The sequence below is a fragment of the Streptomyces sp. NPDC028368 genome, assembly GCF_055565615.1.
In genome coordinates, this window is the sequence record NZ_JBVHTY010000030.1 from 1 (window position 1) to 40,873 (window position 40,873).

At 70.2% G+C, this 40,873-nt stretch carries 42 protein-coding genes and 1 pseudogene; 21 read left to right on the forward strand and 22 right to left on the reverse strand.

Features of this window, described 5'->3' with window-relative positions; translation table 11 throughout:
* Nucleotides 1-283: 283 nt before the first annotated feature.
* On the reverse strand, nucleotides 284-1,666 hold the full coding sequence (locus ACZ4S3_RS38835) for a glycine--tRNA ligase (protein ID WP_467943319.1): 1,383 nt from the start codon (nucleotides 1,664-1,666) through the stop codon (nucleotides 284-286).
* Between the two features lie 213 nt (nucleotides 1,667-1,879).
* Between ACZ4S3_RS38835 and ACZ4S3_RS38840 the strand changes: the two genes are divergently transcribed.
* The 6 genes from ACZ4S3_RS38840 to ACZ4S3_RS38865 all read left to right on the forward strand — a co-directional run bounded on the left by ACZ4S3_RS38840 (nucleotide 1,880) and on the right by ACZ4S3_RS38865 (nucleotide 6,982).
* The gene (locus ACZ4S3_RS38840; protein WP_467943320.1) at nucleotides 1,880-2,851 is read left to right on the forward strand and encodes a metal ABC transporter substrate-binding protein; all 972 of its coding nucleotides are present in this window, start codon (nucleotides 1,880-1,882) and stop codon (nucleotides 2,849-2,851) included.
* A gap of 32 nt (nucleotides 2,852-2,883) precedes the next feature.
* Complete coding sequence (locus ACZ4S3_RS38845; RefSeq protein ID WP_467943322.1) at nucleotides 2,884-3,663, forward strand: metal ABC transporter ATP-binding protein; 780 nt, start codon at nucleotides 2,884-2,886, stop codon at nucleotides 3,661-3,663.
* 13 nt (nucleotides 3,664-3,676) lie between these two features.
* Nucleotides 3,677-4,573: a metal ABC transporter permease gene (locus ACZ4S3_RS38850; RefSeq protein WP_467943323.1), complete on the forward strand. Its 897-nt coding sequence runs from the start codon at nucleotides 3,677-3,679 to the stop codon at nucleotides 4,571-4,573.
* Between the two features lie 166 nt (nucleotides 4,574-4,739).
* Nucleotides 4,740-5,174, forward strand: coding sequence for a Fur family transcriptional regulator (locus tag ACZ4S3_RS38855; protein ID WP_467943324.1), 435 nt, complete (start codon nucleotides 4,740-4,742; stop codon nucleotides 5,172-5,174).
* An 86-nt stretch (nucleotides 5,175-5,260) separates the two neighbouring features.
* Nucleotides 5,261-6,061: an alpha/beta fold hydrolase gene (locus tag ACZ4S3_RS38860; RefSeq protein ID WP_467943325.1), complete on the forward strand. Its 801-nt coding sequence runs from the start codon at nucleotides 5,261-5,263 to the stop codon at nucleotides 6,059-6,061.
* 342 nt (nucleotides 6,062-6,403) lie between these two features.
* On the forward strand, nucleotides 6,404-6,982 hold the full coding sequence (locus ACZ4S3_RS38865; RefSeq protein WP_467943327.1) for a hypothetical protein: 579 nt from the start codon (nucleotides 6,404-6,406) through the stop codon (nucleotides 6,980-6,982).
* A gap of 85 nt (nucleotides 6,983-7,067) precedes the next feature.
* Here the strand turns inward: ACZ4S3_RS38865 and ACZ4S3_RS38870 are convergent, their stop codons facing one another.
* The 4 genes from ACZ4S3_RS38870 to ACZ4S3_RS38885 form a co-directional block, all read right to left on the reverse strand.
* Nucleotides 7,068-7,886 carry an isoprenyl transferase gene (locus ACZ4S3_RS38870; RefSeq protein WP_467943328.1) on the reverse strand — a complete coding sequence of 273 codons (819 nt, stop codon included), beginning with the start codon at nucleotides 7,884-7,886 and terminating at the stop codon, nucleotides 7,068-7,070.
* 84 nt (nucleotides 7,887-7,970) lie between these two features.
* Complete coding sequence (gene recO / locus ACZ4S3_RS38875; protein ID WP_467943329.1) at nucleotides 7,971-8,717, reverse strand: DNA repair protein RecO; 747 nt, start codon at nucleotides 8,715-8,717, stop codon at nucleotides 7,971-7,973.
* A 43-nt stretch (nucleotides 8,718-8,760) separates the two neighbouring features.
* The gene (locus tag ACZ4S3_RS38880; RefSeq protein ID WP_467943380.1) at nucleotides 8,761-8,964 is read right to left on the reverse strand and encodes a hypothetical protein; all 204 of its coding nucleotides are present in this window, start codon (nucleotides 8,962-8,964) and stop codon (nucleotides 8,761-8,763) included.
* A complete protein-coding gene (locus tag ACZ4S3_RS38885; RefSeq protein WP_467943331.1) occupies nucleotides 8,961-9,155 on the reverse strand; it encodes a hypothetical protein in 195 nt (64 codons plus the stop codon). The genes ACZ4S3_RS38880 and ACZ4S3_RS38885 overlap by 4 nt, the downstream gene beginning before the upstream one ends.
* A gap of 119 nt (nucleotides 9,156-9,274) precedes the next feature.
* Here ACZ4S3_RS38885 and ACZ4S3_RS38890 point away from each other — a divergent pair, with 119 nt between their 5' ends.
* From ACZ4S3_RS38890 to ACZ4S3_RS38925, 8 genes are all read left to right on the forward strand, one after another.
* The gene (locus ACZ4S3_RS38890) at nucleotides 9,275-10,108 is read left to right on the forward strand and encodes a helix-turn-helix domain-containing protein (RefSeq protein ID WP_467943332.1); all 834 of its coding nucleotides are present in this window, start codon (nucleotides 9,275-9,277) and stop codon (nucleotides 10,106-10,108) included.
* Complete coding sequence (locus tag ACZ4S3_RS38895; RefSeq protein WP_467943334.1) at nucleotides 10,090-10,380, forward strand: DUF397 domain-containing protein; 291 nt, start codon at nucleotides 10,090-10,092, stop codon at nucleotides 10,378-10,380. Before ACZ4S3_RS38890 ends, ACZ4S3_RS38895 begins: the two co-directional genes overlap by 19 nt.
* Nucleotides 10,381-10,603: 223 nt before the next feature.
* Entirely contained in the window at nucleotides 10,604-12,112 is a 1,509-nt protein-coding gene (locus ACZ4S3_RS38900) for an ATP-binding protein (protein WP_467943335.1), read from the forward strand.
* Nucleotides 12,109-12,543 carry a roadblock/LC7 domain-containing protein gene (locus ACZ4S3_RS38905; RefSeq protein WP_467943336.1) on the forward strand — a complete coding sequence of 145 codons (435 nt, stop codon included), beginning with the start codon at nucleotides 12,109-12,111 and terminating at the stop codon, nucleotides 12,541-12,543. The genes ACZ4S3_RS38900 and ACZ4S3_RS38905 overlap by 4 nt, the downstream gene beginning before the upstream one ends.
* Nucleotides 12,540-12,899, forward strand: a complete 360-nt coding sequence (locus tag ACZ4S3_RS38910; protein WP_400061272.1) for a DUF742 domain-containing protein — start codon at nucleotides 12,540-12,542, stop codon at nucleotides 12,897-12,899. The genes ACZ4S3_RS38905 and ACZ4S3_RS38910 overlap by 4 nt, the downstream gene beginning before the upstream one ends.
* A 10-nt stretch (nucleotides 12,900-12,909) precedes the next feature.
* On the forward strand, nucleotides 12,910-13,482 hold the full coding sequence (locus tag ACZ4S3_RS38915; protein ID WP_467943338.1) for a GTP-binding protein: 573 nt from the start codon (nucleotides 12,910-12,912) through the stop codon (nucleotides 13,480-13,482).
* A gap of 63 nt (nucleotides 13,483-13,545) precedes the next feature.
* The gene (locus ACZ4S3_RS38920; RefSeq protein WP_467943340.1) at nucleotides 13,546-14,943 is read left to right on the forward strand and encodes a cytochrome P450; all 1,398 of its coding nucleotides are present in this window, start codon (nucleotides 13,546-13,548) and stop codon (nucleotides 14,941-14,943) included.
* Nucleotides 14,868-16,094 (forward strand): cytochrome P450 family protein, encoded by a 1,227-nt coding sequence (locus tag ACZ4S3_RS38925; RefSeq protein ID WP_467943341.1) that lies wholly within the window; start codon nucleotides 14,868-14,870, stop codon nucleotides 16,092-16,094. The genes ACZ4S3_RS38920 and ACZ4S3_RS38925 overlap by 76 nt, the downstream gene beginning before the upstream one ends.
* Before the next feature lie 182 nt (nucleotides 16,095-16,276).
* Here ACZ4S3_RS38925 and ACZ4S3_RS38930 read toward each other — a convergent pair whose 3' ends face one another.
* Together ACZ4S3_RS38930 and leuA are read right to left on the reverse strand one after the other, a co-directional pair.
* On the reverse strand, nucleotides 16,277-16,984 hold the full coding sequence (locus tag ACZ4S3_RS38930; protein ID WP_467943376.1) for a TerB family tellurite resistance protein: 708 nt from the start codon (nucleotides 16,982-16,984) through the stop codon (nucleotides 16,277-16,279).
* 413 nt (nucleotides 16,985-17,397) lie between these two features.
* Entirely contained in the window at nucleotides 17,398-19,176 is a 1,779-nt protein-coding gene (leuA, locus tag ACZ4S3_RS38935; RefSeq protein ID WP_467943342.1) for a 2-isopropylmalate synthase, read from the reverse strand.
* Nucleotides 19,177-19,478: 302 nt separating this feature from the next.
* Here leuA and ACZ4S3_RS38940 point away from each other — a divergent pair, with 302 nt between their 5' ends.
* Nucleotides 19,479-20,546: a M4 family metallopeptidase gene (locus tag ACZ4S3_RS38940; RefSeq protein ID WP_467943344.1), complete on the forward strand. Its 1,068-nt coding sequence runs from the start codon at nucleotides 19,479-19,481 to the stop codon at nucleotides 20,544-20,546.
* A gap of 52 nt (nucleotides 20,547-20,598) precedes the next feature.
* Nucleotides 20,599-20,865 carry a protealysin inhibitor emfourin gene (locus tag ACZ4S3_RS38945; protein ID WP_467943346.1) on the forward strand — a complete coding sequence of 89 codons (267 nt, stop codon included), beginning with the start codon at nucleotides 20,599-20,601 and terminating at the stop codon, nucleotides 20,863-20,865.
* 42 nt (nucleotides 20,866-20,907) lie between these two features.
* On the opposite strand, the gene ACZ4S3_RS38950 is transcribed toward ACZ4S3_RS38945, so the two are convergent.
* Nucleotides 20,908-22,131: an acyltransferase family protein gene (locus ACZ4S3_RS38950; RefSeq protein WP_467943347.1), complete on the reverse strand. Its 1,224-nt coding sequence runs from the start codon at nucleotides 22,129-22,131 to the stop codon at nucleotides 20,908-20,910.
* A 56-nt stretch (nucleotides 22,132-22,187) separates the two neighbouring features.
* Nucleotides 22,188-22,862 carry a TetR/AcrR family transcriptional regulator gene (locus tag ACZ4S3_RS38955; RefSeq protein ID WP_467943349.1) on the reverse strand — a complete coding sequence of 225 codons (675 nt, stop codon included), beginning with the start codon at nucleotides 22,860-22,862 and terminating at the stop codon, nucleotides 22,188-22,190.
* A 109-nt stretch (nucleotides 22,863-22,971) separates the two neighbouring features.
* On the opposite strand from ACZ4S3_RS38955, the gene ACZ4S3_RS38960 reads away from it, so the two are divergent.
* Together ACZ4S3_RS38960 and ACZ4S3_RS38965 are read left to right on the forward strand one after the other, a co-directional pair.
* On the forward strand, nucleotides 22,972-24,342 hold the full coding sequence (locus ACZ4S3_RS38960; RefSeq protein WP_467943350.1) for a GH1 family beta-glucosidase: 1,371 nt from the start codon (nucleotides 22,972-22,974) through the stop codon (nucleotides 24,340-24,342).
* Entirely contained in the window at nucleotides 24,339-25,598 is a 1,260-nt protein-coding gene (locus tag ACZ4S3_RS38965) for an MFS transporter (RefSeq protein WP_467943352.1), read from the forward strand. Before ACZ4S3_RS38960 ends, ACZ4S3_RS38965 begins: the two co-directional genes overlap by 4 nt.
* 198 nt (nucleotides 25,599-25,796) lie before the next feature.
* Here the strand turns inward: ACZ4S3_RS38965 and era are convergent, their stop codons facing one another.
* The 7 genes from era to ACZ4S3_RS39000 all read right to left on the reverse strand — a co-directional run bounded on the left by era (nucleotide 25,797) and on the right by ACZ4S3_RS39000 (nucleotide 32,869).
* Nucleotides 25,797-26,735 carry a GTPase Era gene (gene era, locus ACZ4S3_RS38970; protein ID WP_467943354.1) on the reverse strand — a complete coding sequence of 313 codons (939 nt, stop codon included), beginning with the start codon at nucleotides 26,733-26,735 and terminating at the stop codon, nucleotides 25,797-25,799.
* Nucleotides 26,736-26,784: 49 nt separating this feature from the next.
* A complete protein-coding gene (locus tag ACZ4S3_RS38975) occupies nucleotides 26,785-27,150 on the reverse strand; it encodes a cytidine deaminase (RefSeq protein WP_467943355.1) in 366 nt (121 codons plus the stop codon).
* A 43-nt stretch (nucleotides 27,151-27,193) separates the two neighbouring features.
* The gene (locus ACZ4S3_RS38980; RefSeq protein WP_467943378.1) at nucleotides 27,194-28,027 is read right to left on the reverse strand and encodes a helix-turn-helix transcriptional regulator; all 834 of its coding nucleotides are present in this window, start codon (nucleotides 28,025-28,027) and stop codon (nucleotides 27,194-27,196) included.
* A 610-nt stretch (nucleotides 28,028-28,637) separates the two neighbouring features.
* Entirely contained in the window at nucleotides 28,638-29,969 is a 1,332-nt protein-coding gene (locus tag ACZ4S3_RS38985) for a hemolysin family protein (protein WP_467943356.1), read from the reverse strand.
* A gap of 13 nt (nucleotides 29,970-29,982) precedes the next feature.
* Entirely contained in the window at nucleotides 29,983-30,480 is a 498-nt protein-coding gene (ybeY, locus tag ACZ4S3_RS38990) for an rRNA maturation RNase YbeY (RefSeq protein WP_467943358.1), read from the reverse strand.
* Nucleotides 30,481-30,531: 51 nt separating this feature from the next.
* Nucleotides 30,532-31,545: a PhoH family protein gene (locus ACZ4S3_RS38995; protein ID WP_467943360.1), complete on the reverse strand. Its 1,014-nt coding sequence runs from the start codon at nucleotides 31,543-31,545 to the stop codon at nucleotides 30,532-30,534.
* 175 nt (nucleotides 31,546-31,720) lie between these two features.
* Nucleotides 31,721-32,869 (reverse strand): carbohydrate kinase family protein, encoded by a 1,149-nt coding sequence (locus tag ACZ4S3_RS39000; protein ID WP_467943362.1) that lies wholly within the window; start codon nucleotides 32,867-32,869, stop codon nucleotides 31,721-31,723.
* Between the two features lie 66 nt (nucleotides 32,870-32,935).
* Here ACZ4S3_RS39000 and ACZ4S3_RS39005 point away from each other — a divergent pair, with 66 nt between their 5' ends.
* Entirely contained in the window at nucleotides 32,936-34,276 is a 1,341-nt protein-coding gene (locus tag ACZ4S3_RS39005; protein WP_467943364.1) for a 6-phospho-beta-glucosidase, read from the forward strand.
* A gap of 262 nt (nucleotides 34,277-34,538) precedes the next feature.
* Here ACZ4S3_RS39005 and ACZ4S3_RS39010 read toward each other — a convergent pair whose 3' ends face one another.
* From ACZ4S3_RS39010 to ACZ4S3_RS39020, 3 genes are all read right to left on the reverse strand, one after another.
* Nucleotides 34,539-35,168: an MBL fold metallo-hydrolase gene (locus ACZ4S3_RS39010; protein ID WP_467943366.1), complete on the reverse strand. Its 630-nt coding sequence runs from the start codon at nucleotides 35,166-35,168 to the stop codon at nucleotides 34,539-34,541.
* Complete coding sequence (locus tag ACZ4S3_RS39015) at nucleotides 35,168-36,253, reverse strand: S-(hydroxymethyl)mycothiol dehydrogenase (protein WP_467943368.1); 1,086 nt, start codon at nucleotides 36,251-36,253, stop codon at nucleotides 35,168-35,170. The genes ACZ4S3_RS39010 and ACZ4S3_RS39015 overlap by 1 nt, the downstream gene beginning before the upstream one ends.
* A gap of 170 nt (nucleotides 36,254-36,423) precedes the next feature.
* Nucleotides 36,424-37,719 (reverse strand): glucarate dehydratase family protein, encoded by a 1,296-nt coding sequence (locus tag ACZ4S3_RS39020; protein WP_467943369.1) that lies wholly within the window; start codon nucleotides 37,717-37,719, stop codon nucleotides 36,424-36,426.
* Nucleotides 37,720-37,939: 220 nt separating this feature from the next.
* On the opposite strand from ACZ4S3_RS39020, the gene ACZ4S3_RS39025 reads away from it, so the two are divergent.
* Complete coding sequence (locus ACZ4S3_RS39025; protein WP_467943370.1) at nucleotides 37,940-38,752, forward strand: HAD family acid phosphatase; 813 nt, start codon at nucleotides 37,940-37,942, stop codon at nucleotides 38,750-38,752.
* 35 nt (nucleotides 38,753-38,787) lie between these two features.
* On the opposite strand, the gene ACZ4S3_RS39030 is transcribed toward ACZ4S3_RS39025, so the two are convergent.
* Nucleotides 38,788-39,693 carry a ribonuclease Z gene (locus tag ACZ4S3_RS39030; RefSeq protein ID WP_467943371.1) on the reverse strand — a complete coding sequence of 302 codons (906 nt, stop codon included), beginning with the start codon at nucleotides 39,691-39,693 and terminating at the stop codon, nucleotides 38,788-38,790.
* A gap of 6 nt (nucleotides 39,694-39,699) precedes the next feature.
* Nucleotides 39,700-40,059 carry a histidine triad nucleotide-binding protein gene (locus ACZ4S3_RS39035; protein WP_467943372.1) on the reverse strand — a complete coding sequence of 120 codons (360 nt, stop codon included), beginning with the start codon at nucleotides 40,057-40,059 and terminating at the stop codon, nucleotides 39,700-39,702.
* A 171-nt stretch (nucleotides 40,060-40,230) separates the two neighbouring features.
* Here ACZ4S3_RS39035 and ACZ4S3_RS39040 point away from each other — a divergent pair, with 171 nt between their 5' ends.
* Complete coding sequence (locus ACZ4S3_RS39040; protein WP_467943374.1) at nucleotides 40,231-40,659, forward strand: OsmC family peroxiredoxin; 429 nt, start codon at nucleotides 40,231-40,233, stop codon at nucleotides 40,657-40,659.
* Nucleotides 40,660-40,789: 130 nt separating this feature from the next.
* Here ACZ4S3_RS39040 and ACZ4S3_RS39045 read toward each other — a convergent pair.
* Nucleotides 40,790-40,873, reverse strand: a pseudogene (locus ACZ4S3_RS39045) (TetR/AcrR family transcriptional regulator); the annotation flags it as partial.

Sequence of the window (40,873 nt, forward strand, 5' to 3'; positions counted from 1 at the left end):
CGACTCGATTTGCCCAACCGTCAGCGACTGTTCACACAGTCACATCAACGAACACCGCCGCCACCCGTCACGCCACATGCGGTTGCAGTATTAGGGCGCGGCCGAACAGAACCCGTAGGGGTGGCGAGGGCCCCCTGCGGGCCACAACGTGGCGGGGCCGAGGGGGTATTCCCGTATGCGGGCGGCGTCAGGGGCTCGGCCGCGGCGCGGCACGCAAAAGCGCCGGCCGGGCCCGACATCACGTCGGGCCCGGCCGGCGCCGGAAAGAACAGTCGGTGAGGGCCTAGCAGCCCAGCAGCCGCCCGCCCAGGTACGACTGGATCTGGTCCAGGCCGACCCGCTCCTGCTTCATGGTGTCGCGCTCGCGCACCGTGACGGCGTTGTCGTCGAGGGTGTCGAAGTCGACCGTGACGCAGAACGGCGTGCCGATCTCGTCCTGGCGGCGGTAGCGGCGGCCGATGGCGCCCGCGTCGTCGAACTCGATGTTCCAGTTCTTGCGCAGGTCGGCGGCGAGCCCCTTGGCCTTCGGGGAGAGCTGCGGGTTGCGGGACAGCGGCAGGACGGCGACCTTGACCGGCGCCAGGCGCGGGTCGAGGCGCATGACCGTGCGCTTTTCCATCTTGCCCTTGGCGTTGGGGGCCTCGTCCTCGATGTACGCGTCGAGCATGAAGGCGAGCATCGCGCGGTTCACACCGGCCGCCGGCTCGATGACGTACGGAGTCCAGCGCTCGCCGGCCTCCTGGTCGAAGTAGGAGAGGTCCTGGCCGGAGGCCTTCGAGTGCGCGGAGAGGTCGAAGTCCGTCCGGTTGGCCACACCCTCCAGCTCGGAGAACTCGGTGCCGCCGAAGTTGAAGCGGTACTCGATGTCAGCGGTCCGCTTGGAGTAGTGGGACAGCTTCTCCTTCGGGTGCTCGTACCAGCGGATGTTCTCCTCGCGGATGCCGAGGTCGCGGTACCAGTTCCAGCGCTGCTCCATCCAGTATTCCTGCCACTGCTCGTCCTCACCCGGCTTGACGAAGAACTCCATCTCCATCTGCTCGAACTCGCGGGTGCGGAAGATGAAGTTGCCCGGAGTGATCTCGTTCCGGAAGGACTTGCCCATCTGCGCGATACCGAAGGGCGGCTTCTTCCGCGAGGTCTGCTGGACCTGGGCGAAGTTGGTGAAGATGCCCTGCGCGGTCTCGGGGCGCAGGTAGGCGACCGAGGCGGTGTCCTGGGACGCGCCGAGCTGGGTGGAGAGCAGGCCGGAGAACTGCTTGGGCTCGGTGAAGCCGCCCTTGTTGCCGCAGTGCGGGCAGTTGATGTCGGCGAGGCCGTTCTCGGGCAGCTTGCCGTGCTTGGCCTCGTACGCCTCTTCCAGGTGGTCGGCGCGGAAGCGCTTGTGGCAGGAGGTGCACTCGGTGAGCGGGTCGGTGAAGGTGGCGACGTGGCCGGACGCCTGCCACACCTCGGGGGCCAGGATCACCGACGAGTCGATACCGACGACGTCTTCGCGCGAGGTGACCATGGCGCGCCACCACTGGCGCTTGATGTTCTCCTTGAGCTCGACGCCCAGCGGACCGTAATCCCAGGCAGCGCGGGAGCCGCCGTAGATCTCACTGCAGGGGTATACGAAGCCACGGCGCTTGCTCAGGCTGACGATGGTATCGATCTTGTCGGCGGCCACGGTGCTCTCTTCATTACGACGACGAACGATGAATAGGGCGGCGCCCTGCGCCTCCGCGAGGGGTGCTGGTCGGGAGGCGGGCGGGCGAATGGTTCAGGGTACCGGCGGGCGTACCCCCGGGATCAAATCGGTTCCGGCCGCCCCCTGTCGCCCCGCTCACACCGGCCCCCGCCTTGTTGACAACCGTTTCCAATTTTGTTGAAAATGACTGTCATGAACATACGCCGTCGCATATCCACCGCCGCCGTCGCCGGGTCCGCGGTGCTCGGGCTGCTGGCTCTCTCCGCCTGCTCCCCCTCCGGCGGTGCCCGCACGGACGACGGCAAGCTGCGGGTGACGGCGTCCTTCTATCCGCTGCAGTTCCTCGCCCAGCAGATCGGCGGCAAGCACGTCGAGGTGTCCAACCTCACCAAGCCGGGGGTCGAGCCGCACGACCTGGAGCTTTCCCCGAAGCAGACCGCCCAGCTCGGCGAGTCCGGCGCGATCGTCTACCTCAAGGGCCTGCAGCCCGCCGTGGACGAAGCGATCAAGCAGTCCGGCGTCAAGAACGTCGCCGACGCGGCCTCCCTCACCCGCCTCGAACAGCACGGCAACGAGGTCGACGGCCACCACCACACCACCGGCGACAACCACTCCGGCTCCGGACAGTCCCAAGAAGAGGGCGGCAACGACCCGCACATCTGGCTCGACCCGGTGAAGTTCGCCGAGGTCGCCAAGGGCGTGAACAAGACCCTCGCCAAGGCCGACCCGGGCCACCGGGCCGACTACCGCAAGAACACCGACGCCCTGGTGAAGAAGCTGAACGGGCTGAACAAGGACTTCCAGGACGGCCTGAAGAAGAGGGCGTCCGACACCTTCATCACCACCCACGCGGCCTTCGGCTACCTCGCCGAGCGCTACGGGCTGACCGAGGAGGCCATCAGCGGCCTCGACCCGGAGTCCGAGCCCAGCGCGCACCGCATCAAGGACCTGCACACCCTCGCCGCCGAGCACCACGTCTCCACCGTCTTCTTCGAGACGATCGCCAACCCGGCGACGGCGAAGGCCCTGGCCGGCGATCTGCACCTGAAGACCGATGTCCTCGACCCGCTCGAGGGGATCACCGCCAAGTCGCGCGGCAAGGACTACTTCGGCGTGCAGCGCGCCAACCTCGCAGCCCTCCAGAAGGCGCTCGGCAGCAAGTGACGTACACCGCACAGTCCGTGACGGAGGTCACCATGAGTCAACCGCTTCTCCCGCCGGTCATCGATCTGCGCGCGGCCACCGCATCACTGGGTGCCCGGCCCGTGCTGCGCGGCGTCGATCTCACGGTGCGCTCCGGCGAGGTCGTCGCCCTGCTCGGCGCCAACGGCTCCGGCAAGTCCACGGCCGTACGTTCCGTCATCGGCCAGGTCCCGCTCAGCGGCGGCGAGCTGTCCCTCTTCGGTACGGAATTCCGCCGCTTCCGGGACTGGGCCCGCATCGGCTACGTCCCCCAGCGCACCACCGCCTCCAGCGGCGTCCCCGCCACCGTCCGCGAGGTTGTCACGGCCGGCCGGCTGGCGCGGACGAAGCTCGGCATCCTGCGCAAGGCCGACCGGGCCGCCGTCCACCACGCCCTGGAGCTGGTCGGCATGGCGGACCGCGCCAAGGACTCCGTCAACGCGCTCTCCGGCGGCCAGCACCAGCGGGTGCTGATAGCCCGCGCGCTGGCGGGCGAACCGGAGCTGCTGATCATGGACGAGCCGATGGCCGGCGTCGACCTGGTCAGCCAGGAGGTGCTCGCGAGCGCGCTGCGCGAGCAGGTCGGCCGCGGCACCACGGTGCTGCTCGTCCTGCACGAGCTGGGCCCGCTGGAGCCGCTGATCGACCGCGCGGTGGTGCTGCGCGACGGCTGCGTCGTCCACGACGGTCCGCCGCCCGAGGCCGTGGGCCAGCACGCGCTGCCCGGCCACGACCATGTCCACCCGCACGCCGACGCCGCCGCGGAGCCGATCCGCACCGGCCTGCTGAGCTAGGGGCCCACGCCTGATGGAAATCCTCGACTACGCCTTCATGCAGCGGGCCCTGCTCGCCGCCCTGATCGTCGGCGTCACCGCCCCCGCCATCGGCATCTACCTCGTCCAGCGCCGCCAGGCCCTGATGGGCGACGGCATCGGCCATGTCGCCCTCACCGGCGTCGGCCTCGGCTTCCTCCTCAACACCAGCCCCGTCTGGGTCGCCACCGCCGTCGCGGTCGCCGGCTCCGTCGTCATGGAGCTGATCCGCTGGTACGGCAAGACCCGCGGCGACCTCGCGCTGGCCATGCTGTTCTACGGCGGTATGGCGGGCGGCGTGATGCTGATGAACCTCTCCGACGCGGGCTCGAACGCCAACCTCAGTACGTATCTCTTCGGTTCGATCACGACGGTCTCGGCGCAGGACATGACCACGATCTGCGTCCTCGCCGCCCTGGTCCTGGCGATCACCCTCGGGCTGCGCCGCCAGCTGTTCGCGGTCTGCCAGGACGAGGAATTCGCCCGGGTGACGGGACTTCCGGTGCGGCTGCTGAATCTGCTGGTCGCCGTCACCGCCGCGGTCACCGTCACCGTGGCGATGCGCGTCGTCGGTCTGCTGCTGGTCAGCGCCCTGATGGTGATCCCGGTCGCGGCCGCCCAGCAGCTCAGCCGCAGCTTCGCGGTGACGCTGGTGTCGGCCGTCGCGATCGGCGTCGCGGTCACCCTCACCGGCACGGCCACCTCGTACTACGTGGACGTCCCGTCCGGCGCGACCATCGTCCTCTTCGCCATCGCCCTCTTCGTGATCTTCACGGCCCTCGCCGCGCCGCTGGCGAAAAAACGCGCCAGGGCTGCCGCCGGTACGGGCAAGGGGTGCACTCTGGAGGTACCCGGCAGCCGTACCCGTGCCGCGGACGACGTGAGCGTGTGACGCGGTGATGTCCATGACGGAGAGATTCATGACGGACAGGTCCGCGGGACACGGAGTGAGCGGTAGGTGTAAGCGTCCACCCAGGGTTCCGGGCATCACCTGGCACAATGGCCGACGCACGTGCAGGGGGAATCCCTGAAAGTCCTGACGTCCTAGGGAGGCAACGGTGGCGACGAGCGCGGGATCTCCGGTACGTGGCCGGTCGACGCGGCAGCGCACCGCGGTGTCGGCCGCACTCGACGAGGTCGACGAGTTCCGCAGCGCGCAGGAGCTCCACGACATGCTCAAGCACCGGGGTGATTCGGTCGGGCTGACCACCGTCTACCGGACGCTCCAGTCGCTCGCCGACGCCGGTGAGGTCGACGTCCTGCGCACCAGCGACGGCGAGGCCGTCTACCGCCGGTGCAGCACCGACGATCACCATCACCATCTGGTGTGCCGGGCCTGCGGCAAGGCCGTCGAGGTCGAGGGCCCCGCGGTCGAGAAGTGGGCCGACCAGATCGCGGCCGAGCACGGCTTCCGCGATGTGGCGCACACGATCGAGATCTTCGGGACGTGCGGGGAGTGCGCGGCCGCCGCCGCATCCCCCAAGGAGCAGTAGTCTCACCGTGATCGGACCGTGAGCGGGCTGCGAGAAGACCGCTCACGGACAACGGGGGACAACAGGGGACAACGGGGGGTTGTGCTGTGCGCAGTGCCGAGGTGACGCCTGCGGGCGACCGGATCCGCTGGGTCGAGCTGCCGGGGCAGGAGCCGCCCCGGGTCTATGTGCACGGCCTGGGCGCCTCCTCCGCGCCCTACTTCACCGAGGCCGCGCTCCATCCGCTGCTGGCGGGCCGCCGCACGCTGCTGATCGACCTGCTCGGGCACGGCATCAGCGACCGGCCGACGGACTTCGGCTACACCCTGGAAGCACACGCCGACGCGCTCGGCGCGGCCCTGACCGCCGCGGGCGTGGCCGAGGCGGGCGCGCCCGGCGCGGAGTTGATCGCGCACAGCATGGGCGGCTCGGTGGCCATCGTCCTCGCCGCCCGCCATCCCCACCTGGTCTCCCGGCTGGTCCTGGTCGACGCCAACCTCGACCCGGCGCCGGCCGGCCCCGTCCCCGACGGCAGCAGCGGCATCGCCGCGTACTCCGAGGAAGAATTCCTGGCGGGCGGCTGGGAAGCGGTCCGCGAGCGGGTCGGTGCCCACTGGTGGGCCACGATGCGGCTGGCCGGCCGCGAGGCCCTGCACCGCACCGCGGTCCACCTCGCCCGTGGCAGCGTCCCCACCATGCGCCGCCTTCTGCTGGACCTGAAGATCCCGCGCACCTTCCTGCTGCCCGAGGCCGACGGCCCGCTCCCGGGCGCCGACGAGCTCACCGCGGCGGGCGTGGCCGTGGTCCCGGTCCCGGACTGCGGGCACAACATCATGCTCGACAATCCCGAGGCCTTCGTCCGGGCGACCGCCGCGGCACTCGGGGACCGGGACCTGCCCCAGCGGTAACAGGCCGCCCGTGATCGATTCCTGGACAGAGTTGTCAGGTGCACGGTAGTACTGACCCTGACGAGCATCCGCGCGGAATCACGCGCACCACGGGGGTAGGAATGGGCGTTCTCGGACGACTCCGGAACGACGGCACAACACCGGCCGGTGACCCGGCCGAGGCAGCCGGCAAGGACGCCATGACGGCGTCGGCCGGGCGGCCACGGCGCGCAAACTCCACGGCCTGACGGGCAACGACCCCGTCCACACCCTCACCAAGGACGATCGCCGGCCGGGCGACGCCCTGACCAGTGCCGCCGACGCGCTCGCCCGCGGCGCCCTGACACGAGAGAGAACTCCTACATGTTCACCCGCCGCCTGCTCGCCGCAGCCGCTCTTGCTGCGGCGCTGGCCACGCTCACCGCCTGCAACGACGCGGACCCGTCCGCCTCGGGCGCCGCCCCAAAATCCTCCGCACCGTCCGCCTCGTCCCCGGCACCGGCCGCGTCCGACGGACCGACGGCCGCGCCGGACCCCTCCGCCTCGCCCTCGAAGGATCTGCCGCTCGACCCGGAGCCGACCTCCGACTGCACGGCCCGCAAGCTTGCCAAGGGCCACCGGATGGTGCAGATCACGGCCGCGCCGTCGGGCGGCGCGCTGTCCGCCAAGGCGGCGAAGTTCGGCTGCGACCCCAACGGCGGAGGGTATGCGGGGACCGGGAAGGCCGCCCGCTACCGGCTGGCCGCGGGAGCCACCGCCGAACTGGCCATCGGCGCGGTCGACCACCGTACGGTGACCGTCGCCCAGCTGACCGAGCACGTCAGCGCCTGTCTGCGGCACGACACCGTCAAGCCGCCCCTGAGCTGCGGCGGTGACATCTACGAGATCGCCGTGAACGGCTCCGGCGGCATCACGCACCTCGCGGAGGTCTGGCACTCCTGACGTGTGCGGCCCGGCCCCCGCCGCTGCGGGAGACCGGGCCGTCTCAACTTCAGGCCGGCGCCCCGCTTCAGGCCGGCGCCCCGCCTCAGGTCGCGGTCTCGCCCTCCGCCAGCCGTGCGCCGCCGAACCGGCGGTCCCGCTTCGCGTACTCCAGGCACGCCTCCCACAGATTCCGGCGGTCGAAGTCCGGCCAGAGAATGTCCTGGAACACCATCTCGGCGTAGGCGCTCTGCCAGATCAGGTAATTCGACGTCCGCTGCTCGCCCGACGGCCGCACGAAGAGATCCACATCCGGCATGTCCGGGTAGTACATGTACTTCGCGATGGTCTTCTCATTGACCTTCGACGGGTCCAGCTTTCCGGCCCGTACATCCGCGGCAATTGCCGCCGCCGCATCCGCGATCTCGGCCCGTCCGCCGTAATTGACGCAGAAATACAGCGTCATGGCGTCATTGTTCTTGGTCTGCTCCTGCGCGATCTGGAGTTCCTGTACGACGGACTTCCACAGCTTCGGCATCCGCCCGACCCAGCGGATACGGATACCCAGCGCATCCATTTCGTCACGGCGCCGGCGGATGACATCCCGGTTGAAGTTCATCAGGAACTTCACCTCGTCGGGCGACCGCTTCCAGTTCTCCGTCGAGAAGGCGTAGAGCGAAAGATTCTTCACGCCCATTTCGATACAGCCCTTGAGGACGTCCATCACGACGCCCTCGCCGACCTTGTGGCCCTCGGTACGCGGCAGCCCGCGCTCCTTGGCCCAGCGGCCGTTGCCGTCCATCACGATCGCCACGTGATTCGGGACGAGTTCGCCGGGAATCTTCGGCGGACGCGCACCGGACGGGTGCAGCTCGGGCGTCTCGTACTCGCGCCGGTTACGCCCCAGAATGCCGCGTCGTGCCATGCGCCCCACGTCTCCTTGTTTCTGTACATCGTTTCTGTACATCGGTGTGTCTGCTGAGGGTCGTGCCGCTACTTCTTCGTGCCGCTACTTCTCCACGTACCGGAGGGAGCGCAGGCCCCTCTCCAGGTGCCACTGCAAATAGGCCGCGACCAGCCCGTTGCCCTCCCGGACATGCCGCGCCTCACAGGCATCGGCCGTCTCCCAGTCACCGGTGAGCAGCGCGCCCAGGAGGCCGATGGCCTCCGAGGAGGGTACGACGCTCCCCGGCACCCGGCAGTCGCCGCAGATCACGCCGCCGGAGGCAACCGAGAAGAACCGGTTGGGTCCGGGCATTCCGCACCGCGCACAGCCGTCGAAGCTTGGCGCATAACCGTTCACGGCGAGCGAGCGCAGCAGGAAGGCGTCCAGCACGAGGTGCGGCGCGTGCTCGCCGCGGGAGAGCGTGCGCAGCGCGCCGACCAGCAGCAGGTACTGCTGTACGGCCGGCTCGCCCTCGTGATCGGTGAACCGCTCGGCCGTCTCCAGCATCGCCGTACCGGCCGTGTAGCGGGCGTAATCCGTCACGATCCCGCTGCCGTACGGCGCGATCGTCTCGCTCTGCGTGCACAGCGGCAGCCCGCGCCCGATCAGTTCGTTGCCCCGCGCGAAGAACTGCACGTCGACGTGCGAGAACGGCTCCAGCCGCGCCCCGAACTTCGACTTCGTCCGCCGCACGCCCCGGGCCACGGCCCGCACCCGCCCGTTGCCCCGGGTGAGCAGCGTGATGATCCGGTCCGCCTCACCCAGCTTCTGGGTGCGCAGCACGATGCCGTCGTCGCGGAACAGACTCATGCGGCCATTCTCGCGCATGGCCGCGCGGTCGCTTCCCTCAGGCTCAGGCCCGCTCCCCCCGGCTGCGGGCGTTGGCGTAGGCGGTGGCGGCCCTCAGCCGCTCGGCCGGCGTCGCCGGACGGGCCGCCGCGGGCGCGCAGTCCCACTCGCGCCCGCCGCCGATCGGCCGCAGCTGGAGGTACGGCCCCTCCTGGCCCATCACCCGCCCCACCCGCCCGCTGTGCGTATCGACGACGTACGCCGTCACCGCTCCCCCAGCGCCTCGGTCAGCCGGCGGGCGGTCGCCATGTTGCACCGCCCCAATTCCACGAGCGGGGCCAGGTACTCATGCGCGTACGAGACGGGGTCGGGCCGTAGCGACGGCAGCGCAACTCCCGCGCGTTCGAGGGCTGCGCGCAATTCCGCCGTCACGATTTCCACGTCGTCGGGCTGATTCATGATCGTCCCACCTTTTCCGCGAGAGATTTCACCGTTCGCATTCAAAGCGTGACGCTACGGAACTAGGCTGGGCAATGACCCGGGCGCAGCAACTGCCCGGCTGCGAAAGGACGTAGGCAATGGCCAATGCTTCACGGCATGCGGCGTGGGAGTTCTGGGGTACGGAACTCAAGCGCCGGCGAGAGAATGCCGGATTAACCCAGGAGATGCTGGGGGCGAGGGTGTTCGTGTCCGGCGGCTACATCGGCCAGTTCGAGCAGGCGATCCGTAAGCCGCAGTTGGATGTGGCGATCCGGATCGACGAGGTGCTACAAACCGAGGGTTTTTTCGAGCGGACCTGGCGCAAGCTGATCGATGACAAGCGGTATGCGGATTACTTCGCGAAGGCCGCTGAGCTGGAGCAGCTGGCGACGAAGATTTGTGAGTTCGCACCAACGGTCGCACCGGGGCTACTGCAGACCGCCTCTTACGCGCGGGCGATCACCCGGGCCACCAACCCGTTCAAGTCCGCCGACTACGTAGAGGACAAAGTGTCCGCACGCATAGAACGTGCGCTCATCCTCAAGGACGCTACACGTCCCTTGTATTGGGCCGTACTCCACGAGAGCGTGCTCCGCGTTCCGGTCGGTGGCCCCGCAGTCATGTCCCAGCAGCTGGACCACATCACTTCACTCGCCCGCAACTTCGTCGTGGTTGTGCAGGTGCTGCCGTTCTCAGCGGGCGCCTGCGCCCTCCCCACCGGAACGCTGAAGCTGATGGAGTTCGACGACGCCCCGCCAACCGCGTATACAGAAGCCGTGTTTTCGGGGGACCTGCTGGACGACCCGGCGCTGGTTAAGCGTTCGCAGGAAGCCTACGATCTCCTCAGGGCCGCCGCTCTGTCGCCGGAGGTGTCCCTAGCCATGATCGAGTCGGCGGCTGAGGAATACAGACGATGCGCGAGTGCGATCTGAGCAACGCCCGATGGCGTAAAAGCACGTACAGCGACGGCAATGGCGGCGACTGTGTCGAGGTCGCGGATGACTTCGTCGGCGCCGCCCGCTGGCGCAAGAGCAGCTACAGCGACCACAACAACGGCAACTGCCTCGAGGTCTCCGACGGCCTCCCCGGTGTCGTCCCCGTCCGCGACAGCAAGACCCCCCACGGCCCCGCGCTCGTGATTCCGGCCACAGGCTGGGCAGAGTTCGTTGGCGCCCTCAAGTCCGGTGCGTGGCACGCCAGTTAATAAAACGTCAAAAGAAGATCCCGGCCCCGCCGTCGTCCCCTCGACCGCGGGGCCGAAACACGTAACCGTCCACCCACACAGGGCGGAATGCGACCTTCTACATTTCTCACGCAGGCCTTGGCGAGGGCCTCACAGGACGTCAGGTGCCCGGTAGCATCGCGTGATGATCGGCAACACATTGCTGTGGACGCCGGCCAAAACATTCCCCCACCCGAGGATCCCGATGACATCCATACCCGAGGCGCTGTTGTGGTGCCTCAGCGCTGGAACGGTCGCCGCCCTGGTGCTCGCGGCTGTTGTGATCCGCGCGAGGATGCACAGCGCCGCCTTGAGACAGAGCCTCAGCACCGCTGGGGAGCAGAACTCCGCCTCGCTGCACGCCAATACGGAGCTGACGGCCCGGCTACGGGCCACCGAGGCCGAGATCCGGCATCTGGCGGGGGCCCGCCTCCCCGATCTGACCCTGGCGCTGGCGCATCCGCATGTGCCCGTACGGGGCCTGCTGGACTCCCGGTTCGCCCAGTCGGAGACCGATCAGGCGCTGAACGCCGTGCTGGAGCAGATCGCCGAGGCGGTCACCAAGGAGCGGGAGCGGGTCGACGCCGCGGCGCAGTCCACGCTGCGGGGTGCGACCACGACCATCCAGGCGCTGCTCTACCAGCTCCAGACGCAGCTGCAGGGCATGCAGCACCGTTACGACGACCCGAACGTCGCGCAGGACCTGCTCGCGGCGGACTTCCTCAACGAGCAGGCGCTGCGGCGTATTCAGGCCACCGGTGTCGTCTGCGGCGCCTGGCCGGGGCTGACCCGTGAGGACTCCTACCTCGCCGAGCTGGTCGTCGGCGCCACCTCCCGGCTGCGCGGCTATGAGCGCGTACAGGTCACCAACCAGCTGCGCGACCCGATCGCCGTCGTCGCCCGCGCCGTCGAGCCGATCGCGATCACCGTCACCGAGCTGCTGGCCAACGCGCTGCACCACTCGCACCAGGAACTGCCCGTCAACGTCACCCTCCAGCAGGGCAACCGCGGCGCCTCGGTCATCATCGACGACTACGGCGTCGGGATGCACGAGGAGGAGCTCAAGAGCGCCATGCGGCTGCTGTCCGGCACGGGCAACCTGCTGCTCACCCAGCTCGGCGACCCGCCGCGCTCCGGTTTCGCGGCTGCCGGGCAGCTGGTCCGGCAGTACGGCTACCAGGTGCACGTCGAGTCGTCCCCGTACGGCGGGGTGCGCGCGATCGTGTACATCCCCGGCGACCCTCTGCTCACCATCCTCGACGAGAGCCAGCAGCCCATGTCCGTGATGGCGCCGATCCCGCATCGGTCGAACGCGCAGGACCGGAGCACGCTGCCGACCCGCAGCCCGGGTCACGCCGTGTCCCATAACCCGGCCCCCGCACCCGCTTCCGCACCCGTCTCCCCTCCGGCCCCCAACCCGGCGGACCTGTTCGACACCGGCGCCCTTGCCGCTGCCGCCCCCGCACCCGCCGCCGCTGCCGAGCCCGCTCCTGCGCCCTCCTTCGGGGACGAGCCCGACCTTCCGCGCCGGCGCCGCCGTCAGCCGGTGTCCGAGCTCGACGAGGGCCTTCCGCGCTCCGAGCCCCAGGCCGCACGCACCCCGGAAGAGACCGCCTCCCGCTGGGCCGCGCTCCAGCACGGCACCGAATCCGGCCGGGCCGCAGCACAACAGTCACAGCCCCCTCGCAGTCCCGAAGGGAACCCCCAGTCATGAACACCCCCGCCCCCGCTCGCCGCCGTAGCATCGAGGACAAGTCCTGGGTGCTGGCGCCTCTCCTGGAGCTGCCGCATGTTATCCACGCAGCCGTTATCTCCGGCGATGGATTCATCGAGGGCTCCTCACCCGGCCTCAAGCGGGACGCCGCCGAGGGCGTGGCGGCCATGATGTCCGCGCTCCAGGGAGCCGGCCGGGCGGTCACCGCGGCCTTCACCGAGCAGCACGACGCCAAGCTGCGGCAGACCGTCATCGAGTCGGAGGAGGGCTGGGTCTTCGCGATTCCGGCCGGCGAGAACACCTGCCTGGCCGTTTTCGCGGCACCGGAGGTCAATATGGGCGTCGTCGCGCACCATATGCAGATCCAGGTGTCGACCCTGGGCAGCAAGGTCATGAGCAGTCCGGCGCGAGAGCTGGGCAACTCCGCATGACCCCCCGCCAGAGCAACAGGCGCCTCGTACCGGCCTATCTGGCCACCGGCGGCCGCGCCCGTCCCAGCCGCAACACCTTGGACCGGCTCTCCCTGCTGCACAGCGCGGGGATGCCGGTCACCAGTGAGGTCCGCCCTGAAGAGCGCCGCATTCTGGAGTTGTTGCAGCCCGGGGCACTGTCTCTGGCGGAGGTCGCCGCCCACCTTCAGCTGCCCGTCAGCGTGGTGAAGGTGCTGGTGGCCGATCTCGTCGATGCCGGGCGGCTGTTCGCCCGTGTCCCCATTCCCGAAGCCGAGCAATTCGACCGGCAGATCCTGGAGAGGGTTCTCGATGGACTCCGCTCTCTCAAGTCCTAGCACCGGCAACATGTATCTCTCCGGCGCCGACCAGACACTCGTCAAGCTCCTGGTCGCGGGGCCGTTCGGAGTCGGCAAGACCACGCTCATCCGGACGCTCTCCGAGACCCCGCCGCTGCACACCGAAGAGGTGATGACGCAGACCGGCGCGATCGTCGACGATCTCGCCGGGGTCCGCGACAAGACCACCACCACCGTCGCGATCGACTTCGGGCGGCTGACGCTGCCCGGAGACCTGGTGCTGTACCTGTTCGGCACCCCCGGGCAGAAGCGTTTCCGGCCCCTGTGGCAGGACATCGCACGCGGTGCGCTGGGCGCCCTCGTCCTCGCGGACACCCGCCGGCTGGCGGACTCCTTCGAGGTGATGGACATCGTGGAGGAGGCCGGGCTGCGCTATGCCGTCGCGGTCAACGCCTTCCCCGACGCGCCGCATTACGACGTCGACAAGCTCCGGGAAGCGCTCGATCTGCACCCGGACACCCCGCTCGTGCTGTGCGACGCCCGGGACCGGCACCAGTCCGTCGACGCGCTGATCGCGCTCGTCACCCATGTGCTGGCCCATACGCCCCAGGAGAACCTGTAAGGGCGCACCGCACCCGGTGGCCGCCCCCTTCCGCCCCCTCTCCCTCCAGTACCAGGAGAATTCGTGACTTCCCCGCACCCTCCCGGTGCCACCCCGCCGCCGGGGTGCCCGGCGCATGCCCACGGCGGCATCGACGCCGGCGGCCCGCCGCCGGCCGCCCACCCGCTCGACCGGCCCGACCCCTACGCCCCACTCAAGCTGTACGGGCCGGAGTTCGCCGCCGAGCCGAACCGTTTCTACGACCATCTGCGCCAGTACGGCGCGCTCGCGCCCGTCGAGATCGCGCCCGATGTGACCGCCATGCTGGTCATCGACTACCGGGCCGCGCTGGACCTGCTGAACGACACCGCCACGTGGTCCAAGGACTCCCGGGACTGGCAGAAGACCGTGCCGGCCGACTCCCAGGTCATCCCGATGCTGGGCTACCGGCCCAACGCCCTCTTCAACGACGGCGAGACACACAGGCGCTACCGCCAGGTCATCTCCGACAGCTTCGAGCTCGTCGAGCCGCACATTCTGCGCGAGAAGGTCCGGCACGCGGCGGACACGCTCATCCAGGCGTTCGGCGCGAGCGGTGAGGTCGACCTCATCGGCGAGTACGCCCGGCGGCTGCCGCTGATGATGTTCAACGGCCTCTTCGGGATGCCCGACTCCTACAACGAGCGGCTGATCTCGGCCATCGGCGGACTGATGGAGGCCGCGTCCCCCGAGGCGGCCGCCACCGCGGACGCCGCGTTCACGACCTACATCATGGAACTGATCGCGGCGAAGAAGGCCCAGCGCGGGCCGGACCTCACCTCCTGGTTCATGGACCACCCCAACGGGCTGTCCGACGAGGAAGTGATCCCGCAGATCGTTCTGACGATGGCCGCGGGCAACGAACCGCTCACCAACCTCATCGGCAACGCGCTCTCGCGGATGCTCTCCGACGACCGTTACTACAACACCCTCTCCGGCGGCGCGCTCACCGCGCAGGACGCCATCAACGAGGTGCTGTGGAACGACCCGCCGATGACCAACTACTCCGCGCACTACCCCCGCCGTGATGTGTTCTTCCACGGCACCTGGGTGCGCCAGGGGCAGTTGGTACTGGTCTCCTACGCGGCCGCCAACGGCCAGTTCGGCGCCACGACGCTGGACCAGACCCGTACCGGCGGCGGCTCGCACCTGTCGTGGGCGTCGGGACCGCACGCCTGCCCCGTACAGCGGCATGCGCTGGTGATCGCCACCACCGCGATCGAGCGGCTCACCGCCTGGCTCTCGGACATCGAACTCGCGGTGACACCGGACCAGTTGGAGTGGCGTCCCGGCACGTTCCACCGCGCACTCGCAAGCCTTCCGGCCCGCTTCACCCCCATCACCCCCGATCAGGCAGGAGCTACCCCATGGGACAGCAGCCCGTCGTCATCGACCCGACCGGAGCCGATATCCACGGAGAGGCAGCCCGCCTCCGCGAGCTAGGCTCCGCGGTCCTGATAGAGATACCCGCCGGTGTCCAGGCCTGGGCCATCACGAATCACTCCCTCCTCAAGGACCTGCTGACCGACCCCCGGGTCTCCAAGGACCCGCGTCGGCACTGGCCCGCCTGGCAGCGCGGCGAATACCAGGACAGCTGGCTGCAGACCTGGGTCGGCGTCACCAATATGTTCACCGCCTACGGTGCCGACCACCGCCGGCTGCGCAAGCTGATCGCCCCGGCGTTCACCGCGCGCCGCACCGACGCGATGCTCCCGCGCGTCGAGCGGATCACCACCGCACTGCTGGACGACCTCGCCGCCACCCCGGCCGGTGATGTCGTCGACCTCCGCGCGGCGTACGCCCACCCCCTTCCCATGCGGGTCATCTGCGAGCTGTTCGGCGTGCCGGACGACGAGATGCGCCTCGAGATCTCCCGGCTCTCCGATGCGATCATGGACCCCACGCTCACCCCCGAAGAGGCCGGTCAGACGGCCGTTGACACCTATACGGTGCTCAGCAAGCTGGTCGCCACCAAGCGGGAGACCCCCGGCGAGGACCTGACCAGCCTCCTGGTCTCCGCGCGGGACGACGACGGCGAGCGGATGACCGAGAAGGAGCTCGTCGACACGCTCCTCCTGGTCATCGTCGCCGGCCACGAGACGACCGTCGACCTGATCGGCAACGCGGTGCACGCCCTCCTCACGCACCCCGAGCAGCTCGAGCTGGTCCGCAGCGGCAAGGCCTCCTGGAGCGACGTCATCGAGGAGACCCTCCGCTGGGACCCCAGCATCGCCAATCTCCCGCTGCGCTTCGCCGTCGAGGACATCGAGATCCCGGGCGGTCCCACCATCCGCAAGGGCGAGGCGATCCTCCCGTCGTACGTGGCCACCGGGCGCGACCCCGAGCAGCACGGCACCACCGCCGCCGACTTCGACATCCAGCGTGCCGGCCAGGAGCACCTCGCCTTCGGCTACGGCGTCCACCACTGCCTGGGCGCCCCCCTCGCCCGCAATGAGGCCCTCATCGCCCTGCCGGCCCTCTTCGACCGCTTCCCCGACCTGGAGCTGGCCGTGGCGACCGAGGAGCTGGTGCCCGTCGAAGGGTTCATCTCCGGCGGCTACCGGACCCTGCCGGTCAGGCTGACGCCCGCCTGATGCGTATCTCGAAGGCCGGCTCGAAGGTCATCTCCATGGCCATTTCGAAGGTCATCTCGTAGATCATCGTCGCCACCCCCGTAGTGCTTTCGCAGTGCCTTCGCAATGCGTTCCACATAGCTGAAACACCCCGACCGGCCGCTCGGTTGCACCGAGCGGCCGGTCGCTGTGTGTGCGCCTTCTCAGGACGGTGTGCGCGCCGCCGCCAGCAGCCGGCTGATGTCGGCCGGGCGAAGCATCAGCGCGGCGCCGACGGTCGCCAGGACCTCGCGTTCGGCGGGGGTGTACGAGCCGTCGGCGAGGGCGATACGTGCGCCCTGGACGAGGAGCGATTCGCGGCCGGCCGGGGCGAGATGGGGGGCCAGCGGCTCCAGTGCCTCATGCAGCTCTATGGCCAGCGCGGTGCCGCACGGGTCGAGGCCGTGGTGGCCGCACCCGCCGCCGGTCACCGCGTCGTAGGTGCCGCTCAGCCGTCCGGTGTCGGCGGCGAGGGCGGCGAGCAGGGTGAGGAGCTGGTCCTCGGAGCAGTCGGCGAAGCCGGACGCGCGGACCGTGGTGACGGCGGTGTCGCGGACCGCGCGGGAAGTGGTGCCGCCGGCGGCGAGGAGGGCCAGCGTCATGGTGTGGACGGCGTCCCTGAGCATCGCGGAGAGGCGGACGGTGGTGGGGTGGCCCAGGGCGTCCAGGCCGAAGTGCCCATGGCAGGCGGAACATTCGAGGACCGGGCCCGCCGCGCCGCGCGAGAAGAGGGGGATGCCAAGGACGGTGAGCCGGCGGCGGCCCGCCCGGCGGAGGTAGTTGCGGTCCCCGCCGCAGTCCGGGCAGAAGAACTCGCCGTCGGCGACGGTACGCCAGGACGTGCGCACGCCCATCACACACATCTTGTGCATCACGTCAGCCCTCCGTAACTTCCCCGTAGCTCTGAAGGCACGGGAGGTCCCCATGGCCCCGTTGCCGTGTGGACGTGATGTTAGCCACATCAGTGATGCGCCGTCAGTACCTCGTGGCGGACAACTGGCCGGATGCAAAGGGGCCACGCCCCTGTGGAGGGACGGCCGCCGGCCCTCGTCGGCGCCGGGCACGGAGCGGCTGTCCGGGGGCGTCACGGGGCGTTGCCGCCGGTGACCGGGTGCTCGGGCGGGGTGCGGGGCGGTGTCCGGGGCGGCCGGGGAGCCCGGTGACGGAGGGGTTCGCGGTCTTGGCCGGAACGAGGGGGTCCCGGTCCGGCCCGTGGACGGTGCACGGCGCCCCCGCCGCTCGGTGGGAGCGGCGGGGGCGCCGTGACAAGCGGGCCGGGTCCGGGTCAGCGGGCCGCGCGGTTGACCGCCGAGACGACCGCCTTGATGGAGGCGCGGACGATGTTCGCGTCGATCCCGACGCCCCACAGCACCTTGTCGCCGATCGCGCACTCGATGTACGCGGCGGCCTGGGCGCCGGCGCCCTCGCTCATCGTGTGCTCGACGTAGTCCAGCAGGCGGACGTCCACGTCGATGGCGTGCAGCGCGTCGAAGAACGCGGCCAGCGGGCCGTTGCCGGTGCCGGTCAGCACCGCGTCGGTGCCGTCGACCACGGCCTCGACGGTCAGCGCGTCGGTGCCGTCGCTGGTGGACGAGGTCTGCGCGGAGCGCAGTGCGATGCGGCCCCAGGCGTTGTCCGGGGTGGGCAGGTACTCGTCCTGGAAGACGGACCAGATGGCGGCCGGGGTGACCTCGCCGCCCTCGGAGTCGGTCTTCTCCTGGATGATCCGGGAGAACTCGATCTGCATCCGGCGCGGCAGGTCCAGCTTGTGGTCGTTCTTCAGGACATAGGCGATACCGCCCTTGCCGGACTGCGAGTTGACGCGGATGACGGCCTCGTAGGAGCGGCCGACGTCCTTGGGGTCGATGGGCAGGTACGGGACCGCCCACTCGATGTCGTCAACGGTCTTGCCGACGGACGCCGCCTGGGCCTCCATCGCGTCGAAGCCCTTCTTGATGGCGTCCTGGTGGGAGCCGGAGAAGGCGGTGTAGACCAGGTCGCCCGCATACGGGTGGCGCGGGTGGACCTCCATCTGGTTGCAGTACTCGCTGGTGCGACGGATCTCGTCGATCTGCGAGAAGTCGATCTGCGGGTCGACGCCCTGGCTGAAGAGGTTCATGCCCAGGGTGACCAGGTCGACGTTGCCGGTGCGCTCGCCCTGGCCGAACAGGCAGCCCTCGATACGGTCCGCGCCCGCCATGATCGCCAGCTCGGCCGCGGCCACCGCCGTACCGCGGTCGTTGTGCGGGTGGACCGACAGGCATACGTGCTCGCGGCGCGAGAGGTTGCGCGACATCCACTCGAAGCGGTCGGCGTGTGTGGAGGGCGTGGAGCGCTCGACGGTGGCGGGCAGGTTCAGGATGATCTCGCGGCCGGGCTCGGGCTGCCAGACGTCCATCACGCCCTCGCAGACCTCCAGCGCGAAGTCCAGCTCGGTGTCGGTGAAGATCTCCGGGCTGTACTGGTAGCCGAAGGCGGTCTCGTCGCCCAGCAGCTTGTCGGCGTACTCCATGACCAGCCGCGTACCGTCCACGGCGATCTGCTTGACCTGGTCCTTCGAGCCGCGGAAGACGACGCGGCGGAAGACCGGCGCGGTGGCGTTGTACAGGTGCACGGTGGCGCTGTGGGCGCCGCGCAGCGATTCGACGGTGCGCTCGATCAGCTCTTCGCGGGCCTGGGTCAGGACGGAGATCGTCACGTCCTCGGGGATCGCGCCCTCTTCGATGATGGAGCGGACGAAGTCGAAGTCCGTCTGGCCGGACGAGGGGAAGCCGACCTCGATCTCCTTGTAGCCCATACGCACCAGGAGGTCGAACATCTCCCGCTTACGGGCCGGCGACATCGGGTCGATCAGCGCCTGGTTGCCGTCGCGCAGGTCGGTGGACAGCCAGCGGGGCGCGACCGTGATCCGGTTGTCCGGCCACGTACGGTCGGGGATCTCGACGGCCTCGTAGCGGCCGTACTTGTGGATCGGCATCCCGGAGGGCCGCTGCCGCTGCGTCGCGGTCGTGAGGGGGGTACGACGGCCGACGGCGTTCTCGGCGGGGCTCGACGGATTCGTCATGATGCGTAGGGCTCCTCGTATGTCCACTAGGGGCACGGCCGACGGGGCGAAATTTCGCAACACCGAACTCCGCGGGGAGGGGGTCGGCCTACGACTACAGGCCCTCGCCGCGGCAGCTAAGGAGAAGCAGCCCGAAACGCATGATGCTCAGCAGCGTAACCGAGGATCGCGGTGACCGGTCGTCGCGTATCAGTATGCGGGACCGGAGGGGCGTAACGGGTGAAGTGCGACGAACCACACGTTTTCAGGAATCTTCGCGGCGGGGAGTGACACCCGGGTTACAGGGTGCCACCGTTTTGTTCATGGACCTCACTCACATGGACCGCACCCAGATGCCCGCCAACCCGGTCTTCTGCACCATCGTCCCGCCGCACATCCTCAGCAATCTCGCCGAGTCGCACGAGCACGCCCGCCGCACCCTGGAGCACGACGGCACCCAGCGCGCCCGGCGCCGCGAATTCGTCGCCCGCGGCCTGACCCCCGGCGAGCCCGGCGCGGCCGCCACCAAGCCGCACCGCACCATCTACGACGCCGGCCACCAGGAGACCGTGCCCGGCACCAAGGTCCACGCGGAGTCCGACGGCCCCGCCAAGGACGTCTCCGTCAACCGCGCGCACGCCGGCCTCGGCGCCACCTTCGAGCTCTATCTGAAGGTCTACGGCCGCAAGTCCATCGACGGCGCCGGCCTGCCGCTGGACGCCACCATCCACTACGGCCAGAAGTACGACAACGCCTTCTGGGACGGCGAGCGGATGGTCTTCGGCGACGGCGACGGCGACCTCTTCCTGGACTTCACCATCCCGGTCGATGTCATCGGCCACGAGCTCACCCACGGCGTCACCCAGTACACCGCCAACCTCGACTACCAGGGCCAGTCCGGGGCGCTCAACGAATCCGTCTCGGACGTCTTCGGCTCCCTGATCAAGCAGTACGCGCTCGGCCAGAGCACCGACCAGGCCGACTGGCTGATCGGCTCCGGCCTCCTGGGCCCGAATGTCACCGGCAAGGCGCTGCGCTCCATGAAGGCGCCGGGAACCGCGTACGACGACGATGTGCTCGGCAAGGACCCGCAGCCCGCGACGATGAAGGGCTACGTCGACACGGCCGACGACAACGGCGGGGTGCACCTCAACTCCGGCATCCCCAACCACGCCTTCTACCTGGCCGCCACCGCGCTGGGCGGCAAGGCCTGGGAGAAGGCGGGACAGGTCTGGTACGACGTGCTGACCGGCGGTGATCTCGCCAAGGACGCGCAGTTCGCCGACTTCGCCGCGCTCACCGTCGCCGCCGCCCGCGCCCGCTTCGGCGCCGGCGGCGAGCACGAGGCCATGATCAAGGCGTGGACCCAGGTGGGCGTGACCGCCAGGTAGGCAAGCGGCGGACAGGGGCAATCCCCGGCGCGCTGCGGGGTAGGAGGCCACCATGCGTATTGAGATCCGACGCACGGGTGGCTTCGCGGGCATCGAGCGCCGCGCCGAGGTCGACACCTCGGGGCGGCCCGATGCCGGCGAGTGGCAGACCCTGGCCGAACAGTCCCTCTCCGACGCCCGTGACACGCCCCCCACCGGTGTCCCGGACGGCTTCCGCTATCAGCTCACCGTCGACGGGCGGACGGTGTACTGCGCCGACCCCCGGCTGACGGATGAGCAGCGGAAGCTGATCACGTGGGTGATGAAGGAGGGGGCGTAGGCGAGGGCCGGTTCCGGCGGGGGGGCCTCCGGGCGGGCGGCGTTACAGCACGCGGTCGGCCCGGGGAAGGGACCGTACGGCGTAGGCGACGGCCCAGCACAGTGGCAGGGCCAGGGCGGCGACCAGCGCGAACTTGGCGGCCGCCGGTGCGTGCAGCCAGCGGAAGGCGAAGCCGAGGCCGACGAGCACCGGCGCATGGATGAGATAGACGGCGAAGGCGTGGCGGGAGAGGAACGCGGCGGTGGGCCCCTGCCGGTTGAGGCGTTCACGGAAGAGGACGGTCAGGCCGAGGACGATCCCGACGGCGAACGTCGACAGCCACGCGGCCGCGGCCAGCGACTGCCACGTACCGTTCCCGTCGAGTGTGCCGTCCTTCGCGGTCAGGACGACGGGAAGGTAGGCGAGCGTCGCGGCGCCGGCGACGCCGAAGCCGACGCGGCCCGCGACACGGGAGAGGGACTGCGGCCAGCCGTGGCGGTGGGCGAGCACGCCGAGGACGAAGAAGCTCGCGTACTGCGGCAGGTAGCTGGGGGTGGGCAGGCCGAGGACGGGGAGGTAGCTTCCGTCCGGTACGAGGAAGCGCCACAGGTACGTGGCGAGGGCAAGCGCGAGGGTGAAGACCACGATGGCGAGCGGCCGCAGTGGCTTCAGCGGCCGCTGGTGCCGAGCCGCCCGCGCCGCCTCGTGGCCTGCCGCTGCGGCGGAGCCGGGGAGGCGGCGGGCACCACGGCGGCGGACCAGGGCGTAGAGCGCGGCGAACACGAGGAGCACCTCGACGAACCACATCGGGCCCGCGTCCCAGCTCAGTACGTAGTACAGCCAGTAGGGCAGGGATTCGCCGCGCTCGGCGAGGGTGGCCTGCAGGTCGGCGTAGCCGCTGAAGCTCGTCAGGGGACGTATCAGCAGGAGGAAGGCGAGCAGCGGAATACCGAGCCGCTTGAGGCGGTCCCGGACGAACGGCCGCGCGCCCTTGCGGTCATAGGAGGCCGGCGTGAAATACCCGGCGATCATGAAGAAGAAGCCCATGAAGAACGCCTGGTTGAACATGACGAAGACGTCCAGGATCAGCCCGGAGCCGTCCTTGGCGGGCTCGGTGTAGTACCAGGCGGGGATGTTGCCGTAGGTGACGGCGGTGTGGTGCAGGACCACGAGAGCCGTCAGCGCGATGCGCAGATTGTCGACATAGAGCAGCCGGGCCCGGCCCGGCCTCGTGGTGGCCGGTTCGAACTCGGTCCGTAGGGCCGTGTCGTGCGGTTCGTCCGTCATGAAATGCTCCCCCGTTCAGTGCAGTTCAGTTCACTGCTGTGTAGGTGCTGTGCAGTTCAGCGCCGGGTCCCGCCCTCCGCGCGGGTGGCGTGCTCGAAGAGGTCGGCGAGTTCGCGGGCGTAGGCCGCCAGGTCGTGCTCGGGATGGGCGCTCCAGTACGCGAACATGTTGTCGATCCCGGCCTGGAGGCTGACGGCCATGACGCGGACGTCGAACGCGCGGAACTCACCGCTTTTCCGGCCCTCCAGAAAGGCCTTCTCCAGCTCGACGTAGAGCACTTCGCTTGACGCGACGCCGTAGCGCGGGGCCCCGTCAGCGGTGCGGAAGTGGCTGAAGATCTCGCCGAGCGCGGCCAGCTGGCTGCGGTGGCCGTGCATGTACTCGGCGACCGACTCGATATAGACGCGCAGCCACGCGGTCGTCCCGGCGTGCGCCTCCAGCCGGGCCCCGACGAAGTCGCCGATGTCCCCGTAGACCTGGTCGACGAGCCGCTCGATCAACTCGCCCTTGCCTGCGAAGTGGTACGAGATCACGCCCTTGCTGATCCCCGCCCGCTCGGCGATCTGCGCCAGCGAAGCCTTCGCGAACCCCAGTGCCGCGATGGTCTCGACGGCGGCGTCGATGATCTGGGCGCGGCGCGCCTTCTCGATGAACGAGCGTTCCGGCTCGGGTGAGGCCGGTCCGCTCTTCTCGACGCCGTCCTGACCATCGGGATCATTTTTTGACCGCATGGCCAAAATATTAGGCGGGCGGTCAGCCGCTGTCCAGCGCGCCACCCTCAACTGCCGCGCCGGCCCGACCTCTTGACGCTGTTACCGGCGGTAAACGAGGATCCGGCGCATGACATCCGAGCCGGCGTCGCCACTCCCCCGCTTCCCCCGCGACTTCCTGTGGGGCGTGTCGACCTCCGCCGCGCAGATCGAGGGCGCGGTGGCGGAGGACGGGCGAGGGCGGTCCGCCTGGGATGCCTTCATGGCGCAGGCCGGGCGGATCAAGGACGGGACCGACGCCCGGATCACCACCGACCACTACCACCGCTACCGCGAGGACGTCGCGCTGCTGAAAGAGCTCGGCGCCGGCGCGTACCGCTTCTCGGTGGCCTGGCCGCGGGTGGTGCCGGACGGGAGCGGGGCGGTCAACACGGCCGGGCTGGACTTCTACGACCGGCTGGTGGACGCACTGCTGGCGGCCGGGATCCAGCCCGTACCGACGCTGTTCCACTGGGACACCCCGCAGGCCCTGGAAGAGGGCGGCGGCTGGCTCGTACGCGAGACCGCCGCGCACTTCGCGGCGTACGCGGACGCGGTGGCGGCGCGGCTCGGGGACCGGGTGGAGCGCTGGATCACACTCAACGAACCCGCCGAACTCACCTTGCTGGGTTACGGGTTGGGCCAGCACGCCCCCGGCCGCACACTGCTCTTCGACGCGCTGCCGGCGGCCCACCACCAGCTGCTCGGCCACGGCCTGGCCGTCCAGGCGCTGCGCGCCCGCGGCGCCACCAGCATCGGCATCGCCAACTCCCACGGCCCGACCTGGGCGGCGTCGGAGTCCGAGGCGGACACCGGCGCCGCCGACTTCTACGACCTGCTCCTGAACCGGCTGTTCGCCGACCCGGTCCTGCTGGGCCGTTACCCGGACGAGGGGCTTGCGGCGCTGCTGCCGGGCCCGGTCGCCGACGACCTGAAGATCATCTCCGAGCCGCTGGACTGGTACGGGATCAACTACTACCAGCCCACCCTGGTCGGCGCCCCGCAGCCGGACGCGGCCGCCCCCGCCGACTTCGCCGGAATCGCACTGCCCCCCGAACTCCCCTTCTCCCCCCGGGAGATCGAGGGCTACCCCCGTACCGACTTCGGCTGGCCGGTGGTCCCCCACGCCCTCACCGAACTGCTCCTCTCCTTCCGCGAGCGCTACGGCGCGCAGCTGCCGCCGGTCGTGATCACGGAGAACGGCTGCTCCTACGACGGCATCGAGGACACCGACCGGATCGCCTTCCTGGACGGGCATCTGCGGGCGCTGCACGAGGCGATGGCCGCCGGGGCCGACGTCCGCGGCTATTTCGTCTGGTCGCTGATGGACAACTTCGAATGGGCGGAGGGCTACGCCCGGCGCTTCGGCCTCGTGCACATCGACTACGCAACGCTCGCCCGCACGCCGAAGGCGTCCTACCGCTGGCTGCGGGACGCGCTGCGGGCCCAGGCCCGGGAGTGAGTGTTCCCCCGGCCCCCTCGGCTCCCTCGCCCCTGGCTGAACCGGCCGAACGGGTCGGCCCCGGCTGGACGGCGTCCCTCTCGCTGGCGAACGGCGCGATCTGGGTCGGCTGGTACGGCCCGATACAGATCCTGCTCGCCCTGCAGGCCGCCGCACTCGCGCCGCCCGGCACCTCCAAGGAATCGGTGCTGGCGTGGGTGACCGGCCTGGGCGCCGCGGTCTCGCTGATCTCCAACCCGCTCTTCGGCGCCCTCTCGGACCGTACGACCTCGCGCTACGGGCGGCGTACGCCCTGGATCCTGGCCGGGGTGCTGGGCGGGGCGGCGGCGCTGGCGCTGCTCGCCGGGGCCCGTACGGTCCCCGTGATGGCGCTCGGCTGGTGCCTGGTCCAGCTGACCCTCAACGCGGCGTTCGCGGCGGTGACCGCGGCCGTCCCGGACCGCGTCCCGCACCTCCAGCGCGGCGCGGTGGGCGGCTGGCTGGGCGCGGCGCAGGTCCTTGGGGTACTCGTCGGGACGGGCCTGGCCACGCTCGGCGGCGGGATCGTCGCGGGCTATGCGGCCTGCGCCGCCTTCACCGTGCTGGCCACCTTGCCGTATGTGCTGCTGCACCGGGATCCCGTACTGCCGGCCGGCGAGCGCCCACCGTTCGCCTGGCGGGACTTCCTCGCCGGGTTCTGGATCAGTCCCCGCCGCCATCCCGACCTGGGCTGGGCCTGGCTGACCCGTTTTCTGATCAACCTGGGCAACGCGCTGGCGCTGCTCTATCTCCTGTACTACCTGCGGGATGTCGTGCACCGTCCCGACCCCGACGGCGGGGTGCTGGTGCTGACCGCGGTCAACGGCGCGACCCTGCTGGCCACCGTCGTGGTCGGCGGGATCTGGTCGGACCGGGCCGGGCGCCGGAAGCCGTTCGTGCTGTGGGCCGGCGTGATCATGGCGGCGGCCACCGCGCTGCTCGCCGTCTGGCAGACCTGGCCGGGGGCCCTGTGCGCCGCCGCGCTGCTGGGGATCGGCTTCGGCGTCTTCCAGTCCGTCGACTTCGCCCTGATGACGGATGTGCTCCCGGCCGCCGCCCACCGGGGCAAAGACCTCGGCGTGATCAACATCGCCAATTCCCTGCCCCAGATGGCCGCCCCGGCCCTGGCCGCACCGCTCGTCAACCACCTCGGCGGCTACCGGGTGCTGTACGTCGTGGCGGCGGCGATCGGACTGGTGGGGGCGCTGCTGGTGCGGCGGATTCGCGGGGTGGCCTGAGCCCTTAGCCCTGAGCCCTTAGGGCTTGGGCGAACAGATCCCGTAGGGGATGCGAGCGCCCCCTTCGGGGCCACAACGTGGTGGGCGGGGCGCGGTATTCCCGTGGCTCACCGCGTGATCAAGACACGGGACGAGTCACGGGACCGAGTCACGGGACGAGTCACAGAGTTCGGACGCGACGCTCGCCGGGACCGCCCCCTAGAACCCGAGCTTCCGCAGCTGCTTGGGATCCCGCTGCCAGTCCTTGGCGACCTTGACGTGCAGGTCCAGGAAGACCGGCGTGCCGAGCAGCGCCTCGATGTGCTTGCGGGACTTCGTCCCGACCTCCTTGAGGCGCTTGCCCTTGGGGCCGATGATGATGCCCTTCTGGCTGGGCCGCTCGATGTAGACATTCGCGTGGATGTCGAGGAGCGGCTTGTCGGCCGGGCGGTCCTCGCGGGGCAGCATCTCCTCCACCACGACGGCGATGGAGTGCGGCAGCTCGTCCCGTACGCCCTCCAGCGCGGCCTCGCGGATCAGCTCGGCGACCATGACCTGCTCGGGCTCGTCGGTGAGGTCGCCCTCCGGGTAGAGCGGCGGGCTCTCCGGGAGGAGGGGCACCAGGAGGTCGGCGAGGAGGGACACCTGCTGGTCGCCGACGGCCGACACCGGAATGATCTCGGCCCACTCGATGCCGAGCTCCCTGCCGAGCTGGTCGATGGCGATCAGCTGGGCGGCCAGCGCCTTGGAGTCGACCAGGTCGGTCTTGGTGACGATGGCGACCTTGGGCGTCTTCTTGATGCCGGCCAGCTCGGTGGCGATATAGCGGTCACCGGGGCCGAGCTTCTGGTCGGCCGGCAGGCAGAAGCCGATGACGTCGACCTCGGACCAGGTGGCCCGTACGACGTCGTTCAGGCGCTCACCCAGCAGCGTGCGCGGCTTGTGCAGGCCGGGGGTGTCCACGAGGACCAGCTGGGCCTCGGGGCGGTGCACAATGCCGCGCACGGTGTGGCGGGTGGTCTGCGGCCGGTTGGAGGTGATGGCCACCTTCGTGCCGACGAGAGCGTTCGTGAGGGTGGACTTGCCCGCGTTCGGGCGGCCGACGAAGCAGGCGAAGCCCGCGCGGTGCGGGGCGGAGGAGTCTGTACGAACGCTCATGGCGCCCATTCTCCCCGATCGCCGGGGCCGCGCCGACCATCGCGCGGGCTCAGGCCCCCGGGCCGCCCGCCGGCACGGTGCTGCGCAGCGCGCCGTCCAGGCCCGCGACCAGCACCGGCGTCTCGGGCCCGCCGAGATCCCGTACGGCCGCACGGTCCGCATCCGCGGCTTGCTCGGCCTCGGTGACCACGGCCGCGGCCTCCAGGGACGTGGCCCCGCTGGCGACGGCCATCGCCACGGCCGTCTGCAGCGCGCTGAGCCGCAACGAGTCCAGTGCGACGGTCCCGGCGACATAGGTACGGCCGGTCTCATCACGTACGGCGGCACCCTCGGGCACACCGTTACGGGCCCGCGCCGAACGCGCGAGCGTGATGATCTTGCGGTCTTCGGGGTCCAGCGGTGCGGAGTCGGTCATACCGGCGAGCATATGCGCCACCCCCAAGGCGGCCGTACGGGGATCACCCGGCGACCGAGGACATCCCGCCGCGCCGGCCCTCCGGCGAGGTCAGCCACTCCAGCTTCGCCGCGGTGTCCGTGCCGGGGCGCGGGTTGTGCAGCACGATGTTCAGGTCGGGGCGGACCGGAATCTGCAGCTGGGTGGTCTCGAAGAGCAGGGCGCCGACCAGCGGGTGGTCCAGTTCCTTGTGGAGCTGGCCGCCGTCGGCCACATCGCCGAGCGACCAGAGCGCGACGAACTCCTCACTGGCCGCGGTGACCTCCCGGATGACCTCGGCGAACCCTTCGTCGCCGGGGCGCGCCGAGCACGCGGCGCGGTACTGCGCGACGACCATGGGGGCGTTCGCCTCCCAACTGGCCGCACGCGCGCGGTAGACGGGGTCGGTGAAGAACGCGATCAGGCAGTTCAGCGAGACGCCGGGCCGGCCGTGGCCCAGGACCAGCTGCGCCGCCTCGTTGTAGGCGATGGTGTTCCAGTACGGGTCCATGATGTGCGCCGGGAACGGCATCCAGGCGTCGATCAGCCGCTGCAGGCCCGCGCAGACGTCGGTGACGCCCAGCTCCGGGTCCTCCGAGCCCAGTCGCGGCGGTGGGTTCAGCCCGGCCAGGACATACAGATGGCGCCGCTCGGCGCCGCTCAGGCGCAGCACCCGGGCGACCGCGTCCAGCACCTGCGGCGAGACGGTGATGTCGCGGCCCTGCTCGAGCCACTGGTACCAGGAGGCGCCGACGCCGGCGAGGACGGCGACCTCCTCGCGGCGCAGTCCGGGTGTACGGCGCCGGCCGCCGTCGGGCAGGCCCGCCTCGGCCGGGGTCACCCGGGCCCGGCGGCTCATCAGGAACTCCCGCAGCTCCTGACGGCGGCGCGAGGTGTCACGGGTGGTGGTGGATTCCGGCAGGGCCACGGGCTCCCCCTGTCTGCGTGGCTGGTGGTCCGGACACCACGATAAGTGCCCGCTCCGCACCACGTATGCCGCGGCCGCAGGCTCTTGGCATGCGGGCTGAAGACGGCGGTTGCCCCGCTCCCCTGCGCCGGGGCAACCGACCCTTCAGCCGGCAGCGGCCGTCAGACGGCGCTGCCGCAGTTCACGATGAGGGAGGAAGCGGTGCCCTTGCCGGAATCCTTACCGACCGATTCCGGTCGGCGTTCCCGTCGGCTTTCCACCGCGGCACGGCGTGCACGCATTCCCGGTAATTTCCCTCTCGCACTTCACGGTTGGCGCGTTATCGGCAACCGGCCCGAGCGATCTTTCCATGGTCGTCACGAGGGAATCCAGCGTCCCGAAACATGGAATGCAGAAAAGTTGCGATGCACTCGGGATCAGTAGCGGAGAAGAGGAAATGCAGTGGAGAGAGGGAGGGAGGGAAGGAAGGAAGGAAGAAGGGGAAGGAAGAGGGGGGGAAAGGCGGGCTCGGCGGGTGTTACGCCGGGCCCGCGGCGCCGGGTCAGTTATCGGAACGCTGCGCGTCGGCTCCGTTGCCGCCCTCCGAGCGGACCGGTTCGCACAGCACCGTAATGATCTTGTTGCGGCGGCCGGCCGGGGATTCCGCGGTCAGCCGCAGCGCCTTGAGCCCCGGGTCGTGGGCGTCGTAGGAGAGATCGACCTCGGCCGTGGCGCCCGCGATGGGCACCCGCCCCAGGAGCTTGGCGAGCAGCCCGCCGACCGTCTCGACGTCCTCGTCGTCCAGCTCGGCCAGGCCGTAGAGCTCGCCGAGCGCGCCGATGTCCAGCCGGGCGGTGACGCGGTAGCGGCCGTCGCCGAGGTCCTGGACGGGCGGCAGCTCGCGGTCGTATTCGTCGGTGATCTCGCCGACGATCTCCTCCAGAATGTCCTCGATGGTGATGATGCCGGCCGTGCCGCCGTACTCGTCGATCACCACCGCGACGTGGTTGCGGTCCTGCTGCATTTCCCGCAGCAGATCACCGGCGTTCTTGGTGTCGGGAACGAAGACGGCGGGCCGTATCGCCGACGACACCAGTTCGGTCTCCGCGTCCCGGCTGATGTGCACCTTGCGGGCCAGATCCTTGAGGTAGACGATGCCGACGACATCGTCCTCGTTCTCGCCGGTCACCGGGATACGGGAGAAGCCGGAGCGCAGCGCGAGGGTCAGTGCCTGGCGGATGGTCTTGAACCGCTCGACGGACACCAGGTCCGTCCGCGGCACCATCACCTCCCTGACGAGGGTGTCGCCGAGCTGGAAGACGGAGTGCACCATACGGCGCTCCTCGTCCTCGATCAGCGACTCCTTCTCGGCGAGGTCGACCAGGGAGCGCAGCTCGGCCTCGGAGGCGAACGGGCCCTTGCGGAAGCCCTTTCCGGGGGTGAGGGCGTTGCCGATGAGGATCAGGAGCTGCGGGATGGGGCCCATGATGCGGGCCAGCGGCAGCAGGACGTAGGCGGCGGCGGTCGCGGTGTTGAGCGGGTGCTGGCGGCCGATGGTGCGCGGGGAGACGCCGACGGCGACATAGGAGACCAGCACCATCACGGCGATGGCGACGGTCAGCGCCTGCCAGGTCCTGTCGAAGGAGCGCAGGCAGGCGTAGGTGACGAGGACGCCGGCGGCCATCTCGCAGCCGACCCGCACCAGGAGCGCGACATTGAGATAGCGGGTGGGGTCGGCGGCGACCGCGGCGAGCTTGGCGCTGCCACGGCGGCCGGAGCGGACGGCCTCCTCGGCGCGGAAGCTCGTCGTACGGGCCAGGCCCGCCTCGGCGCAGGCCGCCAGCCAGGCGACCACGACGAGGAGGACCGCGACCGCGATCAGCTGGGTGGTCATCGGGGCGCCCCGGTCAGGACACGGTGGGGGCCGGTGAAGGGCCGGTCAGGCCCCGCTCGGCCCGCCAGCCGTCGATGATCGCCGCCTGCAGGCCGAACATCTCGGCCTTCTCGTCCGGCTCCTCGTGGTCGTAGCCCAGCAGGTGCAGCACGCCGTGGACGGTCAGCAGCTGGAGCTCCTCGTCCATGCTGTGGCCGGTCGGGGCGTCCTCGCCCTGCTTCTTGGCGACCTCGGGGCACAGCACGATGTCACCGAGGAGCCCCTGCGGGGGCTCCTCGTCGTCCTTGGCCGGCGGACGCAGCTCGTCCATCGGGAAGGACATGACATCGGTCGGACCCGGCAGATCCATCCACTGGATGTGGAGCTGCTCCATGGCCTCGGCGTCCACGACGATGACGGACAGCTCGGAGAGCGGGTGGATACGCATCCGGGCGATGGCATAGCGGGCGACGTCCAGGACGGCCTGCTCGTCGATGTCCGTTCCGGACTCGTTGTTGACGTCGATCGACATGGGAGGGGTTTCGTCTCGCTTCTGGTTGCTCGGCGGTCGTACGACGGTGGCTTACCGGCCGTTGTTGCCGTTGCGGCTGTCGTACTTCTCGTATGCGTCGACGATACGGCCCACGAGCTTGTGCCGGACCACGTCCTTGCTGGTGAGGAGGGAGAAATGCACGTCGTCGACGCCCTCCAGGATCTCCCTGACCTGGCGCAGGCCGCTCTTCGTGCCGCCCGGGAGGTCGACCTGGGTGACGTCACCGGTGATGACTATCTTCGATTCGAAGCCGAGGCGGGTGAGGAACATCTTCATCTGCTCGGGATTGGTGTTCTGCGCCTCGTCGAGAATGATGAAGGCGTCATTAAGGGTCCGACCGCGCATATAGGCCAGCGGCGCCACCTCGATCGTGCCCGCGGCCATCAGGCGCGGAATGGAGTCGGGGTCGAGCATGTCGTGCAGCGCGTCGTAGAGCGGGCGCAAATATGGGTCGATCTTCTCGTAGAGGGTGCCGGGCAGGAAGCCCAGCCGCTCGCCGGCCTCGACCGCGGGGCGGGTCAGGATGATGCGGTTGACCTGCTTGGCCTGCAGCGCCTGGACGGCCTTGGCCATCGCCAGATACGTCTTGCCGGTGCCGGCCGGGCCGATGCCGAAGACGATGGTGTGCTTGTCGATGGCGTCGACATAGTGCTTCTGGTTGAGGGTCTTGGGCCGGATCGTGCGGCCGCGGTTGGAGAGGATGTTCTGGGTCAGCACCTCGGCGGGTGTCTCGCTCACCGCGCCCTCGCCGTCCTCCGCCGCGCGCAGCATGGCGATGGAGCGTTCCACTGCGTCCTCCGTCATCGGTTGTCCGGTGCGGAGCACCAGCATCATCTCGTCGAACAGGCGCTGGACAAGGGCGACTTCCCGGGCGTCGCCGACAGCACTGACTTCGTTGCCCCGGACATGGATGTCGGTCGCCGGGAAGGCCTTTTCGATCACCCGCAGCAGCGAGTCTCCGGATCCCAGGACCGTCACCATCGGGTGCTTGGCCGGGACGGTGAACTGGGCGCTCGCCTGCGGTTGCGTGGGTGTCTGCGTCATGGGCCGGCTCGGTAGCCTGCTCAACCCCCATCCTTTGCTCATCAAGACAAGAGATCTTGCTGCCCGTGAAGAGGTACCGGAGACCGGACTCTCCTTGGGATACAAGAGTACGACGGGGCACTGACAAGCCCGAAGGCTTTTCCGGGGAAGGGGGCCGGTACGGGCCCTGGGACGCTCAGGCCGGGCGCCGGAAGCCGATCGTGGGGACGGCGCGGGCCAGCGGCGCGGGCCGGTAGGCGGCGGGCAGTACGTCGTCCAGGAAGGCGTACTGGCGGCGCAGCGCGCCCGGCGCCCCCGCCTCGCACATCCGCACCTGCTGCCACCAGGCCGCGATCTCGGCCCAGCCGGGCGCGGAGAGCGAGCCGCCGAATTCCTGCACGGACAGGGCGGCGCTCAGGCCCGCGAAGGCCAGCCGGTCGGTGAGCGGCCAGTCGGCGAGGGTGCCGGTGACGAACCCGGCGACGAAGACATCGCCCGCACCCGTCGGGTCCAGCGCCTCCACGGCGATCGCGGGCACCTCGGCGGTCTCCCCGGTCCGCGCGTCCGCGGCGCAGGCACCCTCCGCGCCCATGGTGACCACCGCGAGCGGGACCCGTTCGGCCAGCTTGCGGGCGGCGGCGCGCGGGCAGTCGGTGCGGGTGTAGCGCATCGCCTCCCCGGCGTTGGGCAAAAAGGCCTCGCAGTGTTCGAGGTCGGCGAGGTCGGCCGGGTCCCAGCGGCCGCTGTCGTCCCAGCCCACATCCGCGAAGATCCGGCTGCCGCGGCCGGCCGCGCAGCCCAGCCAGCCCTCCCGCCGGCCGGGCACCAGCGAGGCGACGCAGGCGCGGGACGGCGGCGGGCAGCCCGGTGCGTGCGCCCCGTCGAAGGCGGACTCCGGCGGCGGCGCCTCATGGCCGTGGCTGACCATCGTGCGCTCGCCCTCGTACGCCATGGAGACCGTCACCGGGGAGTGCCAGCCGGGGACCGTACGTGACATGGCCAGGTCGATGCCCTCGCCCTGGGAGAGCGCCTCCCAGCAGTACTCGCCGTACATGTCGTCGCCGAAGGCCGCGGCCAGAGAGGTGCGCAGGCCGAGCCGGGCGAGCGCGGTGGCCATGTTGGCGACGCCGCCGGGGCTGGAGCCCATGCCACGGGCCCAGGACTCGGTGCCGCGGACCGGCGCGGAATCCAGGCCGGTGAAGATGATGTCCAGGAAGACCGTGCCGGTCAGATAGACGTCGGTGCGCGGATCGCCTTCGTGCCGCACCTCGGCCAGCGGGTCGAGGGCCGTCGGCACGGCGGCCGGGCCCGCAGGCGGTTGGACATCGCGTCGGCCACTGCTCACCGCGCTCGCCCCTCTCGTATCGGCACGTGCCGCCAGTCTGCCCGATGCTGCGGTACGTTCCGCCTCATGAGGCTCACGATTCTCGGCGGCGGCGGTTTCCGGGTGCCGCTGGTCCACCGCGCGCTGCTGGACGACCCGGCGCGCTCCGTCTCCGAGCTCACGCTGTACGACACCGACGCGCGCCGGGTGGGAGTGATCGCCGACGTCCTGGCGCGGCAGGCGCAGGGTCACCTTGAGCCGGTGACCGTACGCGTCGTGAACGACCTGGACAAGGCCCTGGCCGGCGCCGACTTCGTCTTCTCCGCGATACGCGTGGGCGGTACGGCGGGCCGGGTACGCGATGAACGCATCCCCCTGTCCGAGGGCGTGCTGGGCCAGGAGACGGTCGGCGCGGGCGGCGTCCTGTACGGCCTGCGGACCATCCCGGTGGCGCTGCACATCGCCGAACGGGTCGCCGCGCTCGCCCCCGGGGCCTGGGTCATCAACTTCACCAACCCCGCGGGCATGGTCACCGAGGCGATGTCGCAGGTGCTGGGCGACCGCGTCATCGGCATCTGCGACTCACCGGTGGGCCTGGTGCGCCGGGCGGCCCGCGCGGCCGGCGCGGACCCGGCGGCGATCGGGGACCCGGGCCGGGCGGCGTACGACTATGTGGGTCTCAACCACCTCGGCTGGCTGCGGTCGTTGACGGTCGACGGCACCGAACTGCTGCCCCGGCTCCTCGCCGACGAGGCCGCGCTCGGCTCCTTCGAGGAGGGCCGGCTGTTCGGCGCCGACTGGCTGCGCACCCTGGGCGCGCTGCCCAACGAGTACCTGCACTACTACTACTTCCGCCGCGAGACCCTGCGCTCCCTACAGGACACCAAGGAGACCCGCGGCGAGTTCCTCGACCACCAGCAGGGCGGCTTCTTCGAGCGGGCCGCGGCGGCGGGCGGCCCGCAGGCGGCGTACGAGCTGTGGGAGCGGACCCGGCTGCAGCGCGAGGAGACGTATATGGCGCACAGCCGGGAGGCGAGCGGTGGCTGGCAGCGCGACAGCCACGACCTGGAGGGGGGCGGCTACGACCGGGTCGCGCTGGCCCTGATGCACGCCATCGCGGGCAACCGCGGCACCCGGCTGATCCTCAATGTCCGCAACGGTTCGACGGTGCCGCAGCTGGCGCCGGACGCGATCGTGGAGACGGTGTGCGAGGTGACGTCCAAGGGCGCCCGCCCGCTGCCCTGCGCGCCGCTGCGTGAGGACCAGTTGGGGCTGATGCTGCAGGTCAAGGCGGTGGAGCGGGCGACGGTGGAGGCCGCCACGTTCAAGGACCGGGGCGCGGCGCTGCGGGCGCTGGCGCTGCATCCCCTGGTGGACTCCCCCGCGGTGGCCGCCCGCATCCTGGAGCGGGCGGCCGGCGAGGGGTGAGGTGCGGGTGGCGGCCGGGGAGGGGTGTGGGTTCCGGTCAGCGGCCGGGCAGGGGTGTGGGTTCCGGTCGGCAGCCGCGGCTGGCGTGCAGGTGGCGGCCGGGGCGGCAGCATTTCGTCCGTCCCGTCAACCACGTGGCGAACGACGGGAGTTGACCCAGCCGAGGCAGCCGGGCGAGCCACGGGAATACCACCCCGCCCCCACCACGTTGTGGCCCCGCAGGGGGCGCGTGCAACCCCTACGGGATCTGTTCGCCCACCCCCTAGTGGCCCCGCTCGATCCACTCCTCCAGGTGCGGGGCCTCGTCCCCGATGGTCGTCGTATCGCCGTGGCCGGGGCGGACCACGGTCTCCGACGGCAGGGCGAGCAGCCGGTCCCGGATCGAGTCGATGATCGTCGGGAAGTCCGAGAAGGACCGCCCGGTGGCGCCGGGGCCGCCCTGGAAGAGGGTGTCACCGGTGAAGACCGTGCCCAGTTCGGGTGCGTGCAGGCAGACCGCGCCGGGTGCGTGGCCCGGGGTGTGCAGCACGGTCAGATCCGTACCGGCGATGGTCAGCACCTGCCCGTCGGCCAGGTACCCGTCCGGGGCGGAGTCGGGGTGGGTCTGTTTCCACAGCGGCAGGTCGTCGGGGTGCAGGTGGATCAGGGCGCCGGTACGGGCGGCCAGCGCCGGGGCGGCGTCGATGTGGTCGTTGTGCGCGTGGGTGCAGATGATGGCGCGCAGCGTCCGGCCGCCGAGCGCGTCCAGGATGGCCTGGGCATCGTGGGCGGCGTCGATGACGACCGCCTCGACGTCATCACCCACGATCCATACGTTGTTGTCGACGTCCCAGGTGCCGCCGTCGAGCGAGAAGGTCCCCGAAGTGACGAGGTGATCGATACGGGGCGCCATCAGAGCGTCACCACCGAGCGCAGGACGTCGCCCGCCTGCATCCGCTCGAAGGCTTCCTCGACGCCGTCGATGCCGATCGTCTCGCTCACGAACGCCGACAGGTCGATCCGCCCCTGCTGATGCAGATCGATCAGCATCGGGAAGTCGCGGGAGGGCAGGCAGTCGCCGTACCAGGAGGACTTGAGGGCGCCACCGCGGCCGAACACCTCCAGCAGCGGAAGTTCCAGGGTCATGTCCGGGGTGGGGACACCTACCAGGACCAGGGTCCCGGCGAGGTCCCGGGCGTAGAACGCCTGCTTGTACGTCTCCGGGCGCCCCACCGCCTCGATCACCACATCCGCGCCGAAGCCGCCGGTCAGCTCGCGAATCGCCTCAACCGGGTCAGCGGAACGGGAGTTGACGGTGTGGGTGGCCCCCATCGAGCGGGCCCACCCCAGCTTCCGCTCGTCGACATCCACCGCGATGATCTTGGACGCTCCGGCCAGCCGCGCGCCCGCGACGGCGGCATCCCCCACACCGCCGCAGCCGATGACCGCGACCGAATCGCCGCGTCCCACGCCACCGGTGTTGATGGCCGCGCCGATGCCGGCCATCACCCCGCAGCCCAGCAGCCCGGCGACGGCCGGCGAGACCTCGGGGTCGACCTTGGTGCACTGCCCGGCGGCCACCAGCGTCTTGTCGGCGAACGCCCCGATGCCCAGCGCCGGGCTCAGCTCGGTGCCGTCCTTCAGGGTCATCTTCTGCCGCGCGTTGTGCGTGTCGAAGCAGTACTGCGGACGCCCGCGCCGGCACGCCCGGCACGCCCCGCACACCGCCCGCCAGTTGAGGACGACGAAGTCCCCCGGTTCCACGTCCGTCACACCGGTCCCGACCGACTCCACCACACCGGCTGCCTCATGTCCCAGCAGAAACGGGAACTCGTCGTTGATCCCGCCCTGTTTGTAGTGCAGATCGGTGTGGCACACCCCGCACGCCTGGATCTTCACCACGGCCTCACCGGGGCCGGGGTCCGGCACCAGAATCGTCTCCAGCCGGACGGGTTCGTTCTTCCCCGGCGCAATGACGCCGCGCACTTCCTGTGCCATGGAACAGCCCCTTTCAAAGATCACCTACGGGACCACTGTGGCGCACCGCCACTGAGCCGTGCCACACCGTACGCGGATGGGGTGCGGTTGGAGGGGATTAGCCGCATCGTGCGCACCGTCGTCACCACGGAGCCGGCATGGGTGCTACGGAGGGGGCCAGGCGAGAGGCGTCACCACCGGGGTACGGCCGGCGTGACCCACTGCGGATTCGCCACCCGCATCGCGGCGGCATCGTCGCGGGAACGGTAGGTGCCGTCGTCGTCCAGCCAGCGGCGGTGCAGGGCGGCGAGCCGGTCGTGGTCGAGCGCGATGCCCAGGCCCGGGGTGTCGCTGACCTCCAGGCAGCCGTCGCGGAAGGTGAGGCGTTCGGTGAGCACGTCCTCGGCCTGCCAGGGGTAGTGGCTGTCGCAGGCGTAGCCGAGGTGGGGGACGGTCGCCGCGACGTGGGTCATGGCGGCGAGGCTGATGCCCAGGTGGGTGTTGGAGTGCATGGACAGGCCGACGCCGAAGGTCCGGCAGACGGCGGCGAGTTCGCGGGTGTTGCGCAGGCCGCCCCAGTAGTGGTGGTCGGAGAGGACGACCTGGACGGCGCCGCGGGTGAATGCCTCGGGGATCTCGTCGAAGGTCGTCACACACATATTGGTCGCCAGGGGGAGATCCGTGCCGGCGGCCACCTCCGCCATCCGTGCGGTGCCGCTGGCCGGGTCCTCGAGGTATTCGAGGACGTCCCGCAGCTCGTGCGCCACCCGGAGCGATGTCTCCACGCTCCAGGCGCCGTTGGGATCGATGCGGAGCGGGTGGCCGGGGAATGCGGCGGCGAGCGCCTTGATCGCCGCGACCTCCTGTGCGGGCTCGAAGACGCCGCCCTTGAGCTTGAAGGACGTGAAGCCGTAGGTGTCGGCGAACCGGCGGGCCTGGGCGACGACGCCGGCCGGGTCGAGCGCGGCGCCCCAGTCGTCCGGTTCGCCGCGGCCGCCCGGATGGGCGTCCCACCGGTAGAAGAGGTAGGCGCCGTAGGCGACGCGGTCGCGGACCTTGCCGCCGAGCAGGGCGTGTACGGGCAGTCCGGTGGCGCGTCCCCAGGCGTCGAGGCAGGCCACCTCGAAGCCCGAAAGCACCGACAGGCGCAGTTTGTCGGCGGTCTGTACGCCGCGCAGTCCGCCGACGTCGATGGCGTCGGCGCCGGTCGCGGCGGGCGAGTCGCCGCACACCTGGGCGGCGAGCGCGAACAGTCCGTTCAGGTCCGTGACCGAACGGTCGATGAGGGCGGTGGCCAACGGGCGGGCCAGATCGAGGTACTTGATGTCGCCGTAGGTCTCGCCGAGCCCGGTGGCGCCGCCCGCCGTCATCACCTCGATGATCAGCCGGGGGGTGTACGGCTGGTGTACGCCCTGGGTGTTGAGCAGGGGCGGATCGGCCACCAGGATCGGGGTGAGCCGGACCTCGGTGATGGCGAGACTGTCCATGCGGGGTGACTCCTGCGCTGTCGAGGGTCGTTTTCATATGTGGGTGACGTCCGCATATGAGGTCGGAGGGTAAGGAGCCCGCGCCACGACCGTCAACACCCCCTGCTGCGCGAGGCTTTACCAACCGTTGAATCTTCGCGCGTAGATACAGAATTGGCGGCTCTGTTAGATCTACCTGAGTGTCAACTGAGCCTGCTCATGTCATCTGAAGGAGCCGCGCATGCCCCGTCCCGCCCTCTCCCGTCGCGCCCGCCTCGGCGCCGCGACGGTCGCCGCCCTCGTCGCCGGTACGGCCGTCTTCGGCATCGGCCAGGCGACCGCCGAGCACTCGGTCCCGCGCACCGACAAGGAGATCCCCAACCTCACGCAGGTGCAGGACCAGATCAAGGCGTACTACGGCGACACCGTGACCGGCGACGGCCGGCACTACGCCTCGCCCCACAGCAATTACGCACGTCAGGTCCGCGGCATCGAGGCGAAGGCCCGCACCTATCTGGCCAGGGCGCTCGCAAAGCCCGCCGCCCGCTCCGGCGCGCACGCCAAGCCCGCCAAGCCCGCCATCGTCCTGGACATGGACGACACCACCCTGCTCACGTACAACTACGAACTCCAGGTGGGCTTCCACTTCACCCCGGAGAGCCAGGACGCCTACCTCGCCACCACCGACATGGACCCGGTCTTCGGCATGAACCGGCTCGTCAACTGGGCGCACGACAAGGGTGCCGAGGTCTTCTTCCTCACCGGCCGCAAGGAGGCGCAGCGCGAGTGGAGCGTGCGCAACCTCAAGAACGTCGGCTACGGGGTGCCCCTGGACCGCAGCCACGTCTATCTGAAGAACAAGGAGAACCCGCCCCCGTACCTGCCGTGCGGCGCGGACTGCACAACGATCGAGTACAAGTCGGGTACCCGTAAGCACATCGAGTCGCTCGGCTACGACATCGTCGCCAACTTCGGGGACCAGTACAGCGATCTGCAGGGCGGCGCCGGGGACCGGACGTTCAAGCTGCCGAACCCGATGTACTACCTGCCGTAGGCGGCCGGGGCCGGGGGCCGGGGAGGCCGGTACCCCTAGCGCCTCTTGGGGAGCGGCACGCGCATCAGGTCCTGGGCGACGGTGAGTTCACCGGTGAACCCCGCTGCGCGTGCCTGCCGCTCGAACTCCTCAGGGTCGGAGTAGCGCTGCGAGAAATGGGTCAGGACGAGATGGCGTACGCCCGTCTCGACGGCCACTCCGGCGGCCTGCCCGGCCGTCAAATGGCCATGTTCCACGGCCAGTTGGAGGTCTTCGTCCAGGAACGTCGACTCGATGACGAGCATGTCCGCGTCCGCCGCGAGCGCGTACACGCCCTCGCACAGCCGGGTGTCCATCACGAAGGCGAACTTCTGGCCGGCGCGTAGCTCGCTGACCTCGTCGAGGCGGACGCCGTTCAGCTCGCCGGTGCGCTGCAGCCGGCCGATGTCGGGCCCGGCGATGCCGTGGGCGGCCAGCCGGTCGGGCAGCATCCGGCGGGCGTCCGGCTCCACCAGGCGGTAGCCGTACGACTCGACCGGGTGCGAGAGTTTGCGGGCCTCCAGGACGTACGACTTCGAGCGGTCCAGTTCGCCGTCGCCCGCCACCGGGCGCTGCTTGAGCCGGACCGTCTCGCGGTAGGCGGTGGCATAGCGCAGCCGGTCGAAGAAGTGCTCCCCGCTGGCCGGATAATGGGCGGTGATCGGGTGCGGCACCCGGTCCAGATTGATCCGCTGGATCACGCCGGCCAGGCCCAGCGAGTGGTCGCCGTGGAAATGCGTGACGCAGATCCGGTTGAGGTCATGTGCGGCGACCCCGGCGCGCAGCATCTGACGCTGGGTGCCCTCGCCGGGGTCGAAGAGCAGTCCCTGGCCGTCCCACCGCAGCAGATAGCCGTTGTGGTTGCGGTGCCGGGTGGGAACCTGGCTGGCGGTGCCGAGGACGACCAGTTCGCGTACGGACACGGCCGATTACCCGGGGGGCCACTGGAGGCCGCGGCCACCGAGGACGTGCAGGTGGGCGTGGAAGACGGTCTGGCCCGCGCCGGCGCCGGTGTTGAAGACGACCCGGTAGCCCCGGTCCTCGATCTTCTCCTCGGCGGCGACCTCGCGGGACTCGCGCAGTATGTCGGCGATGATCTGCGGTTCGGCGCCGGCGAGGGTGGCCGCGTCCGGGTAGTGGACCTTGGGGATCACCAGGATGTGGGTCGGGGCCTGGGGGTTGATGTCGCGGAAGGCGACGGTGGTCTCGGTCTCCCGGACGATGGTCGCCGGCACCTCCCCCGCCACGATCTTGCAGAACAGGCAGTCGGCCTGCGGTTCTCCCGCCACCGGTGGGCTCCTTACGGTTGCGCGGCATGCGCCGTACGCACGCGCCGTACGCACGGTGCGTACGGCCTCGGATGCTACCGGGCCGCGGCCCGATCACCCGGTCGCGGGGCCCGCGGATCACTAAGCTGGCACGGCAGACCGCTTATCGCCCACTACCGGGAGTTATCCACCATGGCAACCACGCGCACCTCCACCACGCATTGGGAAGGCAACCTCCTGGAGGGCAAGGGCACCGTCGCCCTGAACTCCTCCAAGGTCGGTACGTACGACGTGACCTGGGCCGCCCGCTCGGCGGAGCCCAACGGCGTCACCAGCCCCGAGGAGCTGATCGCGGCGGCCCACTCCGCCTGCTTCTCCATGGCGTTCTCGCACGGCCTGGCGGGCCAGGGCCACACCGTCGCCTCGCTCGACACCCAGGCCGACGTCACCTTCCAGCCGGGCGAGGGCATCACCTCCATCGTGCTGACCGTCAAGGCCGCCGTGCCCGGCCTGTCCGAGGAGGACTTCCAGGCGGCCGCCCAGGACGCCAAGGCCAACTGCCCGGTGAGCCAGGCGCTGGCGGGGGTCAAGGACATCCGCCTCCAGGCCGAGCTGATCTGACACCTCACCAGGTGAGGTGAACGGCTGAGGAGAACGGCGGTGGGGGGGGGGGGGGGGGGGGGGGGGGGGGGGGCGCCCCCCGGGGGGGGGGGGGGGGGGGGGGGGGGGGGGGGGGGGCCAGGCCCCCAGGTCAGCCGCTCACGCCGCGCAGGACCATCCCCACAGCCGCCTCCGTGATCTCGTCCGGGTTTTCCGCGGCGCCGAGTTCGATGCG

Bases quoted from the DNA above. Each gene is read 5' to 3' on its own strand.
- ACZ4S3_RS38930 (WP_467943376.1), bottom strand. From the start codon at position 16,984: ATGCACAAGATGTGTGTGATGGGCGTGCGCACGTCCTGGCGTACCGTC.
- ACZ4S3_RS39015 (WP_467943368.1), bottom strand. From the start codon at position 36,253: ATGGCACAGGAAGTGCGCGGCGTCATTGCGCCGGGGAAGAACGAACCC.
- ACZ4S3_RS38945 (WP_467943346.1), top strand. From the start codon at position 20,599: ATGCGTATTGAGATCCGACGCACGGGTGGCTTCGCGGGCATCGAGCGC.
- ACZ4S3_RS38900 (WP_467943335.1), top strand. From the start codon at position 10,604: ATGACATCCATACCCGAGGCGCTGTTGTGGTGCCTCAGCGCTGGAACG.
- ACZ4S3_RS39010 (WP_467943366.1), bottom strand. From the start codon at position 35,168: ATGGCGCCCCGTATCGATCACCTCGTCACTTCGGGGACCTTCTCGCTC.
- ACZ4S3_RS38985 (WP_467943356.1), bottom strand. From the start codon at position 29,969: ATGACCACCCAGCTGATCGCGGTCGCGGTCCTCCTCGTCGTGGTCGCC.
- era (WP_467943354.1), bottom strand. From the start codon at position 26,735: ATGAGCGTTCGTACAGACTCCTCCGCCCCGCACCGCGCGGGCTTCGCC.
- ACZ4S3_RS38840 (WP_467943320.1), top strand. From the start codon at position 1,880: ATGAACATACGCCGTCGCATATCCACCGCCGCCGTCGCCGGGTCCGCG.
- leuA (WP_467943342.1), bottom strand. From the start codon at position 19,176: ATGACGAATCCGTCGAGCCCCGCCGAGAACGCCGTCGGCCGTCGTACC.
- ACZ4S3_RS38845 (WP_467943322.1), top strand. From the start codon at position 2,884: ATGAGTCAACCGCTTCTCCCGCCGGTCATCGATCTGCGCGCGGCCACC.
- ACZ4S3_RS39005 (WP_467943364.1), top strand. From the start codon at position 32,936: ATGAGGCTCACGATTCTCGGCGGCGGCGGTTTCCGGGTGCCGCTGGTC.
- ACZ4S3_RS38975 (WP_467943355.1), bottom strand. From the start codon at position 27,150: ATGACCGACTCCGCACCGCTGGACCCCGAAGACCGCAAGATCATCACG.
- ybeY (WP_467943358.1), bottom strand. From the start codon at position 30,480: ATGTCGATCGACGTCAACAACGAGTCCGGAACGGACATCGACGAGCAG.
- ACZ4S3_RS38955 (WP_467943349.1), bottom strand. From the start codon at position 22,862: ATGCGGTCAAAAAATGATCCCGATGGTCAGGACGGCGTCGAGAAGAGC.
- ACZ4S3_RS38980 (WP_467943378.1), bottom strand. From the start codon at position 28,027: ATGAGCCGCCGGGCCCGGGTGACCCCGGCCGAGGCGGGCCTGCCCGAC.
- ACZ4S3_RS38950 (WP_467943347.1), bottom strand. From the start codon at position 22,131: ATGACGGACGAACCGCACGACACGGCCCTACGGACCGAGTTCGAACCG.
- ACZ4S3_RS38905 (WP_467943336.1), top strand. From the start codon at position 12,109: ATGAACACCCCCGCCCCCGCTCGCCGCCGTAGCATCGAGGACAAGTCC.
- ACZ4S3_RS39020 (WP_467943369.1), bottom strand. From the start codon at position 37,719: ATGGACAGTCTCGCCATCACCGAGGTCCGGCTCACCCCGATCCTGGTG.
- ACZ4S3_RS38960 (WP_467943350.1), top strand. From the start codon at position 22,972: ATGACATCCGAGCCGGCGTCGCCACTCCCCCGCTTCCCCCGCGACTTC.
- ACZ4S3_RS38870 (WP_467943328.1), bottom strand. From the start codon at position 7,886: ATGGCACGACGCGGCATTCTGGGGCGTAACCGGCGCGAGTACGAGACG.
- ACZ4S3_RS38915 (WP_467943338.1), top strand. From the start codon at position 12,910: ATGTATCTCTCCGGCGCCGACCAGACACTCGTCAAGCTCCTGGTCGCG.
- ACZ4S3_RS38895 (WP_467943334.1), top strand. From the start codon at position 10,090: ATGCGCGAGTGCGATCTGAGCAACGCCCGATGGCGTAAAAGCACGTAC.
- ACZ4S3_RS38940 (WP_467943344.1), top strand. From the start codon at position 19,479: ATGGACCTCACTCACATGGACCGCACCCAGATGCCCGCCAACCCGGTC.
- ACZ4S3_RS38885 (WP_467943331.1), bottom strand. From the start codon at position 9,155: ATGAATCAGCCCGACGACGTGGAAATCGTGACGGCGGAATTGCGCGCA.
- ACZ4S3_RS39025 (WP_467943370.1), top strand. From the start codon at position 37,940: ATGCCCCGTCCCGCCCTCTCCCGTCGCGCCCGCCTCGGCGCCGCGACG.
- ACZ4S3_RS38925 (WP_467943341.1), top strand. From the start codon at position 14,868: ATGGGACAGCAGCCCGTCGTCATCGACCCGACCGGAGCCGATATCCAC.
- ACZ4S3_RS38910 (WP_400061272.1), top strand. From the start codon at position 12,540: ATGACCCCCCGCCAGAGCAACAGGCGCCTCGTACCGGCCTATCTGGCC.
- ACZ4S3_RS38995 (WP_467943360.1), bottom strand. From the start codon at position 31,545: ATGACGCAGACACCCACGCAACCGCAGGCGAGCGCCCAGTTCACCGTC.
- ACZ4S3_RS38865 (WP_467943327.1), top strand. From the start codon at position 6,404: ATGTTCACCCGCCGCCTGCTCGCCGCAGCCGCTCTTGCTGCGGCGCTG.
- ACZ4S3_RS39040 (WP_467943374.1), top strand. From the start codon at position 40,231: ATGGCAACCACGCGCACCTCCACCACGCATTGGGAAGGCAACCTCCTG.
- ACZ4S3_RS38850 (WP_467943323.1), top strand. From the start codon at position 3,677: ATGGAAATCCTCGACTACGCCTTCATGCAGCGGGCCCTGCTCGCCGCC.
- recO (WP_467943329.1), bottom strand. From the start codon at position 8,717: ATGAGTCTGTTCCGCGACGACGGCATCGTGCTGCGCACCCAGAAGCTG.
- ACZ4S3_RS38890 (WP_467943332.1), top strand. From the start codon at position 9,275: ATGGCCAATGCTTCACGGCATGCGGCGTGGGAGTTCTGGGGTACGGAA.